The organism is Actinomadura geliboluensis (assembly GCF_043197915.1).
GTDB classification, from domain to species: Bacteria; Actinomycetota; Actinomycetes; order Streptosporangiales; family Streptosporangiaceae; genus Spirillospora; species Spirillospora geliboluensis.
In genome coordinates, this window is sequence record NZ_JBICUA010000003.1 from 413072 (window position 1) to 470169 (window position 57098).

Here is a 57098-nt window from a genome sequence, read left to right on the forward strand (position 1 = left end):
CGGCTCGCGATGCCGAAGCACCGGTACCGGCCGCCGCAGATGCTCGGCGCGAAGGTCTACATCCCGGACGAGACCGCCGGGGCCCTGCTGGTCTACGACGCGGCCGAGCACCGCTTCGAGGCGCCCGTCCGGGTCACCGGGCGGCCCGCCAAGCTCGACGTGTTCGTCCGCGACGGGATGCTGTGGGCGAACGACCCGTCCGGCCCGCGCGCCGTCGTGGTCGACGGGCAGGGCGCCCGCAAGGGCGTCGACAAGTACAAGGACCGGGTGCCGGGCGGCCAGAAGCGCCGCGCGATCCCGCTGCCCGGCGACGGGGACGCTCCACCGCCGCCGTCCCGGCCGCGGACGCCGTCCCGGAGCCCGGAGCCGCCGGGGCCCGGCGAGCCGCCGAGCGCGCCGTCCAACGTCTCCGTGACGCCCGGCGCGGGCACGATGCAGGTCGGGTTCCAGCCGTCGCAGGGCGAGGGCGTCATCGGCTACGTGCTGAAGGACGTCCCGTCCGGGCTGGCAGCGAGCCCGTCCTCGATCCGGCAGGGCGCGGGGCCCTTCACGTTCACCGTGACCGGCGGCGACTGCGGGCGCGAGTACCGGTTCCGCGTCGCCGTCCGCTACCGCGACGCCCGCGGCCGGACCCGCGAGCTGGTGTCGGCGGCGAGCGACCCCGTCCGGCCGTGCGTGACGCCGGGCGCGCCGACCGGCCTCACCGCGCGGGCGTCGACGTCCGGGACGCAGGTGTCGTGGACGCCCCCGCCCGGCGCGGAGAACCTCACCTACCGGCTCGCCTACGACGGCCCGGTGAAGGGCTCGGTCACGGCGACGGGCACGTCCGCCGTGCTCGGCGACGTGTGGACGAACGGGAACTACACCTTCACCGTCACCGCCGCCAACGACGCCGGCACCGGCGCGCCCGCGACGCTCCGCGTCGGGCTGACCGGCCCGGCCGCCAAGTACCCGGTGGAGCGCAACGGCAACTCCGACGCCTACATCCGGGCGACGCCCGACGGGAAGAACGGCGCGCTCGTCGCCACCATGCACGACAACAACGGCGAGATGGTCATCGTCCACTGCCAGGTGAAGGGCGCGTACTACACGCACCCCAACGCCGCCAGCCTCGCCGGTGACATGTACGCCAAGATCACCTGGAGCGGCAAGACCGGCTACGTCCTCGGCTACCTGGTCAACACGCCCGGCGACTGGAAGAGCTTCGCCGGCCCCGCCGTCTGGAAGTGCGGCTAGCCGCGCGGCTCGTGGCACCGGCCGCGCGGCGGTGTGACTGGCCGCGCGGCGGTGTGACTAGCCGCGCGGCGTCGCCCCGCCCTTCGCCGGGCGCAGGCAGGCGGGGGCCGACCAGGCGACGTCCGGCGCCCGGCCCTGGGTGAGGCGCACCACCGCGCCCACCTTGAAGCAGACGGCCGCCTTCGGCCGCAGCCCCGGCACGGTCGCCGACCGCGACCCGGCCGGGGCCGTCGTCACCGCGTTCGACCCGGCGGGCTGCCGCTGGACGAGCAGCGGCAGCCCCCGCGCGTCGGCCGGCAGCGCCCAGCGCAGCACGGCCGTCCGCCCGGTCTGCCGGACGGTGAGCTTGCGCGGGCGCAGCGCCGCGAGATCCTCGGCCGTCACGGGCCCGTGCTGCGCCTGCGGGGTGGTCTGGGACGGCTGCGGAGCGGCGCCCTGCTGCCTGCCCTGCTTCCCCTCTCCCGAGTCCCCGCCGCGGTTCGCCAGCGCGAGCGCGCCGACGCCGAGCGCGAGCCCGCCCACGAGCGCGACGCCGGCCGCGACCATCAGCCCGCGGCGCGGCCCGTCGTGCGGCCGCTCGGGCAGCGGCGGGGGCGGGCCCGCCGGGCCCGTGTGCGGGGTGGTCGGGCCGGTGTGCGCCGCCGTCGGGCCGGTGTGGTGCGGTGCGGTCGGGCCCGTCCTGCCGAGGCTGCGCGCGTGCGGGTCGCTCGCCGTGGGCGCCCACTCGGGCACGAGCGGCGGCCCGGGCAGCCCCGGACCGGGGGAGGGCTGCGCGCCGGCGCCGCCGATGGCCACGTCCGTGACCGGCAGGCCCAGCTCGGCCTGCACGCGCTGGAGCGCCCGCGCGAACTCCACGGCGGTAGCGAAGCGCTGCTCGGGCGTCTTCGCCATCGCGTGCCCGATGACCTCCGCGACCTGCGGCGGGACGTCCGCCCGGGGGATCGGCGGGGGCGGCTCGTGCAGGATCCGCAGCATCAGCGGCGCGATGCCCTCGCCCGGCGGGCCCTTGAACGCCGGCCGCCCCGCGAGCAGCTGGTAGAGGGTCGAGCCGAGCGAGTAGACGTCGGCGCCGACGCCGGGCTGCCGTCCCTCCAGCACCTCGGGCGCGGCGTGGTTCGGGGTGAACGCCTGGGTGTGCGTGGCGTCGAAGGAGTCGACCAGGCGGGCGATGCCGAAGTCGGCGAGCGCCGGCTCCCCGTACCGCGACAGCAGCACGTTCTGCGGCTTGACGTCCCGGTGCAGGACGTCGGTCTCGTGGGTGGCGGCGAGCGCGCCGGCCATCTTCACCCCGATCCGCAGCACGTCCGCGACCGGCAGCGGCCCCTCGGCGGCGAGCCGGTCGGTGAGCGCGCCGTGCTCGAAGTACTCCATCGCGATGTACGGCCGCCCGGCGCGGGTGGTGCCGGTGTCCAGCACGGTCACGATGTTCGGATGCCCGGACAGCCGTCCGGTGATCTTGCATTCGCGCTGGAAGCGCCGCATCGCCGCGGCGTCCACCGCGCCGACCGACAGCACCTTCAGCGCGACCGTGCGGTCGAGGCGCTCCTGGTGCGCGCGGTACACGACGCTGAAGCCGCCCTCGCCGACCTGCTCCAGCACCCGGTAGCCCGGGACGTCCTCCGTCATGGATCCGGGAATCCCTCTCCGTCGCTCGTCTCGTCCCGGACGCGGCGGGGGCGCGCGGGTCCGGCGCCGTGCGGCGCGGGACGGTACCCGGGGAGGGCAACAGCGTAGTGCCTTCCGCCCCGGTGCGCGCCACATACGGAAATGAGATGACATTTCTTTTCGGTCGGTTAATCGTTGTCCCAATTCCGCGCCGTCCGCCGCCCGCAGCGCTCTAACCTCGGATTTCCGCGACGAAGGAACGGCCCAGAGGGAGTGGCCCGCCGTGACGGAAGATGTCATGACGAATGCCCGGACGGAAACGCCGCCGGCCAAATCGGCGTACCCGGACCTTGTCCGGATGGCGTATTTCGTTCTGCCGGGCAAGGGCAAGCGCGTCTACCGGCTGGCGATCGCCCGCCGGATCGTGGACGGCACCGCGCGCGGCGCGCGGGACCGGTCCCCCGCCGGGCTCGCCCGGCGCCGCACCCGCGTGCTGCGCCGCGCGCTGCACCCCTCCCGCCGCCTCCAGATCGGCCTCGGCCCCTGGCTGCGCGCGCTGCCCGCGCGGCTGCCCGACCCGGCGCTCACCGCGGCGCTGTCCCGGCTCGCGCCGCACGTCCGCGCCGCCTACGTGCTCCGGTACGTCGAGGGGCTGCCCCGGTACGAGATCCGCGACCAGCTGATCGAGCTCGGGGTGCGCGACCCCTGGTCGGCGATCCGCGCCGCCGAGGCCGTCCGGGTGCCCGCGCCGCGCGGCGCCGACCGGTTCGACGCGGAGGCGCTGCGGCCCGTCCGCACCCGGTCGGTGCTGCCGCTCGCGACCGCCGCGATCCTCACCGCAGGGCTCGTCGGCGCGCTGGTCGCCACCGAGCGCGACGACTCCGGGGCGACGCCCGCGCGGGCGCCCCGGCTCGTCGCGGCCGCCCCCGACGCCTGGACGCGCGGCGCCCGCACCCTGGACGCCTGGCCCGCCCGCGGCGACCTCGCCGGCGACCGGGCCTTCACCCGGCGCGCCGCCGCCGCGTGGGCGAGCGCCCCCGGCGACCGCCGCGCCGCGGGCGGCACCGCCCAGCTCCTCTACGCGGGCCGCCTCGACGGCGCGCCCGTCGCCGTCATGCGGCGCGGCGACCGGCTGGCCCGCTACGGCCCCGGCGGGCTGGAGGTCACCGCCGCGGGCACCGGCCCGTCCGCCCCGATCGCCCTCGGCGGCGGCCGCTACCTGCTCGCCCCGTGGGAGCCGCGGCCCGAGACCCTCGGCGGGGACGCGCTGCCCGTGTCCGGCGGCGTGACCGCGCCGGTCCGCGCGCGCTCCGACTGCGGGCGGGGCCCGCTGTTCCACCTCGGCTCCCGCACGGTCGGCGACCTCGGCGGCCCGCGCGCCGCCGACCTCGGCTACCACACGCCGTCCTGGCGGCCGGGCGGCGCCGACCGCCCGGCCCGCCTCGGGAAGGGCGCCCGCCTCACCTGGGGCCGGGTGGCCTGCGCGACGCCCCGCCCGGCGCGGCCGGTGGCGGCGGCGACGGCGCACGACTTCTGGTCCGGCCGGCTGCCGCACGGCGGCCCGTCCGCCGACTGGATCTGCGCCCGGCTGGACTACGCGGCGGGCGGCACCACCGCGCAGGCGGTGCTGCTCGGCGCGGACGACCGGCCCACCGGCGCCTGCGACCCCGCCCGCCCGGTCAGCGGGACCTGGTGGCGGGCGCCGTCCGACCGCTGGTACTACGTGGCGGCGGCGGGGCGCGGCCTCGTCCCGCACGCGGGCGGCGTCGGCCGCTCGACGACGCGCAAGGGCCTGCTCGTCGGCACCGGCACGCCGCGCACACCGGTCGCCCTGACCGCCCGCTGAGCCCGCGTCAGCGGCCGCTTACCTCGATGGTGCACACTGGGGGGATACCGAACACGATTCAGGGAGTCGCAGATGGGCAAGGGGCCGCTGTCCGGGGTACGGGTGATCGAGCTGGCCGGGATCGGGCCCGGCCCGTTCGCGGCGATGCTGCTGGCCGACCTCGGCGCCGACGTGATCCGGGTGGACCGGGCCTCCGCCGTCCGCCCGGGCGAGGCGACCGGCGGCACCGACTTCAGCAACCGCGGCAAGCGGTCCATCGCCATCGACCTGAAGAGCGAGCGCGGCCGGGAGGTCGTGCTGCGGCTGGTCGAGAAGTCCGACGTGCTGCTCGAAGGGTTCCGCCCCGGCGTCACCGAGCGCCTCGGCATCGGCCCGGACGACTGCCTCGCCCGCAACCCCAGGCTCGTCTACGGCCGCATGACCGGCTGGGGGCAGGAGGGGCCGCTGTCCCACACCGCCGGCCATGACGTCGGCTACATCGCGGTGACCGGCGCCCTGCACGCCATCGGCCGCGCCGGCGGGCCGCCGCAGGTCCCGATGAACCTGCTCGGCGACTTCGCCGGCGGCAGCATGTACCTGATCGTCGGCGTCCTGTCCGCGCTGCTGGAGTCGCGGGCGAGCGGCGAGGGCCAGGTCGTGGACGCCGCCATCGTGGACGGCACCGCGCACCTGTCCACGTTCATCCACGGCTTCCTCGCGGGCGGCCTCTGGGAGGACCGGCGCGGCGTCAACATGCTCGACACCGGCGCCCCCTGGTACGACGTCTACGAGACCTCCGACGGGCGGCACATGGCCGTCGGCGCCATCGAGCCGCAGTTCTACGCCGAGTTCCTCCGCCTGCTCGGCCTCGACGGCGAGGACCTGCCGCACCAGCACGACCGCGACGGCTGGCCCGCCCTGCGGGACCGCTTCGCCGCCGTCTTCCGCACCCGGACCCGGGACGAGTGGACGGAGGTCTTCGTCCCCAGCGACGCGTGCGTGGCCCCCGTCCTGTCCATGAACGAGGCCGCCGAGCACCCCTACAACACGGCCCGCGACGTCTTCCCCGAGATGGCCGGGCACCGCCAGCCCGCCCCCGCGCCCCGCTTCTCCCGCACCCCCGGCGCGACCGACGGCGTCCCGGCCCTGCCCGGCGGCCAGACCCGCGCCGTCCTGGACGACCTCGGCTTCGACGACGCCGACACCCTCCTGAAGGAGGGCGCCGTCGTCCAGTCCTGACCTCCGGGCCCGGTGGCCGCGCCCCGGCGGGCGCGGCCACCGGCTCCCGTCAGGGCGCGTCGGCGCGCCGCTCCTGGCGGGAGCCGCGGCGCAGGCCGATGGACATGACCTCGCTCGGTCCGTCCAGTTCGAGGCGGTGCCAGCGCCCGCGCGGCACGATGACCGCGGTGCCGGGGGTCAGCCGCGCCATCTCCTCCTCGCCGCCCGGCTCCTCGGGGCGGAAGTAGACCCGCAGGCCGCCGGACAGGCAGCACACCGCCTCCTCCGCGGCCGGATGCACCTCCCAGTGGTCGGCGTGCACGTCCGCGTCGGTGCGCACGCGGAAGGCCGCGAGCTGCCAGCCGCCGTCGTCGGTCGTCATGCGGGGCTCGCCGGCGCGGACGGCGCCGCCGGGGTGGAACGCGAGGGCGGACTCGAACAGGTCGATCGGATTCATGAGCGTGTTCCTTCCAGTCGGTCTTGCGTGGGTTCGGGTGCGGGCGGCCGCGCCGAGGCCGGAGCGCGGCGGGGGAGCGCCGCCGCGACGGCGGCCGCGACGAGGAAGAGGGCGGCGGCGACGGTGAGGCTCAGGGCGTAGCCGTCGTTCAGCGCGGACGCGGTCGCGGCGCCGCCGGTGCGGTGGGCGGCGACGGTGGCGAGGGCCGCCAACCCGACGCAGCCGCCGAGCTGGCGGGAGCTGTTGACCAGGCCCGAGGCCATCCCCGCCTCGCGGGGCGCGACGCCGGTGGTGGCCGCGACGGTGACCGGGGCGAGCACGAGGCCGGTGCCGACGCTGCAGAGCAGGGACGGGCCGAGGACGTCGGTGAGGAACCCGCCGCCCGGGCTGATGAGCGCGAACCAGCCGAGGCCCGCCGCGCCGAGCAGCCCGCCGGGGATCAGCGCCGCGCGCGGGGAGCGGGCCGAGGTGATGCGGGTGGCGGCCACCGTGCCGGCGACCAGCCCGATGGAGAAGGGCAGGAACGCGGCGCCCGTCGCGGCCGCCCCCATCCCGAGCACCTCCTGCAGATAGAGCGACACGAAGTAGAAGGCGGAGAACTGGCCGGCGGCGGCGAGGAACACGATGACGTTCGCGCCCGCCACCCAGCGGCCGCGCAGCAGGCCGAGGCGGACGAGCGGCGACGCGGACCGGGACTCGGCGAAGGCGAACGCGGCGAGGAGCACGGCCGCCGCCGCGAGGGTGCCGAGCGTCGCCGGGGACGTCCAGCCGAGCGTGTCGGTGCGGACGACGCCGAACACCAGCAGCCCGATGCCGCCGGTCGCGAGCACCGCGCCGAGGACGTCCAGCCGGTCCCGCGCGGCGGTGCCCGCCGCCGCGGGCACGCCCGCCGGGACGAGCGCCAGGGCCGCCGCGACGATGGGCAGGTTGACCAGCATCACCCAGCGCCAGCCCGCGTACTCGGTCAGCAGCCCGCCGGCGAGGACGCCCAGGGCGCCGCCCGCCGCGTTCACCGCGCTCCAGACGCCGAGCGCGCGGACGCGGGCGCGGCCCTCGAAGGTCGTGGTGAGCAGCGCGAGGGCGGCCGGCGCGACCGCCGCGGCGCCGAGGCCCTGCCCGGCGCGGGCGGCGACGAGCTGCCAGGGCGCCTGGGCCAGGCCGCCGGCGAGGGAGCACAGGCCGAAGACGACGAGGCCGGCGGTGAACAGCCGGCGCCGCCCGTACAGGTCGCCGGCCCGGCCGCCGAGCAGCAGGAACCCGCCGAAGGTGAGCGCGTAGACGTGCACGACCCAGGCCAGGCCGACCGGCGCGAAGCCGAGGCCGGCCCGGATCGCGGGCAGTGCGACGTTGACCACCGCCATGTCCAGGGCGACGACGAACTGTGCGACGGACGCGGCCGCGAGCACCACCCCGGGTCGCCCCCGAGTATTTTTGTACATGTAAGAAAAATAGCTTGAGATGCCGTGCCGTGTCGAGCCCGCGATGATGGGGGCATGCCGCGACAGTCCGCCCAGCGGGGCCGGCCGCCCCGCATCTCCCGCGCGGAGATCCTCGACGCCGCCCGCCGGATCGTGGACGAGGAGGGCGTCGGGAAGCTGACGATGCGCCGGCTCGCGGGGGAGGTCGGCAGCACCCCCATGGCGCTCTACCACCACGTCCGCGACAAGGAGGAGCTGCTCCTGCTGCTGCTGGACGACTACGCCGCGCGGACGCTGCGCCGCCCCGCCGTCCCGGCCGACCCGCGCGAGCGCGTGGTCGCCATGGCGGCGGCGATCCGCGAGGCGCTCGCGGCCTGCCCGTGGATCGTCGAGGTGCTCACCGCCGACGACCTGATGGCGACGTCGGCGCTGTGGTTCGTGGACCAGATCCTCGCGGGCCTGGCCGAGCTCGGGCTGAGCCCCGAACGGGCCGTCCACGGGTACCGGGCGATCTGGTACTACACCGCCGGCGAGATCATCGTCCGGTCGGCGGCGGCCCGCCGCCGCGCCGGCGACGACCGGCCCACCTACCGCGAGCGCGTCTTCGCCGAGCTGGACGGGGCGGAGCTGCCGCGGCTGGCGGAGGTCGCCGGGCACTGGGGGCCGCTGACCGAGCGGGACACCTACCTCGACGGCCTGCGCGCGCTCGTCGACGGGCTCGCGCGCGGCTGACCGGTCCCGGGCCGCAGGTGGGCCGGGGTGCCCGCCGGCGCGGTTGTGAACCGGCTGACAATTTCTCCCCGATAACCGGAGGGCGGGCCACAAGACCGGGCTTTGAGCCGGCCGTACCTTGTGGGAACTCCACCCCGGTCATCACGGCGATGAACGGCCGGGCCCGGTGAAACGCGCCGGGCCGCGGCCCCGTTTCGCCGTGCCCTCATGAGGGAGAAGCACCATGCGTTTCAGACGACTCCGTTCCTGGGCGGTCACGGCCGCGGCGGCGGCCGCCGCCCTCGGCGCGACCGGCATGGTCGCGCCCGCCGCGCACGCCGAGACCAGCCCGGACGGCGCGAACGACTGGAACTGCAAGCCGTCGTTCTGGCACCCCCGGCCGGTCGTGCTCGTGCACGGCACGTTCGAGAACATGGCGTTCAACTGGCAGAAACTCTCCCCGGCGCTGAAGAAGGCCGGATACTGCGTCTACGCCCTCAATTACGGCGGCCCGAAGGACGGCCCCATCCAGGGGATCGGCGACATTCCGACGTCGGCCGGGCAGTTGTCGGCGTTCGTCGACAAGGTGCTCGCCTCGACCGGGGCGTCCAAGGTCGACATGGTCGGGCACTCGCAGGGCGGCATGATGCCCCGCTACTACATGAAGTCCCTGGGCGGGGCCGCGAAGGTCAACAAGCTGATCGGGCTCGTCCCGTCCAACCACGGCACGAACCTGGCGGGGCTGGTGCAGCTCGGCAGCCTGCTCGGCATCACGCAGGCGGTGGTGAAGGCCGCGCCGGCCGCCGGGCAGCAGATCACCGACTCCGACTTCCTGAAGGACCTCAATGCGGGCGGTGACACGGTGCCCGGCCCGTCCTACATCGTGCTGGCCACCAAGTACGACGAGGTCGTCACGCCCTACACCTCGGCGTTCCTCAACGGGTCGAACGCGCAGAACGTCCTGCTCCAGGACAAGTGCGCCAACGACACCAACGCGCACGTCGGCATCGCCTTCGACCCGGTGGCGATCAAGTTCGTGCTGAACTCGCTCGACATCTGGGGCCCGTACTGGCCCATCGACTGCGGCGACCCGCTCGGCTGACCCGCCTCCCGCGGGGCGGCGCCCGGCGGACCCTCTCCCCGCCGGGCGCCGCTCCCGGCTAGAGGCCGAGGCGCTTGGCCGCGATCTCGTTCATGATCTCGTTGGTGCCGCCGCCGATGCCGAGGATGCGGGCGTCGCGGTAGTGGCGCTCGACCTCCGACTCGCGCATGTAGCCCATGCCGCCGTGCAGCTGGACCGCCTCGTGCACGACGTGCTCGCAGGCGAGGACGGCGGTGTTCTTGGCGTAGGCGGTCTCGGTGAGCACGTCCTCGCCCGCGGCGTGCCGCTCGGCGACCGCGCGGACGTAGGTGCGCGCCACGTCCGTCTGCCGGGCCATCTCGGCGATCTTGTGCCGGACGAGCTGGCGGGATGCGAGCGGGCGGCCGAAGGTGTCGCGGTCGCGGACCCAGCCGAGCGTGAGGTCGAGGCAGCGCTGCGCGGTCGCGTACGCCTGGACGGCGAGGGAGAGCCGCTCGGTCACGAAGTTCTGCACGATCTGCAGGAACCCGGTGTTCTCCGCGCCGACCAGGTTCGCGGCCGGCACCCGGACGTCGCTGAACGACAGCTCCGCCGTGTCGGAGCAGAGCCAGCCCATCTTGCGCAGCGGCCGCGACACGGTGAAGCCGGGCGCGCCCTTCTCGATGACCAGCAGCGAGATGCCGTCGAAGCCGGGGCCGCCCGTCCGCACCGCGGTGGTGACGAAGTCCGCGCGGACGCCCGAGGTGATGAACAGCTTGGCGCCGTTGACGACGTAGTGGTCGCCGTCGCGGACGGCGGTGGTGCGGATGCCCGCCACGTCCGACCCGGTGCCGGGCTCGGTGATGCCGAGCGCGCCGATCGCCTCGCCCGCGAGCACCGGCCGGGCGAACCGGTCGATCAGCGCGTCGTCCCCGGAGGCGATGACGTGCGGCAGCGCGATCCCGTGCGTGAACAGCGACGCGACGACCCCGCCGGAGCCGCCCGCCTGGATGATCTCCTCGGCGACGATCAGCGCGTCGAACAGGTCGCCGCCGGACCCGCCGGCCTTCTCCGGGAACCCGGCGCCGAGCAGGCCCGCCGCGGCGGCCCGCACGTGCAGCTCCCGGGGGAGCTCGCCGGCGTCCTCCCAGCCGGCGAGGTGCGGGACGATCTCCCGCGCGGTGAAGTCGCGGACGAGCCGGCGCAGCTCCGCGCGCTCGGGGGTGTGCCAGGGACGCAACGCCGCCTCCATGATGTAGAACCAGATTCGGAATCTAACAGGAGACGGGCGGGCGGCGGAGCGGGGGGCGGCGCGCCGGCCGCCCCCCGCCGGGCGGTCAGCCGACGGCGTCCGCCACGGCCCGCGACCAGAGCGCGAGGGCGTCGTCGACCTGCGCGTCGGTGACGATCAGCGGCGGGATCATCCGGACGACGTTGCCGTACGCGCCGCAGGTCAGCAGCAGCAGGCCGTGCTCGGCGGCGGCCTGGTGCGCCCGCTGCGCGGCGGCGGCGTCGGGCTCGCCGTCCGGCCCGGTGAACTCGCTGGCCTGCATGAGCCCGAGCCCGCGCACGTCGCCGATCTCCGGATGGTCGGCGGCGACCTTGCGCAGCCCGTCGTTCAGCCGCGCGCCCTGCCGCTCGGCGTTGGCGACGAGGCCCTCCTCGTCGATGACCTGGAGCGTCGCGAGCGCGGCGGCGCAGGCGACCGCGTTGCCGCCGTAGGTGCCGCCCTGCGAGCCCGGCCGCGCCTTCTCCATCAGCGCGGTCGGCGCCGCGATCGCCGACAGCGGGAACCCGCTGGCCAGGCCCTTGGCGGTGATGAGGACGTCCGGCCGCGCGTCCGCGTGCTGGTGGCCCCAGAACCGGCCGGTGCGCCCGAACCCGGTCTGCACCTCGTCCATGATCAGCAGGATGCCGTGCCGGTCGGCGCGCTCGCGCAGCCCCTCCAGGAACGCGGGCGGCGCCGGGATGTAGCCGCCCTCGCCGAGCACCGGCTCGACGACGAACGCGGCCGTGTCGGACGCGGGGCTCGCGGTGACGAGCAGGTAGTCGAGCTCGCGCAGCGCGAACCGGGTGGCCTCCTCCTCGTCCCACCCGTACCGGTAGGCCTGCGGGAACGGCGCGATGGCGGCGCCCGGCATCAGCGGACCGATGCCGGCGCGGAACTTGGTGCCGGCGGTGGTGAGCGCGGCGGCGCCCATCGTCCGGCCGTGGAAGGAGCCGTGGAAGACGACGATGTTCTGCCGCCCGGTGGCGTGCCGCGCGAGCCGGATGGACGCCTCGACGGCCTCGCTGCCGCTGTTGAGGAAGAACAGCGAGTCCAGGCCGTCCGGCAGGACGTCGCCGAGCGCGTCGACGAGCCGCAGCAGGGGTTCGTGCATGACGGTCGTGTACTGCCCGTGGATGAGCGTGCCGACCTGCTTCTGCGCCGCCTCCACCACGCGCGGGTGGCAGTGCCCGGTGTTGGTGACGCCGATGCCCGCGGTGAAGTCCAGGTGCCGGCGGCCTTCGGTGTCGTAGAGGTAGACGCCCTCGCCGCGTTCGGCCAGGACGGGTGTGGCCTGCTTGAGCAGGGGTGACAGCGTCGCCATGCGCGTCCCTCCGGTAGATTGTCGACAATCTGCAATCTAGGTGCCCCCGGGCCCGGTGTCCAGGGCCCCGGGTGCCCGGGGGCGGTGCCCTCCTCGGGGCGGCTACGGCCGGGAGGCGCGCAGCCGCTGGATCGAGTCGGTCATGTGCTCCTCGATGAGGACGAGCAGCCGCTCCTCCTCGCCGTCGCCGATCGCGTCGACCAGCCGCCGGTGCTCCTCGACCAGGTCGGACGGCTCGGGGTAGGTGTCCTGGAGCGCGTTCAGGCACATCCGGGTCTCCACCAGCAGGGTGTGCGCCATCCGCTCCAGCCGGGGGCTGCCGGACGAGCTCACCAGCACCTCGTGGAACGCCTGGTCGGCGTCGCTCATCGCGACCCGGTCGCGCTGCTGCGCCGCCTCGACGAGGGCGTCCAGGGCGTCGGTGAGCCGGGCCACCGCCTCGCCGCGGTTGCGCGCCATGATCAGCCGGCACGCCTCCCGCTCGATCGCGAGCCGGGCCAGGTAGACGTCCTCGACGTCGCCCTCGTCCAGCGTGATCACGAACAGCCCGCGGTGCGGCTCGCTGACCAGCAGCCCCTCCTGGACGAGCCGCTGCATCGCCTCGCGCAGCGGGCCGCGGCTGATGCCGAGGCGCCCGGCGAGCTCGGCCTCGCCGAGCTGCGCGCCGGGCTCCAGCGACCCGTACATGATCGCCTCGCGCAGCTCGTCGGAGACGAGTTCGACGGTGGACTTGCGGGGGACAGGTTCCAGCTCACCCAATCGGCCCATGCCGCGGGCCCCTTTCGCTCATAGCTGCCAGGTATGTCGTCCCGGCCCGGCCCCCTGGCCGGCGGGGACGGCGGAGACGTCGGCGGGCACGGCGAACAGCCGGCCCAGCCCGGTTCGCGGCGCGAGCCCCCCGGGGCCGGACGCGAGCCGCAGCCCCTCCCACACGCTCACCTGGTTCGCGGTCAGCACCGGCTTGCCCACCCGCGCCTCCAGCTCGTCGAGCCAGGACACGGTGTGCAGCGCGGTGTCGGGCACCAGCACCGCCTCGGCGTCCGGATGGTCGTTCGCCGCGACGAAGGCCAGCACCTCCTCGCGCCCGAGGGTGCCGACCTCGGCGGCGGTGACGATGCCCCGGCAGGACAGCGCCACCACCTCGACGCCGGCGTGCGCGAGGAAGGCCACGAACCGCTCGGCGACGTCGGCCGGGTAGGTCGCGGCGACCGCGACCCGGGTCAGCCCGAGCGCCGCCGCCGCGTGCACGAACGCGAACGACGTGCTGGACGCGGGCACGCCCGCCGCCGCGCGGACGCCTTCGACCTGCCGGGCGGCGCCGTCCCAGCCGAACACGAAGCTCCCGCTGGTGCAGGCCCAGACCGCGGCCTGGACGCCCATGCCGCGCAGCGTGCGGGCGCCCTCGCCCAGCACGTCGTCGCCCCCGATGTCCAGCAGCGCGTCGACGCGGTGCGCGTCCTCGCGCATCAGCGTGTGGACGACCGGCAGGGCGACTCCGCCGGGCCCCTGGCCCCGCAGGGCGCGCTCGATCGCGGGGTAGTCGTCCTCGGCGCTGTACCCCGGGTACAGGAATCCGGCGCTCACCGTGTTCTGCCGCATATGCCCGCCAACCCTACCTTCGCCGATCATGGACCCCATGGCGGTCACGCCGCCGTGGACGGCGCGAGCTGCGCCAGCGACTGCCCGGGACCGGCCGCGGAGCGGCCCATCGCGCGCAGCGCCGAGCACATCGTCACCTGGTTGGCGGTCAGCACGGGCTTGCGGATCATCTGCTCCAGCGGGGCGATGATGTCGTAGGTCGGCACGTTCGTGCAGCTGATGAAGACGGCCTCGGCCTCGGGGGCGTCCACCGTCGACACCGCGGCCACGATCTCGCCGTAGCCGACCTTCCAGATGTGGCTGAGCAGCCCCATCCCGACCGAGGACACCACCTCGATGCCGTACTCGCCGAGGAACGACACGAGCCGCTCGGTGACCGCGTCTATGTACGGCGTGACGACCGCGATGCGCGAGACGTTCAGCAGCCGCAGCGACTCCACCAGCGCGCCGGAGGTCGTCGTCGACACCGGCGCGCCGGCCGACATCATCGACTGGTGCAGCTCCAGCTCGCCCGCCTTGCCGCGGATGAAGCTGCCGGACGCGCAGGCGTAGGCGACGGCGAGCGGCTCGGGGGCGAGCACGTCCCGGGTCGCCTGCCGGACGATCGACTGGTCGGACAGCGCGGACGCCATCTCGACGGTGACCGGCACCGGGACGTACGGCAGCCGGGTCATGAAGAGCGAGACGTCGTCGGGCGTCCACCGCCACAGCTCGCGGTCGAGCGCGAAGTCGAACGGCGCGACCACCCCGATGCCGTGCTGGGCGAGCAGCTCGGGGCCGACGACCAGCGTGGGGTCGAATGTCATCTGCGAGGCCACCGCTCTAGGACTCGGCGCGGCGGTAGACGAGGCGCTCGCCGACGCCGCCGGAGCGCCAGACGTCGTTGCACGCCTCCGCCATCCGGTCGAGCCCGTCGACGATCGTCGCGTAGACGTTGCCGGGAACCCAGCCGACGTCCCCGTTGAGCAGCAGGTTGTTGCGGCCGTAGAAGATCGCGAGGTCGATCACGCCGGGCAGCGCGTGGATGTTCTTCTCCTCCTTGAACTTGCGGTCGAGCATCCCGCCCGCGAAGGAGAAGTAGACGACGTCGCCCGGAATGGGGGTGACGGTGGGGTTCTCCAGGCCGACCTCGTCCTCGGAGAACCGTTCGACCATCGTGTACACCTCGTTGCGGGCGTACTTGGCGTGGTACGCGTCGCCACCGAGGGGCAGGGCTTGCCACACCGCCTCGCAGGTCCGCGGCGCGTCCTTCTCCAGCAGCTCCGCGACGCACGAGACGCCACGACGCTCCAGGGTGATGGTCATGAGCTTGGGCATGCTGGACCTCCCCGTGAACAGGGGTTGGCGAGAGCGTCGCCACCCGAAGGACTCTCCATGTTTGCGGGAGGCGGACCCCCGCACCCCCGCGAACGGGGGTCTAGTCAGAGCGCTCTGGGATCCGTCCTGGCCTGTGCATGGGCAACGGTTGCGACGGTCTTGCAGCACACATACCCAGTGCGGTGAACCGGGGCCGCGGTCCAACGCGCTGATTGTTGACAATCCTACGAACCCTTCCTAGCGTGTCAATGCCTCTCCGAGTTGCCTTCACGTAAACTCCGCCGACCCGGAAGTGACGCCGATGGAGCCTGTCCAGCCCGCACCAGGTGAGCCGCCCGGCGTGGTGGTGCTCGTGGGGGACGCCGAGCCCCGCGAAATGGCGGCGGCGGAGCGGCTCGCGCGCGTCCGGTACGTGCGCGAGAACGCCCTGGCGCAGGCGCTTCCCGGCGCCGACGCGGTCTTCATGTGGGACTTCCTCTCCGACGCGCTCGCGGCCGCGTGGCCGGCCGAGGGCGGCCCCCGGTGGGTGCACATCGCGAGCGCCGGAGTCGACCGCCTGCTGTTCCCGGCCCTCGTCGAGGGGGACACGGTTGTCACCAACTCGCGAGGGATTTTCGACGAGCCGATCGCCGAATACGTCCTCGGGCTGGTACTCACTTTCGCCAAGGATTTGCACACCACCGTCCGGCTCCAGGGCGAGCGGCGCTGGCGGCACCGCGAGACCGAGCGCATCGACGGCGCCCGCGCGCTCGTGGTCGGCACCGGGCCGATCGGCCGCGCCATCGGTCGCCGGCTCGCCGCCGCCGGGCTCGCCGTCACCGGCGCGGGCCGCACCGCCCGCGACGCCGACCCCGACCTCGGCACCGTCGTCCCGATGGAGGGGCTGGACGCGGCGCTCGCCGCCGCCGACTACGTCGTGCTCGCGGCGCCGCTCACCGAACGGACGCGCGGCATGATCGACGCGGCGGCGCTGGACCGGATGCGCCCGTCCGCGCGGCTGATCAACGTGGGCCGGGGCGCGCTGGTCGCCGAGCCCGACCTCGTCAAGGCGCTGCGCGCCGGCCGGATCGCGGGCGCCGCGCTGGACGTCTTCGAGGACGAGCCGCTGCCGCCGTCGTCGCCGCTGTGGGAGATGCCGAACGTGCTCGTGTCCCCGCACATGTCCGGCGACGTGGTCGGCTGGCGGGACGAGCTCGTCCGGCTGTTCACCGACAACCTCGGCCGCTTCACGGCGGGGCGCCCGCTGCGCAACGTCGTCGACAAGCGGCTCGGCTACGTGGGTTCCGGCATCGAGCAGAGGGGGTAGCCATGGCCGACGCGGCCGACCTGACCGCGACCGAACTGCTGGCGGAGTACCGGGCCGGGACGCTCTCCCCGGTCGAGGCCGCCGAGTCCGTCCTCGCCCGGATCGCGCGGGACGACCCGAAGCTGAACGCGTACTGCCTCGTCGACGAGGAGACGACGCTCGACATGGCGCGGGCGGCCGCCGACCGGTGGCGGCGCGGCGCGACGCTCGGCCCGCTCGACGGCGTGCCCGTCTCCATCAAGGACGTCCTGCTCACCCGCGGCTGGCCCACGCTGCGCGGTTCCACGACGATCGACCCGGCGGGCCCCTGGGACGAGGACTCCCCGGCCGTGGCGCGGCTGCGCGAGCAGGGCGCGGTGTTCGCCGGCAAGACCACCACGCCGGAGTTCGCCTGGAAGGGCGTCACCGACAACCCGCTCACCGGCATCACCCGCAACCCCTGGGACCCGTCCCGCACGCCGGGCGGGTCGAGCGGCGGCGCGGCGGCGGCCGTCGCCGCGGGCATGGCGCCGCTCGCGCTCGGCACCGACGGCGGCGGCTCGGTGCGCATCCCCGCCTCCTTCACCGGCACCTTCACCATCAAGCCGACGTACGGCCGCATCCCGCACTACCCGGCGAGCCCGTTCGGGACGCTCGCGCACACCGGCCCGATGACGAACACCGTGGCCGACGCCGCGCTGCTGCTGGACGCGGTGTGCGGCCCCGACTGCCGCGACTGGTCGGCGCTGCCGCCCCCGGACGTCCCGTTCTCCGACGGCGGCCCCGACGACCTGGCCGGCCTGCGCGTCGCCTACAGCCCCGACCTCGGCTTCGCGCGGGTCGACCCGGAGGTGGCCGCGTCCGTCGCGGCCGCCGCGGAGGTCTTCACCGAGCTGGGCGCGAAGGTCGAGCAGGCCGACCCGGGCATGGGCGGCGACCCCGTCGGCGAGTTCGAGGTGCTCTGGTTCGCGGGCGCCGCGAAGGTCGTCGAGCACCTGTCCGCGGCGGACCGGGCACGGCTCGACCCGGGCCTGCGGGAGATCTGCGAGCGGGGCGCGCGGTACTCGGCCGTCGAGTACCTCACCGCCACCGCCCGCCGGATGGAGCTCGGCCGGATCATGGGCCTGTTCCACGAGCGCTACGACCTGCTGCTCACCCCGACGATGCCGATCGCCGCGTTCGAGGCGGGCCGGGAGGCCCCGGCGGGCGCCCCGTCCCCGCGCTGGACGGGCTGGACCCCGTTCACCTACCCGTTCAACATGACCCAGCAGCCGGCCGCGAGCCTGCCGTGCGGCTTCACCGCGGACGGCCTGCCCATCGGCCTCCAGGTGATCGGCGCGCGGCACGCCGACGGCCTGGTCATGACGGCCTGCGCCGCCTTCGAGAAGGCGCGCCCCTGGCGGCGGTTCAACCGAAGGTGATGACGGCGCGGCCGTGGTGGGCGCCCTCGTCCATCGCGGCCAGCACGCGCGGCGCCTCGTCCAGCGGGACCGGCGTGACCTCGGGGACGATCCCGTGCGCCACCGCGAAGTCGAGCGTGTCGCGCAGGTCGTGCGGCGACCCGGACGGCACGCCCATGACCCGCAGCCGGTTCATCACGAGGGCGGCCGGTGGCACGCTGACGTTCTCGGCGCCCATGCCCAGGTAGAGCAGGGTGCCGTCGGGGCGCAGGCCGCCGAACGCGGCGAGGCCGGTCGCGGTGTCGGGGGCGGTGTTCACCACCACGTCCGCGCCGCCCCAGGCGCGCAGGGCCTCGGCCGGGTCCTGCTCGGCGGTCGGCACGAACAGTTCGGCGCCGAAGCCGCGCGCCTCCTCCTCGGCGCGGCGCGACCGGGAGACCACGGCGACGCGGGCGCCCATCGCGGCGGCGAACCGCAGCGCCATCGTGCCGACGCCGCCGGTGCCGAGCACGGCGACCCGCGACCCGGCGACCGCGCCCGCGCGCCGGAGCCCGTTGAACGCGGTGATCCCGGCGCACATCAGCGGGGCGCCGGCGACCGGGTCCAGGCCGTCCGGCAGCGGGGTGACGAAACCGGCGCGGCCGACGAAGTACTCGGCGTAGCCGCCGTCGGTGTTGACGCCCGTGATCCGCTTGGGCGCACCGGTGCACAGGATCTGGTCTCCGCGCACACACTGGTCGCAGTGGCCGCACGAGCCGTGGATCCAGCCGGCCCCGACGGGGGTGCCGACGGCGGGCCAGTCGACGCCCTCGCCGAGCGCGGCGACGACGCCGCTGATCTCGTGCCCGGGGACGGTCGGGAACGTCCCGAACGGGTAGTGGCCGCGCAGGTGGTTGACCTCGGAGAAGCACATCCCGCACGCGGTGACCCGGACGAGGATCTCGCCGGGGCCCGGCTCGGGCACCTCGCGTCCGACGATCTCCAGTGGCTTGCCTGCGGCGGGCAGAACGGCGCTGCGCATGAGCGCATCCCCTCTCGGTAGCGGCGGCGACCGGCCGCCATATCAGCGATACAGTCGAGACTATAACCGCGCTACAGCAGATGTATAGCGGTGTTGCCAAAATTTCTGTAACATCGATTTTGTGACTGCGCAGAAGGACCTCGACACGCGGGACCGGATCGTCCGCGCGGCCGCCGGGCTGCTCGCCGACGCGGCCGGCGAACCGGTCTCGACCCGTGCCGTGTGCGCCGCCGCCGGGGTCGGGGCGCCGACCCTGTACCACCACTTCGGCGACAAGCGCGGCCTGTTCGACGCCGTCGCCGCGCACGGGTTCGAGCGGTACCTGGCGAGCAAGCGCGCCCAGCCGTCCACCGGCGACCCCGTCGAGGACCTGCGCCGCGGCTGGGACCTGCACGTCGAGTTCGGCCGCACCAACCCCGCGTTCTACACGCTGATGTACGGCACGGCCCGCACGCCGCCCGTCGCGGCGGAGGCGGAGCGCATCCTGACCGGCCTGGTCGAGGCCGCCGCCCGCGCCGGGCGGCTGCGCGTGCCCGTCGCGACCGCCGTCCGGATGATCCACGCCGCCGGGGTGGGGGTCACGCTCGCGCTCGTCTCCGGCGCCGTGGAGCCGCCGGACGACGCGGAGCTGTCCGTCCGCACCCGGGAGGCGGTACTGGCCGCGATCACCGTCCCGGACGGGGCGCCGGGCGACGGCGCGGTCGCGTCCCGCGCCGTGGCGCTGCGCGCCGCGCTGGCGGCGGCCCCGCCGCCCGAGCTGACCGCGACCGAGGCGGCGCTGCTCGCCGAATGGCTCGACCGCGTCGCCGCCGGGGAGCGCTGAGGGCCGGGCCCGCTGAAGCCGGCGCGCCGAGGGCTACTCGCCCTGGTCGAGCTCCTCGCGCCGCTTGTCCTTGCGGCGCTTGCGGCGCTTCACGCCGACGCCGCCCCAGAACGCGAACCCCTTCACCACGACCGTCGGCGAGCCCGGCACGCCCGGGCCGCTCGCCCGCTGGTCGAACCCGCCCATGATCCCGAGGCCCTTGACGTGCACGGTGATGTCGTCCGGGGCGATGATCTCGACGCCGCCCATGATCGCCAGGGCGCGGATCGTCACCTGCCCCTCGGTGAACCGGGCCTCGCGCAGGTCGATCTTGCCGCCGCCCCAGAACGCGAACGCGGTGAACTTGCGGGGCACGTTCCACACGCCCGAGCGCAGGAACCCGCTCATCACGCCGATGCCGATCTTCCAGGACGGCGCGCTCTCCACCGGCCGCCAGTCGGCCCCGCCCAGCGGGACCGCCGGCGCGGACGTCCCCGCCGCCGGCAGGTCGCGGGTGAGCGGCGCCAGCTCCCCGTAGGTCTTCGCCGCGTACACCGCGTCGAGCCGCTCGTCCAGTTCGGCCAGGGTGAGGCGCCCGTCGCCGGCCGCGTCGCGCAGCACCTGCGCGACCCGCTCCCGATCGGCGTCACCGGCCCGCATCTCCGGCGCTCCGGGCATCCCGGACTGCTCGGGCAGGTTCGTCATGCCCGCAGCCTAAACCGCCCCCGCCCGCCCCGCGACCCGCGCGCGGCACGGTCGCGTCACGACGGCGTCACGCCGGTTCGAGGCGGACGACGACGGACTTGGAGGTGGGGGTGTTGCTGACCTCGGCGGTGCTGTCGAGGGGCACCAGGACGTTGGTCTCCGGGAAGTAGGCGGCGGCGCAGCCGCGGGCGGTGGGGTAGGAGATGACGCGGAAGGCGGGGGCGCGGCGCTCGGTGCCGTCCGACCACTCGGAGACGAGGTCGACCGTCGCGCCGTCGGGGACGCCGAGGGCGGACAGGTCGGCCGGGTTGACGAAGACGACGCGGCGTCCCGCCTTGACGCCCCGGTAGCGGTCGTCGAGGCCGTAGATGGTGGTGTTGTACTGGTCGTGGCTGCGGACGGTCTGCAGCAGGAGGCGCCCCTCGGGGACCCGCAGCACCTCCAGCTCGTTGACCGTCAGGTTGGCCTTGCCGGTCGCGGTGGGGAACCGCCGCTCGTCGCGGGGCGCGTGCGGGAGGGTGAAGCCGCCCGGCTCCCGGACGCGGGCGTTGTAGTCGGCGAAGCCGGGGACGACGCGGGAGACGTGGTCGCGGATCACGTCGTAGTCGCGCTCCATGGCGTCCCAGCCGATGGCGGAGCCGGGGAGCGCGGCCCTCGCGAGGCGGCACACGATCGAGACCTCCGACAGCAGGTGCTCGGACGCCGGGGCCAGCCGCCCCCGGGACGCGTGGACCATGCCCATCGAGTCCTCGACGGACACGAACTGCGGCCCGGACGCCTGCACGTCGAGCTCGGTGCGGCCGAGCGTCGGCAGGATCAGCGCCAGCTCGCCCGTCACCGCGTGCGACCGGTTGAGCTTGGTGGACACCTGCGCGGTCAGCCGGCATCCGCGCAGCGCCGCCTCGGTGACCGCCGAGTCGGGGGTGGCGCGGACGAAGTTGCCGCCCATGCCGAGGAACAGCCGGGCCCTGCCGTCGCGCATGGCGCGGATCGCGTCCACGGTGTCCAGCCCGTGCTCGCGCGGCGGCTCGAAGCCGAACTCGGCGGCGAGGGCGTCCAGGAACGCGGGCTTCGGCTTCTCCCAGATGCCCATCGTCCGGTCGCCCTGCACGTTGGAGTGGCCGCGCACCGGGCAGACGCCCGCGCCGGGGCGGCCGATGTTGCCGCGCAGCAGCAGGAAGTTGACGATCTCCCGGATCGTCGGCACCGAGTTGCGGTGCTGGGTGAGGCCCATCGCCCAGCAGACGATGATCTTCTTCGCGGCGAGGACGTCGCCGAGCGTCGCGGCGATCTCGCCGCGGGTGAGGCCGGTCGCCTCCAGGACGTCGTCCCAGTCGAGGGCGAGGACGTGCTCGCGGAACGCCGCGAAGCCGTGCGCGTGGGCGTCGAGGAACTCCTCGTCGAGGGCGCCGGGGGCGTCCGATTCGAGGAGCAGCCGGTTGAGCGCCTGGAACAGCGCCAGGTCGCCGTTGAGCCGGATCTGCAGGAACCGGTCGGCGAGGACCGTGCCCTTCCCGGTGACGCCGGACGGCCGCTGCGGGTTCTTGAACCGCATGAGCCCCGCCTCGGGCAGCGGGTTCACCGCGACGATCCGGGCGCCCTCCTTCTTGGCCTTCTCCAGCGCCGACAGCATCCGGGGGTGGTTGGTCCCCGGGTTCTGGCCGACGACGAAGATGAGGTCGGCCTGGTAGAGGTCTTCGAGGAGGACCGAGCCCTTGCCGATGCCGATGGTCTCGCTCAGCGCGGACCCGGACGACTCGTGGCACATGTTGCTGCAGTCCGGCATGTTGTTGGTGCCGAACGCGCGGGCGAACAGCTGGTAGGCGAACGCGGCCTCGTTGCTGGTGCGGCCCGAGGTGTAGAAGACGGCCTCGTCCGGGGAGCCGAGGGCGGTCAGCTCGGACGCCAGCAGCCCGATCGCCTCGTCCCACCCGATGGGCTCGTAGTGCGCGGACCCGGCGCGCTTCACCATCGGCTCGGTGAGCCGGCCCTGCTGCCCGAGCCAGTGGTCGGAGCGCCCGGCCAGCTCCGCGACGGTGTGCCGGGCGAAGAACTCCCGGGTGACGCGGCGCGTCGTGGCCTCCTCCGCGACGGCCTTCGCGCCGTTCTCGCAGAACTCGGCGATGTGCCGGTGGTCGCCCTCCGGCCACGCGCAGCCCGGGCAGTCGAACCCCTGCTTCTGGTTGACGCGCAGCAGCGTCAGCGCCGTCCGCGCGGCGCCCATCTGCGCGTAGGACTGGCGCAGCGCGGCCGTCACCCCGGGCACGCCCGCCGCCCACGTCTTCGGCTTGGTGACGTCGAGACCCGAATCGTCGAAGTCGTCGGCGGGCGCCTTGCGCGTCATGGGGCAACACATCCTCGGGGTAGGCGGCTGCCTCCACTGTCGCACGGCGGGCGCCGTTATTGGGGCGGCCCTTCCGCCAGCCGGAGCGTGGCCTGCATGCGGGCGCCCTGCCTGGTCGTCCACTCGACGCGGACGCTGTCGCCCGGGTGGCGGCCGAGCATCAGGGAGGTGAGCGCGGACGGGGAGTCCACGGCCTCGCCGCCGAAGGCGACGATGGCGGCGCCGACCGGGATGCCGGCCGCCTCGGCGGGGGTGCCGGGCACGACCTCGGCGACGAGCGCGCCGGGGGAGCGGCCGTTGGAGCGGACCTTGACGCCGAGCATGGCCGTCCGCCCGATGTGCACGGTCGAGGACGCCTCGCCGCGCTGGATCCGCCGGGCGATCTCCAGCGCCCGGTCGGACGGGATCGCGTAGCCCCGGTGCTCCTTCGCGGGCGTGGCGCCCCGCGTCGACAGGCCCGCGGACGCGGCGGTGTTGACGCCGATGACCTTGCCGCGGGTGTCGAGCAGGGGGCCGCCGGAGTCGCCCGGCTTGATCGGCGCGTTGGTCTCGATCAGCCCGGTGAGCCGCTCGGAGGTGCCGTTGGTGTCGTCGCGGGCGGTGACGGACTGCTCCAGCCCGGTGATCTTGCCGGTGACCACGCTGGGGTTGCCGCCCTTGCCGCCCGCGTTGCCGACGGCGGTGACGACGTCGCCGATGTCCACCCCGGCCGCGGAGCCGAACGCGGCGGTCTTCAGCCGGGACGCGCCGGCCAGCCGGATCACCGCGATGTCGCCGGCCCGGTCGTAGCCGACGACCTCGGCCGGGTAGGTGCGGCGGTTGTCGGTGTCGGTGCCCCGGATCGCGGTGGCGCCCCGGATCACGTGGTTGTTGGTCAGCACGAGGCCGGCCGCGGTGAGCACGATGCCGGTCCCGGCGGCGCGGGTGCCGTTCAGCTCCTGCTCGGTCTCGATGTTGACCACGCCGGGCCGCCGTCCGCTGGGCTTGGACGGCTTGGCCGCCGCGGTCGTGACGGGCGCCGGGGCGTCCTCGGGCGCGCCGTTCTCCATCACCCGGCAGCCCGGCGCGAGCAGGGCCAGGAGCGCGACCAGGAGCATCGGAACCGCGGCGCGGACGCCGCGACGCAGGGGGTCTTCGCTCACCTCGGTGCCTCCTCCCGCAGATTCCTCCAATGATTCCCGATACCGGGGAAATAGTCCGAAAAGTGGAGGAGGTGGCTCCGGGCCGCCGGTCAGCGGGTGAAGTAGCGCCGCGGGTTGCCGGTCAGCATCTGGTCGAGCTGGGCCTCGGTGACGCCCGCGGCGCGCAGCGCGGGCAGGACGTCGTCGCTGATGTGCCGGTAGTTCCAGTTCGGCTGCATCGCCGGGACGGTCGCCGGGTCGGGGCCGAACCAGTCGATGAAGCAGCTCGCGTCGTGGCTGAGCACGATCCGGTCGGCGTACCCCTGCCCGCACAGCGCCGCGACGGTGGCGACCCGGTTCTCGGTCGGGTTGATGATGTCGAGGCCGAACCGGTCCATGCCGAGGATCGCGCCGGTGTCGGCCAGCTCCATCAGGTAGTCGAGGTCGTTGCTGTCGCCCGCGTGCCCGATGACGACCTTGGTGAGGTCCACGCCCTCCTTGCGCAGGACGTCGACGACCTTGCGGCCCGCGTGGATCGAGCTCTCGGTGTGGACGGTGATCGGCGCGCCGGTCTCCCGGTGCGTCGCGGCGACAGCCCGCAGGATGCGCTCGACCCCCGAGGTCAGGCCGGGGGAGTCCACGGCGCACTTGAGGAACGCGGCCTTGACGCCCGTCCCGGCGATGCCCTCGGTCAGGTCCCGGGTGAAGTCGGCGATCATCGGGTCGGGGCCGTCGTCCACCATCGTGCCGGGGCCCCGGTGCAGGAACTGGAACGGGATGTCGTGGTAGGTGTAGATGCCCGTCGCGACGATGATGTTGAGGTCGGGGACGAGCTCGGCGATCCGCTGGATGCGCGGGATGTAGCGGCCGAGCCCCCAGACGGTCGGGTCGGCGATCGTGCGGATGCCGCGCTCCACCAGTTCCCTGAGCTTGGCGGCCGCGTCGGCGACCTTCTCCTCCTCGTCCCACCAGTCGCCCGCGCCGTAGTTCTCGACGTTCTCGGTGCCGAGGACGAAGACGTGCTCGTGCATGAGCGTGCGTCCCAGGCCGGTGACGTCGACGGGGCCGCGGACGGTCTCTACTGCGGGCATCGGCTCTCCCTACGCTGGGCCTGCGCGCCACCGGGCCGCCGGGGCGCATACCGACCGGTCGGTTTCTGGCAAGCTAAGACGCGGGACGCGCCCGCGTCAATGCCCCGCTCCGAAGGAGGTGCCCCCCGGTGACGGGTACACAGCAGCGGCCGGACACGGAACAGGCACCGGAGCCGGCCGCGCCCGCGCGGCGGAGCGCGGTCGAGCGCCGGATCCTGGACGCCGCGCTCCGGCTGTTCGCCGAGCGCGGCTTCGACGGGACGTCGGTCCAGGGCATCGTCGAGGCGGCCGAGGTCACCAAGGGCGCGCTCTACCACTACTTCGACTCCAAGGACGATCTGCTCTACGAGATCTACCACTCGCTGATCGCCCGCCAGCTCGGCGACCTCGACGCCGTCCTCGCCCGCGGGCTGCCGCCGCGCGAGGCCGTCCGCGGGGTGCTGACCGGGCTGATCCGCAGCACCGCCGAGCACATCGACGAGGCGAAGGTGTTCGCCCGCGAGAAGGACCGGCTGGACGACGCCCGGATGCGCGCCCTGCGCGCGGACCGCCGCCGCTACCACGAGACGTTTCGCGGCCTGATCGAGCAGGGCCAGCGCGGCGGCGTGTTCAGCGACGCCACGCCCGCCGAGACCGTGACGATCGTCGCGCTCGGCATGGTGAACCAGATGCCCGCCTGGTACCGCCCGGACGGCCCGAAGAGCGCGGAGCTGCTGGCCGAGGAGGTCGCCGGCTTCGTCCTCGCCGCCCTGGTGGCGCCGCCGTCCGCGTAGCGCCTGGTCCGGCCTAGCGCCTGGTCTGCAGGTGCAGGGCGGCGTCGCGGACGTCGGCGAGTTCGGCGTCCCAGTCCGCGGGCGGCGCCAGCGGTGCCAGGACGAACTTCGACAGCCCCGCGCCGACGAGCCGCTCCAGATGGGCCGCCAGGCCGTCGAGGTCGGGCACCACGTCGTCCAGCGGGGCGGGTCCGCTGATCCGGCGCACCCGCGCCAGCCGGGCCTCCGCCTCGGGCGGCAGCGGCCCGCGCCGGTAGGGCACGACCGCGCCGAAGTGCTCCTCCTCGATCTCGCGGCCGGCCCCGGCCGCCGCCTCCTGGACGGCCCGCCGCCCGCGCTCGCCCTCCGCCGGGGTGGTGAACGCGGCGAGCCACCCGTCCGACAGCCGCCCGGTGCGGCGCAGCTCCGGCTCGGACGTCCCGCCCATCCACACGTCGAACCCCCGCGCGGCGGGCTTCGGCCGGACGCGCAGCGCGTCGTAGCGGAACCGGGGGCCGTCGTGGGTGACCTCGTCCTCGGCCCAGAACCGGCGCAGCAGCGGCAGCGCCTCCTCGAAGATCGCGGCGCGCTCCTCCCGGCGGACGCCGAACGCCTGCTGCTCGCCCGCGTGCCGCTGGCCCAGCCCGAACGCGGGCAGCAGCCGCCCGCCGGACAGGACGTCCAGCGAGGCCAGCTCCTTGGCGAGCACGGCGGGGGAGCGGCCCGGCAGCGTCATGACGGCGGTGCCGAACTTGATCCGGGACGTCAGCGCCGCCGCGTAGGCGAGGGTCACGACGGGGTCCAGGGCGGGGCCGGTGACGCGCTCGGAGACCCACAGGGAGTCGAAGCCCTCGCGTTCGAGGCCGAGTGCGAGCGCGCCCAGCGCGTCGGGGGTGAGGGTGGACGCTGCCGGGGCCATGCCGATGCGGACGATCACCCGTCGAACCTACGCCGAGTCAGTTCTGTGACGCAACCTTCGGTGGCCGGGTCGCGCCGGCGGTGACCGCCGCGGCGAGCACCGCCAGCACGGCGATCGACACCGCCATCGGGACGGCGGTGTCCGGCCCGGCGATCCCGGCGAGCGGCGCGGCGGCGCCGCCCAGCGCGAACTGCGTCACGCCGAGCAGCGCCGAGGCGCTCCCGGCGACCCGCGGCGGCCGCCCCCACAGCGCCAGCGCGGTCGCGTTCGGCAGGACCAGCCCCTGCCCCGCCGCGACCAGGAACAGCGCGGGCAGCACCCCGGGCAGGCCCGCGCCCCCGAGGACCGCGGCGAGCAGGCCGATCCCGCCCGCGGCGACGACCGCGAGCCCGGCGGCCAGCAGCAGCCGCAGCGCGACCCGCCCCGCGAGCGCGCCGCCGAGCTGCCCGGCGGCCACGATCCCGAGCGAGTTCGCGCCGAACGCCAGTCCGAACGCCTGCGGCGACATCCCGTAGACGCCCTGCAGCACGAACGGAGACCCGGAGATGTAGGTGAACATCGCCGCGAACGCCAGCCCGATCGTGAGCGCGTACCCGGCGAACGCGCGGTCGCGCAGCAGCGCGCCGAACGTCCGCGCCGTCGCGCGCACCCCGCCCGTCTGGCGCCGCTCCGGCGGCAGGGTCTCCTCCAGCCCGGCGAGCGAGCCGAGGAACAGCGCCACGCCCGCCCCGGCCAGCACCGCGAACACGCCCGGCCACGGGACGAGCCGCAGCAGCTGCCCGCCGAGCACCGGCGCGAGGATCGGCGCCAGCCCGTTCACCAGCATCAGCACCGAGAAGAACTTGGCCGCCGCGATCCCGTCGTAGAGGTCCCGGACGACCGCCCGCGCGATCACGATGCCGGCGGCCCCGGCGGCGCCCTGCACCAGCCGCAGCGCGATGAGCGTCTCCACGGTCGGCGCGGCCGCGCACAGCAGCGACGCGGCGGCGTAGGCGGCGAGGCCCGCGAGCAGCGGCCGGCGCCGTCCGAGCGCGTCGCTCAGCGGCCCCGCGACGGCCTGCCCGACCGCGAGGCCGGCGACGCACGCGGTGAGCGTGAGCTGCGCCTGCACCGCACCGGTCGACAGGTCCTCGGTGAGCGCGGGCAGCGCCGGCAGGTACATGTCGATCGACAGCGGCGCGACGGCCGTCAGCGCGCCGAGCAGGAGGATCAGCACCAGCCGCCGGTCGGGCGGCCCGGCGGGGCGGGGGTCGGCGCTCCGGCCGGCCGTCCGTGTCATGGGGGGCTCCGTTGGGGGGCGGGCCCGCCCGGCCGCGTTACGGGCGCGGCCGGGCGGACCCGGGACCGGGGGCTCAGACGGTGGTGACGACGCTCTCGTAGTCGAGGCGGGGGTTGCGGGCGAACCAGGCGTCCGGGCCCGGCCTGCCCACGTTGATCATGGCGATCGGCCGGACGTCGCCCTGCGGGAAGAACTCCTTCTCGACGGCGTCCGCGTCGAACCCCGTCATGGGCCCGGCGGCGAGCCCCGCGGCGCGGATGCCGAGGATCAGGTAGCCGAGCTGGAGGGTGGCGTTGAACCGGGCCAGCTCGGGCCGCTTCGGGTTGCCCGCCATCGCCTCGCGGGCGCCCTCCCGGTGCGGGAACGTGACCGGCAGGTGCTCGTGGAAGTCCTCGTCGGCGGCGGCGATCAGCGTCAGCGGCGCGGCGACGGTCTTCGCGCGGTTCCCCTCGCTCATCAGCGGGGCGAGCCGCTCCTTGCCCTGCGGGCTGCGCACCGCGACGATCCGCAGCGGCTGCATGTTCATCGCCGTCGGCGCCCACTTGACCAGGTCGTAGACGGCGCGAAGCTGGTCGTCGCCGACGGGCTCGGTGCTGAAGGTGTTCGCGGTGCGGGCCTCGCGGAACAGCAGGTCCTGGGCGGCGGTGTCGAGGGCGAGCAGCGCCTCGGGCGCGGGTGTCGTCATGGAGTGCCTCTCGGAGCGGGGAAGGGTTCCGACAGGCGTCAAGCCGATGACGGTCCGTTATCTTCCATGTCAGGAGGTGGGCTCCGTCACACGGCTCAGAACGGGAACCGCTCGGCGGCGGCGACGGCCGCCCCGGTGACGGTGGCGACGGTCAGCGCCGACACCCCCGCCAGCACCGCCCAGCGCCCGACCTGGTAGCCGACGGGGACGCGGCCCGCGCCGCGCCCCCGCACCGGCCAGGGGGCGCGCAGCGGCGCGGTGCCCGGCGGGTCCTGCGGCGCGTCGGTGAGCGGCGCGTCGCCGTCCGCCGCCCCGGCCGGGCCGAGCCCCGTCACCCAGCCGAGCAGGTCGGCGACGTCCGCCGGGTCGGTGGCGAGCCCCGACGCGAAGTACCGCACCTGCGCGGCGACCTGGTCCAGCGTCCGGACGGTGTTGCCGAGACCGACGCGCCCGAGCCACTCGCGCAGGTCGGCGTCCTCGCCGAGGCAGCGGCCGACCTCGGTGCGGGCCAGCAGGTCGGTCTTGGTGACGACGACGGCGACCCGCTTCTGCCGCCCCTGGTCGGGACGCGACCGCAGGTCGTTCAGCACCCGCTGCAGCGTGTCGGCCGGGTCCTCCTCCGAGGACGCGGCGGCGTCGTCGATGAACGCGCGCTCGTCGCCGGTGAGGGTGCGGCGCAGATGGGGGAGGGCGAACGGGTCGACGATGAACAGCAGCGCCTCACTGTGGTCCAGGTAGCGCAGCGACTCGACCTCCGTCGCGCCCGTGTAGTGCTCGCCGGCGGGGTCGAACAGGTAGAGGATGCGCCGCGCGCGCCCCGGCAGCTCGACGTCCACCATGGTGGCCAGGGGCAGCTCGGGGCCCGTCTTGGCGAGGCGCCCGCCGCGCTGGAACTCGCGGATCGCGCCCGCGTACGCCTGCGCGTGCCGCTGCTCCACGAACGCGAGCCGCCCGTGGGCGGCGCGGGCCCGCGCGTGCAGCGCCCGGATGCCGAGGACCATGAACGTCGTCTTGCCCGCGGCCGGCCCGCCGACGAACGGCAGCGGCTCCACCCGGACCCGCCCGATCCGCTCCGGCAGCCGCCCTCCGCAGTGCGGGCAGTACGCCGCGAGCCGGAACCGCCCGAGCGGGACGGTGGTCGGCAGCCGCGCCCCGCACCGGCACACGTTCCGGAACGCGCCGCCCGCGCCGGGCGAGAGCCGCCGGTGCCGCGCCCCGCACCCCGGGCACTCGTACTCCGGCAGGCCGATCCGCTCGTAGCAGAACGGGTGCGGGCAGGTCTGGAGGATCCGCCCGTACATCATGAAGCCGCGCTCCACCGCCGCGAGGACGAGCACGCACGCCAGCCACGCCGCGAGCCCCACCGCCGCGACGACCCCGTACAGCAGGGTCAGCGCCAGCACGAACACCGACGCGGGCACGGCGGCGGCGACGATGCCCGCGCACAGCGCCAGCCACACCGGGAAGACGAAGAACCCCCACGGGCCGCCGAGCAGCGTCCGCGTCAGCCGCGTGACGATGGCGCGGGCCGTCCGGTACACCTGCGGGACGACCGTCCGGCTGATCGTCCACCAGTCGCGCCACACCTGGCCGAGCAGGTAGTGCCGGTACGCGGTGTCCGGCGCGGCGACCGGCGACGGGCCCTCCAGGCTGGACGGCGCGAGCGTCCGGCACGCGTGCAGGTAGTACACCCCCAGCGCGGCGGCCCCGGCGACGACCAGCGTGGCGGCGAACAGTACCGGGAACACGTACATGAACCCGAGCCACATGGCGGCCAGCCACACGGCGATCAGCAGCAGCACGATGATCGGATGCACGCGGTCACCCCCCGCCCTCGGCGAGCAGGTCGCGGAGCGCGGCGCGCAGCTCGGGGCTGCGCGACAGCCGCGCCTCGAGCTGCCGGCCGGCGAGCCAGCGCCCCGCCGCCGCCCGCGCCCACGCGTCCAGGGACGGCTCGGCGACGCCGCGCCCGCGCAGCCGCAGCACCACCTCGACCAGGTCGTTGCGCTGCTCCACCTCGCGGCCGAGCAGCGGGCCCCGCCCGGCCCGCACGCGGCCCGCCAGTTCGGCGGTCCACCGCTCGGCGACCCGGGCGCGGACGGGCGCGGGCAGCGCCGCGAGCAGCTCCGCCCGGTACCGCGGCGGCCGCGCGGCCAGCCGCCGCACCGCCCCGGCGAACGCCTCCCCGGCGAGCTGCCGGGACGCGCCGCCGGCCGCCGCGATCCCGGCGAGGGCGCGGGCGGCGCGCTCGGGGCCGGCGGTGACCGCCGCCGCGTACGCCTTCACCACGGCGGCGTCGCGCCCGGCGCGGCCGTCCGGCATGAGCTCCGCGACCCGCTCGGCGAGCCGCAGCGTCGCGGTGTCGGTGAGGCGCTCCCCGCCGGGGAACGCCAGCCGCGTGAACGTGCGGGACGGCAGCCCCGCCAGCGCGGGATGCGCGCCGTGCGCGTCGAGCAGGTCGGTGCACTCGCCGGCGGACGGCGGCGCCTCCCACACCTCGCGGAGCGCGTCGTCGAGGCCGTCGCACTCCAGCCGCAGCAGCTCGCCCGTCACCGCGATCCGGCGCCCCGGACGGCGGCGGGCGACCGAGGTCAGCACCGTGACCGCGGCGTCGGGCGCCGCCCGCAGCCGCTCGGCGTGCCGGTAGAGCAGGTCGCAGTGGTCGGGGGTGAGCGCGGACGCCCGCCCCGCCGCGAGCCCGGCGACGACCCCGTCCAGGACGTCATCCCGCAGCGCGGCCGGGGCGTGCTCGTGCACGGTGAGCGCCAGGCCCGGCCCCATGGACGGGACGCCCGGCACGAGGTCGCGCCACACCCAGCCGGGGATCGCGGGCCCGCGCCGCGCCAGCAGCTCCGCCGCCGCGCCCTGCTCCGCGGCGGTGACGTCCGCGTCGCCCCGGCACAGCGCCAGCAGCGCGGCGGCGCCCTCCCGCGCCGGGTCGTCCGGCGGCGCCAGCTCGCCGAGCGCGTCGAGGCCGCCGAAGTCGGCGCCGCGCCAGCAGTCCGCGACGGTCCGCGCGAACCGGCTCGCCGCCCCGTCCGCGCCGCCCGCGCGCAGGTCGAACGCCGACGCGTGCGAGGCGTGGTGCCGCTCGCCCGCCCAGATCGCGGGGGTCGTGCCGACCAGGCGCTGCGCCGCGCCGTCCGGGTCGGCGGTGTAGGTGACGAACGACAGCCGCGCCGCCGCCGCGACCGGCAGCGAGTACGACACCACCGCGATCCACCGCGCGACCAGCTCGACGTCGTCGGCGACGAGCACGACGCGCCCGTGGCCGCGGGCGAGCACGCCCGCGACCGCGTCCACCAGCCGGGCGAGCTGCGCGTACGGGTCGTCCGGGCCGGACTCGGGCAGCCACGCGGCGAGGGCCTCGGGGGCGAGCGCGGCGGCCGGGTCCAGCTCGTCGAGCGGGTCGAGGACGGCGTCCGGCGCGGGCGCGTGCGCCCAGTGCGCGGCCTGCCACAGCTCGGCGGGCCGCATCCCCTCCAGCTCGTCGGGCTCGGCCACCACCGCGTGCGCGAAGAAGTTGCCGTACCGGCCCGAGTAGTCGCGGCCGAGGTAGCGGCAGCGCAGCAGCAGCGGGCGGCCGCCGACCCGGTCGTACAGCAGCGACACCGGGAACAGGCCCAGCTCGGCCTCGCCGGGGGACGGCGGCGCGTCCGGCGGCGGCCGGTACGACAGGTACGGCGTCACGCCCGCCCGGACCCCGTCCGGCAGGCCGGGCGTCTCCGCGACGAACTGGAACCCGGCCCGGCCGGTCGGCCCGCGCCGCGCCGAGGTGTAGTGCAGCTGCCAGGCCACTACCCACCCCCGGGGCGGACGCCGTCCAGCATCCCGAACCGGTACAGCAGCCAGAGCAGCGGGTCCTCGGCGCGGTACGGGCGGACGCCGCCCGCGCCGACCCGGCCGCCCTCGGGGACGCCGCCGAGCGCCGACAGCCCGAACAGCGCGTGGTCGGCGTACTGCTGCCCGAGGTAGGTGTCGAGCTGCCCCGCCTGCCACTCGTGCAGCAGCGCCCGGACCTGCTCGTCCACCGCGTCCCTGTCGTCGAGGTCCAGGACGCCCTGCCCGGACCGCGACCGGTGCAGCGCCGACTGCCGCAGCAGCCCCGGCCGCAGCACGTCGATCTTGGTGAGCGCCACCGCGACCGGCACCGGCAGCGGCGCGCCCGGCCGGGTGCCGTGCCGCTGCCGCAGCGCCTCGGTGACCCGGGCGATGATGTTGAGCGGCTCGCTGTCGGGGTCGTCGCCGGCCGCGCGGGGCCCGGGCACCGCGTCCCGCACGCCCGCCCGCGCGCCCGGAAGCTCCAGCGGGTCGACCAGGAAGATGACCGCGTCGGCGGCCTCCAGGTAGCGCAGGTGCAGGTCGGTGGCCTCCCGGCTGCGCAGGTCCTCGCCGGCGGTGTCGAACAGCACCAGGGCCAGCGAGTCGTTGCGGGACCGCGCGAAGCGGCCCCGCCGCGTCCGCGTCAGCAGGTACACCAGCGGCTCGCGCGGCCCGGTCGCGGCGCTCGCCGTCGTCGGCAGCAGCCGCCGCTCCTCCAGCAGCGGCCGCGCGAAGTCGCGCTTGTACCGCTCGATCGTCCGGTCGTCGCACGCCACGAGCGAGGCGTCCAGCTCCGTCCCGACCCGGTTCATCAGCTCGTGCAGCAGCACCGCGATGTAGGTGCTCTTCCCGGCGTTCTTCGCCCCGACCAGCGCGACGATCCGGCCCGGCGAGTCGCAGTACGCCGACGGCAGCGGGTTGTGGCACTCCGGGCAGGCGCGGTTCCCGGTCGGCAGCCCGCAGTCGGGGCAGTCCGCGCGGCCCTTGCGCCCGGACGCGGCGAACACCGGCGGCAGCGACGCGCCCGCCGTCGAGCCCGTGTAGGCGGCGAGCGCCTCGTCCAGCACCGGCGCGCAGCCCCGCCTCCGGCCCGCCTGCCCGCGGCACCGGAACAGCACCCGCTGCGGCGCCACCGCCGCGAAGCAGTAGGGGCAGGTGATGCCCTGCCTGGACGGCACCCCGGGGAACCCCGCCCGGGCCAGCGGCCGCGTCATCCGGCGACCTGCAGCCGGCGGACGGGCGGGTCGCTCAGCTCGACGCCGTCGTCGTCGGCGAAGCAGCGCAGCCAGTACGGGCCGGACGCCGCCGGCGCCGCCAGCGACAGCTCGCCCGGCACCGGCACCTGCTCCCACGCGCCGAGCGTGTCGCCGTCGCCGGGGCGGTGCGGCATGACCCGCCCGGCGCGCAGCACCAGCGACAGCCGCGCCACCCGCAGCGGCCGCGACGCGGTGAGCCGGATCGTCAGCGACCGCCGCCACGGCGGCCCCGACCGCTGCACGTCGTAGTGGACGACCGCGCGGGCCGCGAGCGCGGCGGTCACCGGCGGCCCGGTCACCCGCGCGCCGCCGACCGTCCCGGCCGCGGCGACCGACAGCGCGACGGCCGCCTCGTCGGGGGCGGGGATGCGGATGCCGCCCTGGGTGTTGTACGCGGCGCGCGTCACCACCTCCGAGCGCTCGTCGCCGCCGACCGAGTACCCGAGGGCGACCTCGGTGACGTCCGCCGGCCAGTCGAACCCGACGTGCACGTACGCGCCGCGCCGCTCGGCGACCAGCCGGCGCGGCGGCGGCAGGTTCACGTGCCGGTGGTAGGCGCCGACGGCGGCGGTGCCCTCCGCGACCGTCACCGCGAGCAGCCACCCGCCCGCGCCGGGCCGCACGTCCAGCCCGCCCGGCACCGGGGTGCACGCCAGGCGCCGCGTCTCCCGCCGCACCTCCTCCAGCGGGACGACCGCGCTGCGCGGCCACGGCGGCGGCCCGTCCGACAGCACCAGCTCCACCGCCCCGTTCTTCGGCGGCGCGAACCGGACCCGCACCAGCCCGGGATCGGCGTCGTCGGCCGCCGCGCTCAGCTCGTACACGGGCTCGGGCGGCGCGTTCGGCGTGACCGACGCGCGCACCCCGTCCGTCATGACCTCGCGGCCCGCCGCGTCCAGGTAGACGGCGCACACCAGGTAGTGGAGGGTCCGGCCGTTGGGCACCCGCTCCCGGAACCCGTCGCGGCCCGCGGGCACGGCCCGCCCGTCGCGCAGGACGACGACCCGCGCCGCCTCCGCCGGGCACCGCCACCGCCCGGTGACCTGCCCGTCCCCGCCGGTCAGCGCGACGTCGCCGGCCTCCGGCCGCACCACGACGGGCCCCGCGGCGGCGGGCGCCGCGACGCCTTCGCCGCGCACCGCGAACACCCCGTAGTAGAGCGGCACGTTCACCGGGGGGCGCTCGTCCAGCGTCCCGGCGACGGGCTCCCCGTCGCGCACGTCCCGCGGAGCCCGGCCGGCCCGCCGCACGACGTGGTACACGATCTCGCCCGCCGTGGAGGGCGACGCCTCCCACGACAGCCTCACCGCGACGCCCGCCGCGCCGGCGCCGGTGTCGACGTCGGCGTGCAGGGCGGGGACGGGACGGGGCGGGAGCCGGCGCTGGTGGTGCTCGGCGCCGGGGAGGTCGCGGACGAGCCGCAGCGCGTCGGCGAGGAGGCGGAAGGCGCGGTCGGGGTCGGGTTCGGCGGCGGCGGTCTCGCGGAGGCGCAGGGCGGTGTCGAGGCGGTGCCGGGCCTCGGCGGCGAGCGCCTCCTCCTCCGGCGGCTCCGCGCCGGGGCCGGGCGGCGGGATCTTCGCCGCGTCGGCGAGCTCGGCGGCGGCGTAGACGTCGCCCGCGTCGAGGAGCGCGCGCAGCCGCCCCGCGGGGCCGCCGCCCGAGGCCGGGCCGCCTTCCCGGACGAGCGCGAACACCAGCCGGCGCGCGTCGCCCTGGTCGATGCCGAGGTCCTCGACCGCGTGCCGCAGCAGGGCCCGCTCCGAGGCCCGCTGCCGCAGCCGCTCCCGCAGCCGGTCGGTCACGTCGAACAGCAGCAGGGCGTGCGGGTCGGCGTCCGAGCGGAGCGCGGCGAGGACGGTGTCGGCGTGGGTGGTGCTCGTGTCGCGGCTGCGGCGCGCCCACTCGGCGCCGGCCGCCGCGACGGCGTCCCGGTCAAGACGCGGGCCGCCGCCCGGCGCGGCGAAGCCGTCCAGGACGCGGATCGGCCCGGTCAGCCGCGCGCCGAACAGGAAGTCGGCCAGGTGCCGCTTGCCGAGCACGTCCAGCGACTCGCGCACCTTCCGGTACGCCGGGTAGGGCGCGGCGGCCGGCAGCGGGTCGGGCTCGCGGATCTCGATGCCGTCGGCGGCGGCCAGCTCGGCCAGCTCCGCGCGGGGCACGCCGCCGGTGCGGGCGATGCCCTCCAGCTCGGCGGGCGCCGCCATGCGCAGCGCCCCGGCCGCGTCGGCGAGGCGGGCGCGGGCCTCGCCGCGGCGCCGCTCGGTGCGCTCGGCGCCGCCGCGCAGCCGCTGCGCCAGGGGACGCGGATCGCCGCGCTCGGCGGCGGCGAACAGCGGCGCCAGCTCGCGGTGCTCGGCCTCCAGCCGGTCGATCAGCTTGCGGTACTTCAGCTGCCCGCGGGCGCGCCGCCAGCACTGCCGGACCTGCTTCACCCGCGCCGCGACCGCCGCCCCGGCGAGTGCGTCGAGCGGAGCGTCCAGCGCGTAGCGGACGCGCAGGTCCTCGGGCGGCTGGTCGCCCGCCGCCCGGGCGGGCTCCAGCACGTCCCGCCGGTAGTCGTCGTCGAACGTCACGGGCGCCTCCGGGCGGCCGGCCGGCCGCTCAGCTCACCTGGACCCGGGAGAGGGCCTTGCGGGACCGCTCGACCTCCTCCTCCGACATGCCGCCGACGTCCACCTTCAGCTCCAGCCGCTCGCCGGTCTCCTTCTCCACGGCCGTGACGTTCAGCAGCCCGGAGGCGTCGAGCGCGAACGTGACGCCGATCGGCCAGCCCGCCTTCTTGCCCGGCGGGACGCGGATCTCCCCGGTCGCGATCTCGGTGTTGTCGATCAGGTCGGCGGACTCGACGACGCCGGCCTGCTCCATCACCCGGATGTCGGCGGACGCCTGGTCGTCGTAGACGGTGAAGAAGTCCTCGGTCTTCGCGGCGGGCAGCGCGTCGTTGGCGTGCACGAGGTGCGCCACGGTCTCGGCGCCGGTCTCCCGGTCGACCACGACGATCCCGAACGCGTGCGAGGCGACCGTCTTGATCTGCCGCCCGGCGATCTGCTTCTGCTGCTCGGCGGACAGGCCCGCGCGGCTCGCCATCTCCTCGGCGCGGTCGGCGGCGCCCTCCCGGACGAGCCGCCGGTAGGTCTCCTCGAACGCGTACAGGGCGGCGCCCTTGGCGACCGCGAGGTCGGGGTCCTGCAGGCGGGGGGACAGGCCGAGCTCGGTCTGCAGCCGCGCCGCGACCACCGGCATCTTCGTGGACCCGCCGACGAGGACGAGGTCGTCGTAGTCGTCCACGCCCTTCTCGGCGGCCGTCGACAGCGTCCGGCCGGTGATCTCCACGGTGCGGTCGAGGAGGTCCTTGGTCAGCTCCTCCAGCTTCTCCCGCGTCACCTCGACCGCCGCGACCCGCCCGGCGTGCATCACCCGCACCGTCTGGGACGTGCGGGTGGTGAGGGCCTTCTTGGCGTCCTCGGCGTCGCGGCGGAGCTGCTGCTCGGTCTGCTTGTCGTCGAGCGGGTCGCCCGCGTCGGGGTGCTCCTCGCGGAACCGCTCGGCGAGGTGCTCCACGAGCCGCGCGTCCCAGTCGGCGCCGCCGAGCTCGTGGTCGCCGTCGGTGCACACCACCTCGATGTGGCCGTCGCGCAGCGTGATGACGGTGGTGTCGAACGTCCCGCCGCCGAGGTCGTAGACCAGGATCGTGCGGTCCTGCTCGGGGTTCAGCACGCCGTAGGTGATCGCGGCGGCGATCGGCTCGGACACGATGTCGATGACGTTCAGCCCGGCGATCCGGCCCGCCTTGCGGGTCGCGTCGCGCTCGGCCGCGCCGAAGTAGGCGGGCACGGTGATGACGACGTCGCGGGCGTCCTCGCCGGTGGTGGTGCGCGCGTCCGTCGCGAGCTTCAGCAGGATGAACGCCGACACCTCCTCCGGCGTGAAGTCGATCCCGTGGACGGGCCGCGTCACGTCCCGGCCCATGTCCCGCTTGACCAGGCTGACGACGTTGTCGGGCTCCAGGACCGCGGTGTCCTTCGCGGTGGCGCCGACGACGACGTTCTCGCCGCTCTCGAAGAAGACGACGGACGGCGTGGTGTCGGTGCCCTCCAGGTTCCGCAGGACCGAGGGCCGCCCTACGTCGTCGATCGAGGCAATGCAGGAGTACGTGGTTCCGAGGTCGATCCCGTAGACAGCCATGTCCCTCTCACCTGTCGGTCCCGAGTCCTGAGTTCATCGTCTCGCCGCGCTCCGCCCCGTCGCGGCCCGCTCCCTCGCGGCTCCCCTGGGCGGCCCTGCCGGCGGGCTCCAGGTCCTTCGCGCCCGCGCCGTCCTTCGCGCCCGCGCCGCCGGCGTCCCGGTCGAGCTTGCCGACGCTGACCGCCGCCTTGCGCAGCACCTTGCCGCCCTGCTCGAAGCCGTCGGACTGGACGGCGGTGACGGTGCCGTCGGCGAGCGGGTCGGCGACGGGCGTGACCGCGACCGGGCGGTGCCGGGAGGCGTCGTAGGGGGCGCCGGGCTCGACCGTGAACCGCTCGACGCCGAGCCGCGCCAGCGCGTCCGCGACGTCGTCGGCGAGCGCCGCCAGCAGCAGCGCGGTCTGGCCGGGGTCGGGCGGCTCGGCGGCGCCCGGCGCGGCGAGCCGCCCGGACTCGCGGCGCGCCTGGTCGTGCACCCGGTACAGCGCGGTGCGGACGGGCTCCAGCAGGTGCTGCAGCTCCCCGCGCCGCAGCCGCTGGTTCTCCTCGTGCAGCCGGTCGATCACCGCCTCGCGGTGCGCCGCCCGCTCGTGCTCGCGGTCGAGCCGCGCGGCGAGCCCGGCCAGGGCGTCCCGGACGTCGGCGCGGAACGCCGCGCCCTCGTCCCCGTCCCCGCCGGCGCCCTGCTCCGGCTCGGCCCCGGAGCCATCGTTGACTGGGGGTTCCCCGTCCCTCGACACGTGCAGTCACCTTAATGCTGGACGGCGTGCGTATGACAGGTCTGACGATGACCTTGTCTGGACTCTAGTTTGACGCGTGCCCGTCATTCCAGCACCGACTCTTGCCGCTTCTCTTTCTCTGGCCGACACGTAGGGGTAACACCGGGGAAACGGCCCTCACTCAGACTGATGGCTCGGACGGACCCCGCTCCTGGGGAAATGGCTCGCGGGGAACCGCTCGCGGGGAGACTGGAGGTGGCGATGTTGCTGCGGATACGCGTCCGGCTGCCGGACCGGCCGGGGACGCTCGGGCAGGTGGCCCGCATCCTCGGCGCGGCGGGCGCCGACGTCGTGCAGATGGCGGTGCTGGAGCGCGGCGCCGGCCGGGCGATGGACGACTTCACCGTCGCCTGGCCCGCGGGCGCGGGCATCGAGCGGCTGGTGGAGGGCCTCGGCTCGGTCGCCGGGGTGGACGTCGTCGGGATCTGGCCGACGCTGGAGCCGCAGGGCGCCTTCCCGGACGCGGCCGTGATCGGGCAGGTCGCGGCGGTCCCCGAGCGGGGCATGGAGATCCTCGCCGACGCCGTCCCGGCCCTGCTGAGCGCCGACTGGGCGGGGCTCGCCGAGCCCGCCGGGGAGGGCGCGATGCTGCTCGTGCACGCCAGCGTCGGCGGCGTGCCGGGCGCCGCCCTGCCGGACCTGGAGCCGCTGCGGCCGCGCGCGTTCACCGCGCCGGACGGCACCCAGTACGCGGTCTGCCCGCTCGCCCTGGGCGCGGTCGCGCTGGTCGCCGCCCGGACGGGCGCGCCGCCGTTCCACCGCACCGAGGTGTTCCGGCTGGAGCAGCTCGCGGGCGCCGCCGACGCCGTGCTGTACGGGGCGCCCGCCGGGCAGTCCGCGTCCTGACCTGGCCTTTCGGGCGAAGCGGTCCTAGAGTCGCAGAACAGGATCCTGCCGCGCTCCAGGAGGTGGCCCATGGCCGCGCTGCTCCGCCCGTACGCCGACGCCAAGCCGGACGAACCCGCCCTCACCGACGAGCACGGAAGCACCACGTGGCGGGAGCTGGACGCCAGGACCGGCCGGCTGGCGGACGCGCTGCGCGGGCTGGGCCTGGCCGCCGGCGACGCGATCGCGATCCACTCGGGGAACCGGCGCGAGTACTTCGAGCTGATGTGCGCCGCCGGCCACATCGGGCTCCGGTACGTCATGGTGAACTGGCACTGGACGGCCGACGAGCTGCGCTACGTCCTGACCGACTCCGGCGCCCGCGCCCTGTTCTCCGAGGACGCGTTCGGCGGGACGGCCCGCGAGGCGTCCGCGGGCCTCGACCTCGCGGCCCGCGTCGCGTTCGGCGGCGCCGTCGAGGGCTTCACCCCCTACGAGGAGTTCCTCGCGACCGGGGAGCGTGAGGAGATCGCCGACCCGGTGATGGGCTTCCCGATGTTCTACACCTCGGGCACCACGGGCCGCCCGAAGGGCGTGAACCGCAAGCAGCTCGGCGCCGGCGCCCCGATCGAGACGGCGAGCCTCATCGGCGACGTGTTCGCCGAGGTGCTGCGGATCCCGCCGGACGGCCGGTCGCTGCTCGTCGGCCCGGTGTACCACTCGGCGCAGTGGCTGTGGTCGCTGGTGTTCCTGCTCCGGGGCCGGTCGGTGGTGATGCGGCGCGACTTCGACCCGGCCGCGGCGCTGCGGCTCATCGACGAGCACGCCGTCACGAACGTGCACCTCGTCCCGACCCAGTTCGTCCGGCTGCTGCGGCTGGACGAGGAGGTCCGCGCGGCCTTCGACGGGTCGAGCCTCGCGGCGGTCTGGCACGGCGCCGCGCCCTGCTCGCCCGAGGTGAAGCGGCAGATGATCGACTGGCTGGGGCCGGTCGTGCACGAGTACTACGGGTCCACCGAGGCGTCGGTGAACAGCGTCATCACCGCCGAGGAGTGGCTGAAGAAGCCCGGGAGCGTCGGCCTGCCGCTGCCGACGACGGAGGTCCACGTCCTGCGCGAGGACGGCGCGCCGGCCGCGCCCGGCGAGCGCGGCCGGATCTACTTCCGCTACACCAGCGGCGACGACGTCGAGTACTGGGGCGACGAGGAGAAGACCCGCTCGGTGCACCGCGCCGACGGGCTGTTCACCACCGGCGACGTCGGCTACCTCGACGAGGACGGCTACCTGTTCCTCGCCGACCGCGCCATCGACATGATCATCAGCGGCGGGGTGAACATCTACCCGGCCGAGATCGAGGGGGTGCTGATCACCCATCCGGCCGTCCGGGACGTGGCGGTGTTCGGCGTCCCGGACGAGGAGTTCGGCGAGCAGGTGAAGGCCGCCGTCGAGCTCGCCGGCGGCGCCGCGCCGTCCGAGGCGCTCGCCGGGGAGCTGATCGAGCACGTGCGCGCGTCGCTCGCCGGGTACAAGGCGCCCCGCTCGGTCGACTTCGTCGAGGAGATGCCGAGGACCCCGACCGGCAAGCTCTACAAGCGACTGCTCCGCGACCCGTACTGGGCGGGGCGGGAGCAGAAGATCTGAGTCAGTCCAGCAGCGCGAGGACCGCGTCCAGGCCGGTGAGGCACGCGTCGGAGCCGAGCCCCTGGGCGACGGTCGCCGCCGCGGCCGTGCCCCAGCGCGCCGCCTCCGGGACGTCCTTCCCGTGCGCGAGCCCGGTGATGAACCCGGCGCAGTACGCGTCGCCGCAGCCGGTCGTGTCGACGACCTCGACCGGCAGGGCGGGCAGCCGGTGCACGCCGCCGGCGGTCGCGACGAGGCTGCCCTCCGCGCCGAGCGTGACGACCACCGTGCGCGGGCCCTGGCCGAGCAGCGCGGCGGCGGCCTTCTCCGAGTCGCTCTCCCCGGTCATCGCGGCGGCCTGCTCCTCGTTCGGCAGGAAGTGGTCGACGTGCGGGAGGAAGGCGGCGGCGCCGGCCAGCAGGTCGGGCAGGTTGGACAGCAGGTCCATCGTGACGACGGTGCCGGTGCGGCGGGCGGCGCCGAGCATCTCGAAGAAGGCCGGGTCGTTGAGCCCGAACGTGACGTCCGGCCCGCCGAGGTGCACGAAGCCCGCCGCGCCGAGCAGCCCGGGGCCGACCGCGCCGGTGGTGAGGGTGAGGTTCGCGCCGGGGACGTGGAAGCTCGGCCGCCCGCCGTCCGGCCGGATCGGCAGGATCGACGCGCTGGTCTGGTCGGCCGTCCGCCGGACGAGCCCGGTCGCGTCCACCCCGTTCCGTGTCATGATCGCCACGAGCAGGTCGCCGAGGTCGTCGTCGCCGATCGCGCCGACCGAGATGACGTCGTTGCCGAGCCGGGCGAGCGCGACGGCGGTCCCGGCGGCGGCGCCCGCGGCGGTGGCGCGGATCTGCTCCACGACGACGGTGTCCTGCCCGTCCGGGATGCCCTCGACGGGGCGGGCGAGCACGTCCAGGATGTGCGCGCCGAGTGTGACAACGGTCATGACAGGCCCCTTAATGATCGTCAGGGCCGTAGCGTACGCAATGCGGCCGGGGAACGTGAGAGGTATTCGCATGTTGTTGAACGATGAACGGCGCGAGCTGTGCGCCATCGGCCGGCGGCTCGCCGGGACCGGCCTCGTGACGGGCGCGTCGGGCAACATCAGCGTCCGCTCGGGCGACCTCGTCGCGGTCACGCCCGGCGGGATGATGCTCGACCGGATGGAGCCCGCCGACTGCCCGGTGGTGACCCTGTCCGCGCGGCTCGTCGAGGGGGAGCGGGCGCCGTCGTCCGAGACGCCCATGCACCTCGCGCTCTACGAGGCGACCCCCGCCGCGGCGATCGTGCACACCCACTCGACCTACGGCGCCGTGGTCGCGACGACCATGTCCGAGCTGCCGCCGATCCACTACAACACCCTGCTGCTGGGCGGTGTGGTGAAGGTCGCCGAGTACGCCACCTACGGGACGCCGGAGCTGGCGGAGAACGTCCGGAAGGCGATGGCGGGCGGCAAGCGCGCGGCGCTGATGGCCAACCACGGCGGCGTCGCCATCGGCCGCGACCTGGACGAGGCGTTCGAGAACGCGCGGCTCCTCGAATGGCTGTGCGGCGTCTACGTGCGGGCCAGGACGATCGGGGAGCCGCGGATCCTGACCGAGGAGGAGCTGGCGAAGGTGGTCGAGCGCGGCCTCACGCCGCCGGAGTTCCCGCGTGTAACCTAACGCTTGTTAGGTTGTCTCCGGGAGGCCCGCTTTGCCCTTCGTCCTGATCGACAAGCCGCGCCCGCACATCACCCTCATCACCCTCGACCGGCCCGAGCGCATGAACGCGATGGCCTTCGACGTGATGGTCCCGTTCCGCGAGGCCCTCGAAGAGGTGAGCCGCGACAACGACACCCGCGCCGTCGTCGTCACCGGCGCCGGGCGCGGCTTCTGCTCGGGCGCCGACCTGGAGAACCCCGGCGACATCCCCGGCATCGACGGGCTGACGCTGCCGACCATCGCGCTGCGCTCCATGGAGCTGCTGGACGACGTGGTCCGGGCGATGCGCCGCGTCCACCAGCCGGTGATCGCGGCCGTCAACGGCCCGGCGATCGGCGGCGGGCTCTGCCTGGCGCTGGCCGCCGACATCCGGCTCGGCTCCGACACCGCGCTGTTCCGCGCCGCCGGGATCAACAACGGCCTCACCGCGAGCGAGCTCGGCCTCAGCTACCTGCTGCCGCGCGCGATCGGCTCGTCCCGCGCCTTCGAGCTGATGCTGTCCGGCCGGGACGTCGACGCCGCCGAGGCCGAGCGCATCGGGCTGCTGTCCCGCGTCGTCCCCGGCGACAAGCTCCTCGACTCCTGCTACGACCTCGCCGAGCGGATCGCCGGGTTCAGCCGCCCCGGCGTGGAGCTGACGAAGCGGATGCTGTGGTCGAGCCTGGACGCCGCGAGCCTCGACGCGCACATGGGCCAGGAGGGCCTCGCCCAGCTCTACGTCCGCCTCACCACCCGCAACTTCGAAGAGGCGATCAAGGCCCGCAAGGAGCACCGCCCGCCGGACTTCCAGGACTGAAGCGGACTTCCGGGACTGAACATGGCAGGGTGAGGGGGTGCCGAAGCTTCCACCGGACGAGGCGCGCCGGCTGCTGGCGACCGCCCCCGTCGCGCGCCTGGCGACCGTGGGCGAGGACGCGCGCCCGCACCTCGTGCCGGTGACCTTCGCCGTGCACCGGGGCTCGGTCTACACGGCCGTCGACCACAAGCCGAAGAGCAGCCGCGACCTGCGGCGGCTCGCCAACATCCGCGCCAACCCGCGCGTCGCGCTGCTGGCCGACCACTACGAGGACGACTGGGACCGCCTGTGGTGGGTCCGCGTGGACGGCCGCGCGGCCGTCGTCGACGACCCCGCGCGCATGGCCGAGCCCGTCGCGCTCCTCGCGGACCGCTACGCCCAGTACCGCGACCGCCCGCCCGAGGGCCCGGTCATCGCCGTCACGATCGACGCCTGGACGGGCTGGTCCGCGTCCTGAGCCGGCCCGGCGGGGTCAGTCCCAGGCTTCGCCGATCTTCGCCAGGTCGGAGGCGTACTCGATGCGGGCGCGCCACTCGTCCGGCCAGGCGTCCATGCCGAGGTGCGCGCCGGCGAAGGAGCCGGCCAGGCACGCGATCGAGTCGGAGTCGCCGGAGCTGGCGGCGCCGCGCCGGATCGCCTCGGCCGGCTCGTCCGGGAACAGCAGGAAGCACAGCAGCCCGGTCGCGAGCGCCTCCTCCGCGATCCAGCCCGCGCCGGTGACCTCGCAGGGGTCGGACGCCCGGTCGCCGCGGGCGACGGCCTCGTCCAGCCGGTCGAGGACGGCCAGGCACTCGTCCCAGCCGCGCGCGATGAACGTCTCCGGGGCGTCCATCCCCGGCTGCTTCCACAGGTCGCCGAGCCAGCGCCCGTGGTACGTCGTGCGCTGCTCGTGGCAGCGGGCGCGGAGCGCCGCGGGCAGGTCGGCGGGGGCCATGCCGTCGGCCAGCCACCGGACGGCGAACGCGGTCAGCTCGCTCGCCGCCAGCCCGGTCGGGTGGCCGTGGGTGAGGGCGGCCTGGAGCTGGGACGCCGCGGCGCGGGTCTCGTCGGTCAGGCCGGGCGCGAGGCCCACCGGCGCGACGCGCATGTTGGCGCCGCAGCCCTTGGAGGCCGCCACCGTGGCCTTCACCCAGGGCCGCCCGGCCTCCAGGTTGCGGCAGGCGCGCAGGCACGTGTTTCCGGGCGCGCGGTTGTTGTCGGGGCTGTTGAGCCAGTCGACGAACCGGCGCCGCCACATCGGGATGATCAGGTCGGGGGTGAACGGCGGGTTCGCCAGGGCGTCGAGGAGGGCCAGGCCGACCGCGATCGCCATCTGCGTGTCGTCGGTGACGAGCGCCGGGTCGCCGTTGAGCCGCGTGGGCCCGTGGTCGCCGAAGCGCCGGCGGATCTGCTTCATGGTGAGGAACTCGGTCGGCGCCCCCAGGGAGTCGCCGTACGCCAGCCCGAACATCGCCCCGCTCGCCCGTTTCATGGCGGGCATTCTTCCTCAACCGGGCTCAACCGGCACGCTGGAAGCGGCCCGGCGTCATGCCGTAGCAGCGGACGAACCAGCGCGTCAGATGGCTCTGGTCGGCGAAGCCGGTGCGGGCCGCGACGTCCCCGGCGGCGTCGCCGCGGGCGAGGAGGCGGCGCGCGGCGCGCAGCCGGAGCTGCCGCTGGTAGTCGCTCGGCGCCATCCCGTACTCCCGCCGGAAGGCCCGGTACAGCGCGAACCGGCTGCAGCCCGCCGCCGCGGCCAGCTCGTCGGCGCCGAGGTCGTCCAGGTACGCCTCCTCCAGGCGCCGCCTGGCCCGCTCGGCGACGCCGCCGGCCTCCGACACGCGCGAGCGCCGGGTGGCGGCCCGGGCGACCATCGCGCCGACCGTCGCGGTTAGCAGCTCGTCCCGCCGCAGCGCCGTCGCGCCGCCGAGGAGCGCCGCGTGCAGGCCGCGCAGGTTCCGCGCCAGCACGGGGTCCTCGACGACGGGGGAGCCGAACAGCGGGAGCCCGGCCGCCCGTCCCGCGATGTCGGCCAGCACGTCCGCGACCAGCCCGGGGCCGATGTGGACGATCCGGTAGGTGAAGCCCAGCTCGTCGGCGGCGTGGCCGTCGTGCGGGTCGTCGGGATTGAACGCGATGACCATCCCGGCCGCGCTGGTGTGCGCGCCGCCCCGGCAGCGGAACGCCTGGTAGCCGTCCTCGGTCACGCCGAACGAGTACGTCTCGTGGCTGTGCCGGTGGTACACGTGCCGCTCGAAGTGGGCGTGCATCGCCTCCAGGGGGCGGTCGGGCGACCGCCAGTACCGGCTCCAGTCCACGCCTCCCAGTGTCGCGCACGAGCGTTCAAGACGGGCCGCCGCCTCCCGCGGCACCCTGTCCGGCATGCGTTTCGACACCAAGATCGGGATCGTGGTCCGGGACGACCTGGCCGCGTGGCAGCGGCTCAACGTGACCGCGTTCCTCGCCAGCGCCGTGGCGGGCGGCGTCCCCGGCGTGATCGGCGAGCCGTACGAGGACGCGTCCGGCAACCGGTACCTGGCGATGTTCCGGCAGCCCGTGCTGGTCTACGAGGCGGACACCGCCGCGATCGCGCAGTCCCACGCGCGCGCCCTCGCCCGCGGGATGGACATCGCCGTCTACATCGAGGACATGTTCAAGACCGGCCACGACGAGGCGAACCGCGCGACCGTCCGCGCCGTCACCGCCGGCGAGATGCCCCTGGTCGGGTTCGCCGTCCACGGGCCGAAGAACGGCGTGGACAAGGTGCTCAAGGGGTTGCGGCTGCACCCGTGAGCCCGGCGAGGGCGGCGAGCCGCTCGCGGTGCCGGTCCGGCGCGCCGAACAGCTGCCGCGACCCCTGGGCGCGCTTGAAGTACAGGTGCGCGTCGTGCTCCCAGGTGAAGCCGATGCCGCCGTGCAGCTGGATCGCCTCGCCCGCCGTGTGGAAGTAGGCGTCCGAGCAGTACGCCTTCGCCAGCGCGGCCGCGGCCGGCAGCTCCTCCGGGGCCTCGTCGGCGGCGGCCGCCGCGTTCAGCACCGCCGACCGCGCCGACTCCACCAGCACGAACATGTCCGCGCACCGGTGCTTGATCGCCTGGAACGACCCGATCGGGCGGCCGAACTGGTGCCGGACCTTCGCGTACTCGACCGTCATGTCCAGGGTCCGCTGCGCGCCGCCGAGCTGCTCGGCGGCCAGCGCGACCGCGGCGACGTCCAGCGCCCTGAGCAGGGCGTCGCGCCCGCCGACCCTCCGCGCCGGGACGCCGTCGAACTCGATCCGGGCCAGCTTGCGCGTCTGGTCGAGCGTCACGACGGGCGTCCGGACGAGGCGCGAGACGTCCTCCACGGCATAGAGGCCGACGCCGTCGGCGCCGCGCGCCGCGACCAGGACCACGTCGGCGATGTGGCCGTCCAGGACGAAGTTCTTGGTGCCGCTGACCGCGCCGTCCTCGAACACGGCCGCCACGTCGCCCGGGTCCCAGGACCCGCCGTCCTCGGCCACCGCCAGCGTCGCGATGGCGGAGCCGTCCGCGATGCCGGGCAGCAGGTCGTGCCCGCCCTCACCGGCCTCCAGCGCCGCCGCCGCGGTGATCGTCGCGAGGAAGGGGGCGCACACGACCGCCCGTCCCATCTCCTCGAACACGACGGCCAGCTCCCGCACCCCGAACCCGGCGCCGCCGCGCTCCTCGGCGATCGCGAGGCCCTGCAGCCCGAGCTGCTCGGCCATCTGGGCCCAGACCTTCGGGTCGTAGCCCGCGACCGTCTCCATCAGCCGCCGCACCTCGGCGGCGGGGGACCGGTCGGCGAAGAAGCGCCGCAGCGCGTCGCGCAGCTCCCGCTGTTCCTCGGTGACGACGAGCTTCATTCCGGCGGCCTCCCACACGCGTCCCAGTCGTACCGGACCATGGTGCCGCGCGCCGCCGGCCCGGTTCACCGGGGTTCCCATCCAGCGGGACGGTCAGGGCGCCCAGTCGTGCGGCCCGAGCACGTAGCCCTCGCTGGTCGAGTGCAGGTGGTTGATCGACACCAGATGGCCGAGCGCGGCCCACAGATCCTCCTCGGGCGCCTCGACCAGCGCCCCGATCGTCTCGAAGTCCGCCGCGCCGCGCTCCTTGTCGATCTCCGCCACGGTCTCGTACACGATCAGCTCGAAGTCCGACAGCTCCTGGACGTCCCCACGTCCGACATCTCGCTCATCCATAGACAAAACGTGCCCACTGGGACTCGTTCTATGGGCCCGGAGCGGCACCTCTGTCACGCGGGCCGGTGCATCGCCGTCTTCCTGGGGAAGCCATCTCCGGGAGGTCATTCATGAGAGCTGTACGCATACACAAGAGCCCCGACGGCGACGGCGAGGGCCTGGTCCTGGAGGACGCGCCGCGCCCCTACGCGGCCACCGGCGACGTCGTCGTGCAGGTGCGCGCGGCGGGGTTCGTCCCCGACGAACTCGACTGGCCCGGCACGTGGGTCGACCGGGCCGGGCGCGACCGGACGCCGTCGGTCCCCGGCCACGACGTCGCCGGCGTGGTCGCCGACGTCGCCTACGGCACCGCCGGGTTCGCCGTCGGCGACCGCGTGTTCGGCCTGACCGACTGGCACCGCGACGGCGCGGCGGCCGAGTACGTCGCCGTCGAGGCGCGCAACCTCGCGCCGATGCCCGCGTCGCTGTCGTTCACCGAGGCGGCCGCCCTGCCGCTCGCCGGCCTGACGTGCTGGCAGGCGCTGTTCGTCCACGGCGGGCTGCGCGCGGGGCAGACCGTCGTCGTGCACGGCGGGGGAGGCGGCACCGGCAGCCTGGCCGTCCAGCTGGCCCGCGACGCGGGCGCGCACGTCATCGCCACCGGCCGGGCCCGCGCCGCCGAGGTCGCGCTGCGTATGGGCGCGCACGCCTTCGTCGACGTGGAGAGCGAGCGCTTCGAGGACGCCGTCGAGCCCGTCGACGTCATCTTCGACACCATCGGCGGCGACCTGCTCGCCCGCTCCGCGAGCCGGATCAAGCCGGGCGGCGCGCTGGTCTCGATCACGGCCCCGCCGCCGGTCGAGCCGCCGGACGGGCGCGCCGTCTTCTTCATCGTCGAACCCGACCGCGGCCAGCTCGCCGAGCTCGCCGAGCGCGCCGGGTCCGGCCGGCTCCGCGCCCATGTCGGCGCCGTGTACCCGCTGGCCGAGACCCGCGAGGCGTTCGAGGCCAAGCAGCGGGGCGTCCCCGGCAAGGTGGTCATCGAGGTCTGACGCGCGGCCGGCCGCGAGCCCCGCCTCGCGGCCGGCCCGTCCCCTCAGGCGTCCCGCTCGAGGAAGAAGTCCCGGACGTCCGCGGAGAGCAGCTCCGGAACCTCCATCGCGGCGAAGTGGCCGCCGCGGTCGAACTCCGACCAGTGCCCGATGGCGTAGAGCCGCTCGGCCAGCGGCCGCACCGACTGCGTGATGTCGTGCGCGAACACCGCCACGCCGACCGGCACCCGGCACGGCGCGGCCTGCCCCCGCGGCGCGTCGTGGTGCAGCCGCGCCGAGGAGGCCGCGGTGGCGGTCAGCCAGTACAGCGAGACGCCGGTCAGCATCCGGTCGTCGTCGACCGGCGTGGCCGGGTCGGTCCACTGCGCGAACCGCTCGGCGATCCAGGCCAGCTGGCCGACCGGCGAGTCGGTCAGCGCGTAGCCGATGGTCTGCGGGGTGAGGGCCTGCAGCGCCTGGTAGGGCGGGCGGTTCGCCATCAGCTTCCGGACCTTGTCCAGCCGGGCCTCGTCGGCCTCGGTCAGCGTGACGCCGGCGTCCGGGTCCGGACGGGTCGGCAGGTAGTTGACGTGCACCCCGACGACCTGCTCGGGCGCCGCGGCGCCGAGCGCCAGCGAGATGCCGGCCCCGAAGTCACCGCCCTGCGCGCCGTAGCGCTCGTACCCGAGCCGGTGCATGAGCTCCGCCCAGGCCCGCGCGATCCGGGGGACGCCCCAGTCGCGCTCGTGGGTCGGCCCGGAGAACCCGTAGCCCGGAATGGACGGGATCACCAGGTGGAAGTCCCGCGACAGCGGCTCGATCACGCCGAGGAACTCCAGGAACGACCCGGGCCAGCCGTGCGTGAGGATCAGCGCGAGCGCGTCCGGCTTCGCCGACCGCACGTGCACGAAGTGGATGTTCTGCCCGTCGATCTCGGTGGTGAAGTGCGGCAGCTCGTTGAGCTCCGCCTCGTGCTCGCGCCAGTCGTAGCCGGTGCGCCAGTACTCGGCCAGCTCCTTCAGCCGCGCCAGCGGGAAGCCGTAGTCCCACCCGGCGCCCTCGACCTCGTTGGGCCAGCGGGTGCGGGCGAGCCGGTCGGCGAGGTCGTCGAGGTCGGCCTGCGGAACGTCGATGCGGAACGGCTTGATCATGATCGCGACTCCCCGGATGCGGACGGCCTAGTGTTGGCCGAACCAATGTTGGTAGCGCCAACGCTAACACAACTCGTTGGCTCGGCCAACGATTAACCGGGGCGGTGCTCGCCGCCCGCCGCTTCGGTAGGTTGCGGGGATGCTGGTTCGGGTCACCGGAATCGTCGTCGAGGACGGGCGCGTCCTCCTGCTCGACCAGGACACCGATACCGGGCGGTCCTGGTCGCTGCCCGGCGGGAAGGTCGAGGAGGGCGAGCCCCTGGCGGACGCCCTGGTCAGGGAGATGCGCGAGGAGACCGGCCTGGACGTCGAGCCCGGCCGGCTGCTCTACGTCTGCGACCACCTGCCGGACGGAGGCGCCCACGTCCTGCACATCACCTTCGAGGCCCGCCGCCTCGGCGGGACGGTCGGGGACGTCGCCGGCGGCGACACCAGGGAGATCCGCGGGGTGAGGTTCGTGCCGCTCGGCGACCTGGCGGCGCTCGGGTTCAATGAGCGGTTCGCGGAACTGGCCCGCGCCGGGTGGCCCGGCGCGGGCTCCTACATGGGCGCCAAGAGCAACATCGGGCTCTGATCACTGGGCGGTCCAGCCGCCGTCCACGGCGAGGCGCTCGCCCTGCTCGGCTCGCTAGCCGCCACCGGGCGTCAGCCGTAGCGCTTCAGCTCGTGGAAGAAGTCGGGGACCGTGTGCAGAGCGCCCGACGACTTGACCTGGTCGTAGACGTACTTCGCCACGGCCAGGTCGAGGACGCCCAGCCCGAAGGGGGAGAAGACCACCGGCTTGCCGGCGGGCGGGGTCGTCGCCCCGGTGAGGACGTCGTAGAGCGTGCCGGCGACGAAGTCGCGGTTGCCGACCTTCTGCTCGGCCAGGTGCGGGGACGTGTTGGCCTTCATGCAGTGCTCGACGTCGTCCACCACGTTGTAGGCCGACAGGATGATCTCGGGGGAGAGGTCGCGCAGCGACACGTTCAGGACGAGCGGGCCGTGCGCGAACCAGGCCGGGTCGTGGACGTGCGGCTCGCCGGCGACGGTGGCGAAGACGATCAGGTCGGACGCGCGGATCAGCGACTCCGCCGAGTCGTGGATCGTGATCTCGCCCTTCTCCGAGCGCTCCAGGTACTCCTGGAACCCCTCGGCGTGCTCGCGGGAGAGGTCGTGGACGCCCAGCTCGTCGAACGCGAAGCCGTTGCCCGCCAGGTAGGTGTGGATGTAGCGGGCGATGAGGCCGACGCCGATGAAGCCGACGCGGCGGGGGCGGTCGCCGCGGGCGTCGGCGAGGGCGGCGGCGGCGAGGGCGGCGGAGGCGGCGGTGCGGGCCGCGGAGATGATCGAGCTCTCCAGGCACGCGAACGGGTAGCCGGTGTCGGCGTCGTTCAGGATCAGCACGGCCGAGGCGCGCGGGATCCCGCCGGCGACGTTCCCGGGGAAGCTGGAGATCCACTTGATCCCGTGCACGCCGACGTCGCCCTTGACCGAGGCGGGCAGGGCGATGATCCGGTCGGACGGGCGGTCCGGGAACCGCAGGAAGTAGGAGTCGGGGTTGACGGTCAGCCCCTCGCCGTGCAGCCGGTAGGCCGCCTCGACCATCCGGGTGACCTGCTCCTCGCGCCCGGCGACGGCCTCGTGGACCTGCGCGCCGGAGACCACGGCGAATGCCGGAACCTGCGTCATGGTGGAAAACTCCGTCTTTTCTCGATGATCAGTCGCCGAGGATACCGGCGGGGTCTGCGAGCAGGTCGCCGAAGTGCTCGCGCACCCAGCCCTCCGCGTAGATGGAGTCCAGGTAGCGCTCCCCGAGGTCGGGGGCGATCGCCACGGCGACCGGGTCCTCGCCGGGGTACTTGGCGTCCAGCCAGCGGGACGCGCCGGACACGACGGTGCCGGTGGAGCCGCCGAACAGGAACCCGCGGGCGGCGAGGGCGTGCACGGTCCGGATGGTGTCGGGCTCGGCGACGTGCACGACGTCGTCGATGAACGACTCGTCGACCAGGGCGGGCTTGCTGCTGGTGCCGAGGCCGGGCACCATGCGCCGCTCGGGGATGCCGCCGAAGGTGACGGAGCCGACCGCGTCGACCGCCACGATCGTGACCGGGCGCCGGTGCTCGCGGAAGTAGCGGGCGCAGCCCATCAGGGTGCCCGTGGTGCCCGCGCCGACGAAGAGAACCTCCAGGTCGGGGAACTCGCGGTCGATCGCCGGCGCGGTCCCGCGGTAGTGCGCCATCCAGTTGTTGCGGTTGGCGTACTGGTTCAGCCACACGTACCGCTCGTCGGACTCGCACAGGCTCCGGACGTAGGCGATCCGGCCGCCGAGGTACCCGCCGTTGGCGTCCCGGTCGGAGACGACCCGGACCTCGGCGCCGAGCGCCCGCATGACCCGCATCGACGCGGGGTTGCAGCGCGGGTCGGTGACGCAGACGAACCGCAGGCCGCGGCTCGCGGCGATGAGGCTGAGCGCGATCCCGAGGTTGCCGGACGACGACTCGACGATCACCGAGCCGGCGGTGAGCGCGCCGTCGTGCTCGGCCGCCTCGACCATCGCGGCGGCCGCCTTCAGCTTGACCGAGCCGGCGAAATTAAAGCCCTCGCATTTCAGGTAGAGCGGCCGTTTTATAACGGGCCGCAGATCGACGTAAAGGTCGTCGACATTGAATTCCTGCGGCGAGGTGATTATCGGCACGCGTCCACCCTCAAATGAAGAAACAATTCCCTCATCTTCCCCCGAGTTCGCCGCCGGGCTTCACGCCAGAGCCATGCGGAGCCTCACCGTACCCGCGAGCAAGTTGCCGTCGCAACCCCCTGATTACTCGTTGGTAGGTTGGAATGCGAGATGCTTCTGGCAGGTGCCGGACATAAGCTATGGCTCCGCTTGTATTGCTGTTACAGCGGAGTGGTTCTACATCACGGAGAGTAATGATGACTGCTCGCGGACCCGCCGCGGACCGGCTGCTGCCCACGGCCGGGCTGCCCGCCCTGGACGTGCCCGCGGCCGAGGCGGAGCGGGCCCGGCAGCTGGCCGCCCGGCACGGGATGCTCCGCGAGCGGGAGGTCGACCTCGGCGACCCGGTCATCACGCGGGTGGAGCGGTTCGCCGCCGAGCGGGACCGGCCGGCGGTCGCCGACGGGCCCCGCACGCTCTCCTATGCCGAGCTCGCCGCCGAGGCCCGCCGGCTCGCCGCGCTGCTGGCGGCGGAGGGCGTCGAGCCCGGCACCGTCGTCGGCGTCGGCGGCGGCCGCCGCGCCGAGGTCATCGCCGCGTTCCTGGCGATCGAGCTGGTCGGCGCCCTGTACGTGCCGGCGGACGAGACCTGGCCCGCCGGGCGCGTCCGCGACGTCCTCGCCCAGGCGGGCGCGTCCGTGCTGGTCGCGGTGGACGCCCCGCGCACCGCCCCGGCCCTGCTGGCGGGCGCGGCGGAGGCCGGCTGCCGGGTCGTCGACGCGGCCGCGGCGCGCGGCCTGGCGCCCTGGCCCGGCGAGCCCCGCCAGACCGCCCCCGACCAGCCCCGATACGTGCTCTTCACCTCGGGCTCGACCGGCCGCCCGAAGGGCGCGGTCGTCGAGCACCAGGGCATGCTCAACCACCTCTGGGCGAAGATCATCGACTTGGAGCTGACCGGCGCGGACACCGTCGCGTTCACCGCCCCGCTCGGCTTCGACATCTCGATCTGGCAGATGCTCTGCCCGCTCCTGATCGGCGGCCGGATCGACGTGATCGGCGACGAGGTCGGGCACGACCCGGCCGCGTTCGCCCGCGCCGTCGACGACCGGGGCATCACGGTCGTCGAGCTCGTCCCCACCATGGTCAGGCACCTGCTGGACGACCTCGCCCCCGGCTCGCTGACCAGCCTGCGCTGGATGATCGCCACGGGCGAGGAACTCCCCGCCGAGCTGTCCCGCCGCTGGCTGGAGGCGATGCCGCACGCCCGGCTCCTCAACGCCTACGGCCCCACCGAGTGCTCCGACGACGTCACCCACCACACCGTGACGGCCGGCGACCTGGAGCTTCTGCGCCTCCCGATCGGCACGCCCATCGTCAACGCGCGCCTGTACGTGCTGCGCGAGGACGAGGGGGCCTGGTCCGCCTGCGACGTCGGCGAGACCGGCGAGCTGTTCGTCGGCGGCGTCGTCGTCGGGCGCGGCTACCTCGGCAACGACGAGCGGACCCGCGAGGCGTTCTACCGCGACCCGTTCGACCCCGCGTCCCCGACGGGCCGCCTGTACCGGACGGGCGACGCGGTGAAGCTGCTCCCGGCGGGCGCGGGCGGCGAGGACCGGCCCACCCTGCAGTACCTCGGCCGCGTCGACCGGCAGGTCAAGATCGCCGGGGTGCGGATGGAGCTGGGCGAGATCGAGGCGGTGCTGCAGCGGCACCCCGGGGTGCGCGCCGCCGCGGTGGTCGTGCATGAGTACCCCGCCCGCTGACGATCACGCTGCGTGACCGGTGTGGGCCGATCCGGTTGTCAACCTTTGTCATCCGATGAGCGTCGCGGCGGCGGTGACCCGCGGCGCGGGCCCGCCGTTTTGTCACTCCCGTTAGCAATGCGACCGGCCAACTTCTACTTATGAGGGGATTGCGAGGCATGTGACAGGCTGGTTGACTGTGACCTCGCTACTCCTGAGTAGAACACGGGTCGAGGGCGGTTCCGGTCGAGCGCGGAAAGCGGCGGCGCTCTGTATTGGCGGGAACACAGGGCGTTGACTCCGGGAAAGTGCGGGCCGATCGCGTTCCCGGCGCAGGCTCGGGGTGAAAGGGGACGGGGCAAGCCCGATCAGTTCTGTGGTCATGCTTTTTGAATTTCTGCCCGCCGGTGCCCTGCCGGTTCCGATGCCGGGCGTAAAGGAAATCCCCTTCGACCGGGAAAGTGCTGCTTGATGCCCACCGAGTACGTTCCCCTTTCGGCCGCTCAGCAGAGCGTCTGGTACGCGCAGCAGCTGGCGCCGGAAACGCCGATTCACATCGCGCAGTACATCGAGATCGAGGGACCGCTCGACCACGCGCTGTTCGACCGCGTCGCGCGGCTCGGCGCGCACGAGGTGCTCGCGATGAACGCGCGGCTCGTGGAGGCGGACGGGGCCGTCCGCCAGGTCCTCGACCCGGACGCCTCCGCGTCGATCCCGCTCGTGGACCTGTCCGGCGAGGCCGACCCGGACGCCGCCGCGCGCGCGTGGATGCGCGCGCGGCTGGCCGAGCCGCTGCCGCTGGACGGCGGGCGGCTGTTCAGCACGGCGCTGCTGCGCCTCGCGCCGGACCTGCACCGGTGGTTCATCCGCGCGCACCACATCATCCAGGACGGCTTCAGCGGCCCGATGATCAGCCGCCGCGCCGCCGAGGTCTACACCGCGCTGTCCGCCGGCGGCGAGTACGTCCCGGCCGAGCTCGGCGACTACCGGGCGCTGCTCGCCGAGGAGGAGGCGTACCGGGCGTCGGAGAAGTTCGAGCGGGACCGCGCCTACTGGACCGAGCGGTTCGCCGACCGCCCGGCGGCGGTGTCGCTGGCCGACGGGACCGCCGAGCCCACCGCCGACTACCGGAGCATGATCAGCGTCGTCCCGCCCGCGGAGAGCGCCGCGCTCGCGGCCGGGGCCCGCCGGCTGCGCACCGCGACGCCGGGCCTCGCGATCGCCGCGACCGCCGCGTACGTGGCGCGGATGACCGGCGCCGAGGACGTGATCCTCGGGCTCGCCGTCACCGGCCGCACCACCCGGCTGGCGATGGAGACGCCGGCGATGATGTCGACGATCCTGCCGCTGCGGGTCCGCGTCGGCCCGGACATGACAGTCGACGACCTGGTGCGCGCCGCGACCCGGGCGACCGCGCGGGCGCTGCGGCACCAGCGCTACCGCCGCGACGACCTGGTCCGCGACCTGAAGCTGCTGGGCGAACGGCACCGGCTGTACGGGCCGGTCATCAACATCATGGCGTTCGACTACCGGCTGGACTTCGCGGGCCTGCCGGCGCGCATGCACGCCGTCACGACCGGGCCGGTCGACGACCTGTCCATCAACGTCTACGACAACTTCGACGGCGCCGGGCTGCGCGTCGACTTCGAGGCGCACCCGGACCTCTACAGCGAGGACGAGGTCGCCGCGCACCTGCACCGCTACGTCCGGTTCATGCGCACCCTCGGGGAGGTGGACCCGGCGACGCCGCTCCGCGACGTGGAGCTGCTGGACGACGCCGAGCGGTCCCGCGTCCTGCACGAGTGGAACGACACGGCGCTGCCGGTCGCGCCCGCCGTCGTCCCGGAGCTGTTCGAGGCGCAGGCCGCCCGCACCCCCGACGCGCCCGCCGTCACGCACGAAGGCACGACCCTCACCTACCGGGAGCTGGACGAGCGCGCCGGCCGCCTCGCCCGCCGGCTGATCGCCCGCGGCGCCGGCCCCGGCGACTTCGTCGCGCTCGCCCTGCCGCGCGACGAGAACCTGGTCGTCGCGGCGCTCGCCGTGCTGAAGTCGGGCGCGGCCTACCAGCCGATCGACCTCGCCTACCCGGCGGACCGCATCGCGTTCATGCTGGACGACGCGTCCCCGGCCTGCGTCATCACGGCCCCGGGCGCCGACCTGCCCGGCGCGACGCCGCGCCTGGAGCTCGACCCGTCCTCCCTCGACACTCCGCCCGGCGGAGACGCCGCCGGCGCGGCCGTGACCGACGCGGACCGGGTCCGGCCGCTCCACCCGGCCGACGCCGCGTACATCATCTACACCTCGGGCTCCACGGGACGTCCGAAGGGCGTCGTCGTCTCCCACGCCGGCGCCGCCGACCTGTGCGCGTGGGCGGAGAAGGACTTCGGCCCGGAGCGGCTCGCCCGCGTGCTGTTCTCCACGTCGCTGAACTTCGACGTGTCGGTGTTCGAGTGGCTGACGCCGCTCACGATGGGCGGCCACATCGAGGTCGTCCGGGACCTGCTGGAGGTCGGCGAGCGCGGCGGCTGGTCCGGGACGCTGGTCAGCGGCGTGCCGTCGGCGGTGTCGGCGCTGCTCGCGGCGGGCGCCCCGGCGCTGGAGGCGGGCGACGTCGTCCTCGCCGGCGAGGCGCTGCCCGCGAAGCTCGTCCACGACCTGCGGGCCCTCCTGCCGGACGCCCGCATCGCCAACATCTACGGCCCCACCGAGGCGACCGTCTACGCGACGGCCTGGTTCGACGACGGCAACGCCGCCGGCCGCGCCCCGATCGGCGGCCCGATCGCCAACACCCGCGCCTACGTGCTGGACGCCTCGCTCCGGCCCGTCCCCGCCGGCGTGCCCGGCGAGCTGTACCTGGCTGGCGCGGGCCTGGCCCGCGGCTACCTGGACCGGTCCGCGCTGACCGCCGAGCGGTTCGTCGCCTGCCCGTTCGGGGC

At 74.9% G+C, this 57098-nt stretch carries 50 protein-coding genes (2 of these 50 running past the window's edge); 19 read left to right on the plus strand and 31 right to left on the minus strand.

Annotated features, from left to right (window positions below; translation table 11 throughout):
• Positions 1–1236, plus strand: partial view of a fibronectin type III domain-containing protein gene (locus ACGFI1_RS12350; protein ID WP_392785077.1) — the 3' portion only. The gene continues 843 nt to the left of window position 1, outside the view; 1236 of the gene's 2079 nt are visible here — the last part of the coding sequence; its start codon lies off the left edge, out of view; its stop codon occupies positions 1234–1236.
• A 57-nt stretch (positions 1237–1293) separates the two neighbouring features.
• Here ACGFI1_RS12350 and ACGFI1_RS12355 read toward each other — a convergent pair whose 3' ends face one another.
• Positions 1294–2862, minus strand: a complete 1569-nt coding sequence (locus ACGFI1_RS12355; RefSeq protein ID WP_392785079.1) for a serine/threonine-protein kinase — start codon at positions 2860–2862, stop codon at positions 1294–1296.
• Positions 2863–3199: 337 nt separating this feature from the next.
• Between ACGFI1_RS12355 and ACGFI1_RS12360 the strand changes: the two genes are divergently transcribed.
• Together ACGFI1_RS12360 and ACGFI1_RS12365 are read left to right on the plus strand one after the other, a co-directional pair.
• Positions 3200–4687: a hypothetical protein gene (locus ACGFI1_RS12360; protein WP_392785081.1), complete on the plus strand. Its 1488-nt coding sequence runs from the start codon at positions 3200–3202 to the stop codon at positions 4685–4687.
• Between the two features lie 72 nt (positions 4688–4759).
• The gene (locus tag ACGFI1_RS12365; protein WP_386869735.1) at positions 4760–5905 is read left to right on the plus strand and encodes a CaiB/BaiF CoA transferase family protein; all 1146 of its coding nucleotides are present in this window, start codon (positions 4760–4762) and stop codon (positions 5903–5905) included.
• A gap of 49 nt (positions 5906–5954) precedes the next feature.
• Here the strand turns inward: ACGFI1_RS12365 and ACGFI1_RS12370 are convergent, their stop codons facing one another.
• Together ACGFI1_RS12370 and ACGFI1_RS12375 are read right to left on the minus strand one after the other, a co-directional pair.
• Positions 5955–6341, minus strand: coding sequence for a cupin domain-containing protein (locus tag ACGFI1_RS12370; protein ID WP_386869733.1), 387 nt, complete (start codon positions 6339–6341; stop codon positions 5955–5957).
• Complete coding sequence (locus ACGFI1_RS12375; RefSeq protein ID WP_364553554.1) at positions 6338–7780, minus strand: MFS transporter; 1443 nt, start codon at positions 7778–7780, stop codon at positions 6338–6340. The genes ACGFI1_RS12370 and ACGFI1_RS12375 overlap by 4 nt, the downstream gene beginning before the upstream one ends.
• A gap of 54 nt (positions 7781–7834) precedes the next feature.
• Between ACGFI1_RS12375 and ACGFI1_RS12380 the strand changes: the two genes are divergently transcribed.
• Positions 7835–8491: a TetR/AcrR family transcriptional regulator gene (locus ACGFI1_RS12380; protein WP_392785083.1), complete on the plus strand. Its 657-nt coding sequence runs from the start codon at positions 7835–7837 to the stop codon at positions 8489–8491.
• 223 nt (positions 8492–8714) lie between these two features.
• Positions 8715–9572 (plus strand): esterase/lipase family protein, encoded by an 858-nt coding sequence (locus ACGFI1_RS12385; protein WP_138637689.1) that lies wholly within the window; start codon positions 8715–8717, stop codon positions 9570–9572.
• Positions 9573–9630: 58 nt separating this feature from the next.
• On the opposite strand, the gene ACGFI1_RS12390 is transcribed toward ACGFI1_RS12385, so the two are convergent.
• From ACGFI1_RS12390 to ACGFI1_RS12415, 6 genes are all read right to left on the minus strand, one after another.
• Complete coding sequence (locus tag ACGFI1_RS12390) at positions 9631–10770, minus strand: acyl-CoA dehydrogenase family protein (RefSeq protein ID WP_392785085.1); 1140 nt, start codon at positions 10768–10770, stop codon at positions 9631–9633.
• A 97-nt stretch (positions 10771–10867) separates the two neighbouring features.
• On the minus strand, positions 10868–12121 hold the full coding sequence (locus tag ACGFI1_RS12395) for an aspartate aminotransferase family protein (protein WP_138637687.1): 1254 nt from the start codon (positions 12119–12121) through the stop codon (positions 10868–10870).
• Between the two features lie 102 nt (positions 12122–12223).
• A complete protein-coding gene (locus tag ACGFI1_RS12400; protein WP_138637686.1) occupies positions 12224–12889 on the minus strand; it encodes a GntR family transcriptional regulator in 666 nt (221 codons plus the stop codon).
• 18 nt (positions 12890–12907) lie between these two features.
• On the minus strand, positions 12908–13720 hold the full coding sequence (locus tag ACGFI1_RS12405; RefSeq protein ID WP_392785087.1) for a maleate cis-trans isomerase family protein: 813 nt from the start codon (positions 13718–13720) through the stop codon (positions 12908–12910).
• A gap of 44 nt (positions 13721–13764) precedes the next feature.
• Positions 13765–14526: a maleate cis-trans isomerase family protein gene (locus ACGFI1_RS12410; RefSeq protein WP_171069097.1), complete on the minus strand. Its 762-nt coding sequence runs from the start codon at positions 14524–14526 to the stop codon at positions 13765–13767.
• A 16-nt stretch (positions 14527–14542) separates the two neighbouring features.
• Positions 14543–15025 (minus strand): DUF3830 family protein, encoded by a 483-nt coding sequence (locus ACGFI1_RS12415; protein ID WP_171069098.1) that lies wholly within the window; start codon positions 15023–15025, stop codon positions 14543–14545.
• Positions 15026–15338: 313 nt separating this feature from the next.
• Between ACGFI1_RS12415 and ACGFI1_RS12420 the strand changes: the two genes are divergently transcribed.
• Positions 15339–16343 (plus strand): D-2-hydroxyacid dehydrogenase, encoded by a 1005-nt coding sequence (locus ACGFI1_RS12420; protein WP_392785089.1) that lies wholly within the window; start codon positions 15339–15341, stop codon positions 16341–16343.
• A 2-nt stretch (positions 16344–16345) separates the two neighbouring features.
• Complete coding sequence (locus tag ACGFI1_RS12425; RefSeq protein WP_301176706.1) at positions 16346–17743, plus strand: amidase; 1398 nt, start codon at positions 16346–16348, stop codon at positions 17741–17743.
• On the opposite strand, the gene ACGFI1_RS12430 is transcribed toward ACGFI1_RS12425, so the two are convergent.
• Positions 17730–18743 (minus strand): alcohol dehydrogenase catalytic domain-containing protein, encoded by a 1014-nt coding sequence (locus tag ACGFI1_RS12430; protein ID WP_301176707.1) that lies wholly within the window; start codon positions 18741–18743, stop codon positions 17730–17732. The genes ACGFI1_RS12425 and ACGFI1_RS12430 overlap by 14 nt on opposite strands.
• Before the next feature lie 121 nt (positions 18744–18864).
• Here ACGFI1_RS12430 and ACGFI1_RS12435 point away from each other — a divergent pair, with 121 nt between their 5' ends.
• Positions 18865–19566, plus strand: a complete 702-nt coding sequence (locus ACGFI1_RS12435) for a TetR/AcrR family transcriptional regulator (protein ID WP_301176708.1) — start codon at positions 18865–18867, stop codon at positions 19564–19566.
• Between the two features lie 33 nt (positions 19567–19599).
• Here ACGFI1_RS12435 and ACGFI1_RS12440 read toward each other — a convergent pair whose 3' ends face one another.
• From ACGFI1_RS12440 to ACGFI1_RS12455, 4 genes are all read right to left on the minus strand, one after another.
• Positions 19600–20250 carry a DUF1707 SHOCT-like domain-containing protein gene (locus ACGFI1_RS12440; protein ID WP_301176709.1) on the minus strand — a complete coding sequence of 217 codons (651 nt, stop codon included), beginning with the start codon at positions 20248–20250 and terminating at the stop codon, positions 19600–19602.
• A 67-nt stretch (positions 20251–20317) separates the two neighbouring features.
• The gene (locus ACGFI1_RS12445; protein WP_392785092.1) at positions 20318–22594 is read right to left on the minus strand and encodes an FdhF/YdeP family oxidoreductase; all 2277 of its coding nucleotides are present in this window, start codon (positions 22592–22594) and stop codon (positions 20318–20320) included.
• A 56-nt stretch (positions 22595–22650) separates the two neighbouring features.
• Positions 22651–23736, minus strand: a complete 1086-nt coding sequence (locus ACGFI1_RS12450; protein WP_392785094.1) for a S1C family serine protease — start codon at positions 23734–23736, stop codon at positions 22651–22653.
• 89 nt (positions 23737–23825) lie between these two features.
• A complete protein-coding gene (locus tag ACGFI1_RS12455) occupies positions 23826–24806 on the minus strand; it encodes a phosphotriesterase family protein (RefSeq protein WP_386869719.1) in 981 nt (326 codons plus the stop codon).
• A gap of 212 nt (positions 24807–25018) precedes the next feature.
• Here ACGFI1_RS12455 and ACGFI1_RS12460 point away from each other — a divergent pair, with 212 nt between their 5' ends.
• Complete coding sequence (locus tag ACGFI1_RS12460; RefSeq protein ID WP_420884767.1) at positions 25019–25579, plus strand: TetR/AcrR family transcriptional regulator; 561 nt, start codon at positions 25019–25021, stop codon at positions 25577–25579.
• A 13-nt stretch (positions 25580–25592) separates the two neighbouring features.
• On the opposite strand, the gene ACGFI1_RS12465 is transcribed toward ACGFI1_RS12460, so the two are convergent.
• The 9 genes from ACGFI1_RS12465 to grpE form a co-directional block, all read right to left on the minus strand.
• Positions 25593–26495: an LLM class flavin-dependent oxidoreductase gene (locus ACGFI1_RS12465; protein WP_387070593.1), complete on the minus strand. Its 903-nt coding sequence runs from the start codon at positions 26493–26495 to the stop codon at positions 25593–25595.
• A 19-nt stretch (positions 26496–26514) separates the two neighbouring features.
• Entirely contained in the window at positions 26515–27756 is a 1242-nt protein-coding gene (locus ACGFI1_RS12470) for a multidrug effflux MFS transporter (protein WP_392734155.1), read from the minus strand.
• A gap of 73 nt (positions 27757–27829) precedes the next feature.
• Positions 27830–28441: a malonic semialdehyde reductase gene (locus ACGFI1_RS12475; protein WP_301176715.1), complete on the minus strand. Its 612-nt coding sequence runs from the start codon at positions 28439–28441 to the stop codon at positions 27830–27832.
• A gap of 95 nt (positions 28442–28536) precedes the next feature.
• Positions 28537–30258, minus strand: coding sequence for a TRAFAC clade GTPase domain-containing protein (locus ACGFI1_RS12480; RefSeq protein ID WP_387070589.1), 1722 nt, complete (start codon positions 30256–30258; stop codon positions 28537–28539).
• 4 nt (positions 30259–30262) lie between these two features.
• Positions 30263–32239, minus strand: coding sequence for a GAP1-N2 domain-containing protein (locus ACGFI1_RS12485; RefSeq protein WP_392785098.1), 1977 nt, complete (start codon positions 32237–32239; stop codon positions 30263–30265).
• Complete coding sequence (locus tag ACGFI1_RS12490) at positions 32239–33477, minus strand: TRAFAC clade GTPase domain-containing protein (protein ID WP_386869705.1); 1239 nt, start codon at positions 33475–33477, stop codon at positions 32239–32241. Before ACGFI1_RS12490 ends, ACGFI1_RS12485 begins: the two co-directional genes overlap by 1 nt.
• Positions 33474–36092 carry a hypothetical protein gene (locus ACGFI1_RS12495; RefSeq protein ID WP_392785100.1) on the minus strand — a complete coding sequence of 873 codons (2619 nt, stop codon included), beginning with the start codon at positions 36090–36092 and terminating at the stop codon, positions 33474–33476. The genes ACGFI1_RS12490 and ACGFI1_RS12495 overlap by 4 nt, the downstream gene beginning before the upstream one ends.
• A 28-nt stretch (positions 36093–36120) precedes the next feature.
• Entirely contained in the window at positions 36121–37704 is a 1584-nt protein-coding gene (locus ACGFI1_RS12500; RefSeq protein ID WP_138638150.1) for an Hsp70 family protein, read from the minus strand.
• A gap of 7 nt (positions 37705–37711) precedes the next feature.
• Positions 37712–38443, minus strand: a complete 732-nt coding sequence (gene grpE, locus ACGFI1_RS12505; protein ID WP_392785102.1) for a nucleotide exchange factor GrpE — start codon at positions 38441–38443, stop codon at positions 37712–37714.
• A gap of 240 nt (positions 38444–38683) precedes the next feature.
• On the opposite strand from grpE, the gene ACGFI1_RS12510 reads away from it, so the two are divergent.
• Complete coding sequence (locus ACGFI1_RS12510) at positions 38684–39328, plus strand: ACT domain-containing protein (protein ID WP_301175280.1); 645 nt, start codon at positions 38684–38686, stop codon at positions 39326–39328.
• A gap of 69 nt (positions 39329–39397) precedes the next feature.
• Entirely contained in the window at positions 39398–40948 is a 1551-nt protein-coding gene (locus tag ACGFI1_RS12515; RefSeq protein WP_392785104.1) for an AMP-binding protein, read from the plus strand.
• A 1-nt stretch (position 40949) separates the two neighbouring features.
• On the opposite strand, the gene ACGFI1_RS12520 is transcribed toward ACGFI1_RS12515, so the two are convergent.
• Positions 40950–41867: a carbohydrate kinase family protein gene (locus ACGFI1_RS12520; RefSeq protein ID WP_392785106.1), complete on the minus strand. Its 918-nt coding sequence runs from the start codon at positions 41865–41867 to the stop codon at positions 40950–40952.
• A gap of 70 nt (positions 41868–41937) precedes the next feature.
• Between ACGFI1_RS12520 and ACGFI1_RS12525 the strand changes: the two genes are divergently transcribed.
• The 3 genes from ACGFI1_RS12525 to ACGFI1_RS12535 are packed head-to-tail and all read left to right on the plus strand — an operon-like array spanning position 41938 to position 43877.
• Positions 41938–42585: a class II aldolase/adducin family protein gene (locus tag ACGFI1_RS12525; RefSeq protein ID WP_392785108.1), complete on the plus strand. Its 648-nt coding sequence runs from the start codon at positions 41938–41940 to the stop codon at positions 42583–42585.
• A 31-nt stretch (positions 42586–42616) separates the two neighbouring features.
• A complete protein-coding gene (locus ACGFI1_RS12530) occupies positions 42617–43420 on the plus strand; it encodes an enoyl-CoA hydratase (RefSeq protein WP_301175259.1) in 804 nt (267 codons plus the stop codon).
• A 37-nt stretch (positions 43421–43457) separates the two neighbouring features.
• A complete protein-coding gene (locus tag ACGFI1_RS12535) occupies positions 43458–43877 on the plus strand; it encodes a TIGR03668 family PPOX class F420-dependent oxidoreductase (RefSeq protein ID WP_301175260.1) in 420 nt (139 codons plus the stop codon).
• 15 nt (positions 43878–43892) lie between these two features.
• Here the strand turns inward: ACGFI1_RS12535 and ACGFI1_RS12540 are convergent, their stop codons facing one another.
• Complete coding sequence (locus ACGFI1_RS12540; RefSeq protein WP_392734178.1) at positions 43893–44891, minus strand: ADP-ribosylglycohydrolase family protein; 999 nt, start codon at positions 44889–44891, stop codon at positions 43893–43895.
• Between the two features lie 25 nt (positions 44892–44916).
• Entirely contained in the window at positions 44917–45717 is an 801-nt protein-coding gene (locus tag ACGFI1_RS12545; protein WP_392785110.1) for an AraC family transcriptional regulator, read from the minus strand.
• 64 nt (positions 45718–45781) lie between these two features.
• Between ACGFI1_RS12545 and ACGFI1_RS12550 the strand changes: the two genes are divergently transcribed.
• The gene (locus ACGFI1_RS12550) at positions 45782–46192 is read left to right on the plus strand and encodes a DUF2000 family protein (protein WP_392734180.1); all 411 of its coding nucleotides are present in this window, start codon (positions 45782–45784) and stop codon (positions 46190–46192) included.
• Here ACGFI1_RS12550 and ACGFI1_RS12555 read toward each other — a convergent pair.
• Positions 46167–47345, minus strand: a complete 1179-nt coding sequence (locus ACGFI1_RS12555; RefSeq protein WP_392785111.1) for an acyl-CoA dehydrogenase family protein — start codon at positions 47343–47345, stop codon at positions 46167–46169. The genes ACGFI1_RS12550 and ACGFI1_RS12555 overlap by 26 nt on opposite strands.
• Before the next feature lie 12 nt (positions 47346–47357).
• A complete protein-coding gene (locus ACGFI1_RS12560) occupies positions 47358–47600 on the minus strand; it encodes a hypothetical protein (protein ID WP_138638143.1) in 243 nt (80 codons plus the stop codon).
• Between the two features lie 110 nt (positions 47601–47710).
• Between ACGFI1_RS12560 and ACGFI1_RS12565 the strand changes: the two genes are divergently transcribed.
• On the plus strand, positions 47711–48631 hold the full coding sequence (locus tag ACGFI1_RS12565) for an NADP-dependent oxidoreductase (protein ID WP_392785114.1): 921 nt from the start codon (positions 47711–47713) through the stop codon (positions 48629–48631).
• A 44-nt stretch (positions 48632–48675) separates the two neighbouring features.
• Here ACGFI1_RS12565 and ACGFI1_RS12570 read toward each other — a convergent pair whose 3' ends face one another.
• Entirely contained in the window at positions 48676–49761 is a 1086-nt protein-coding gene (locus ACGFI1_RS12570; protein WP_392785117.1) for an epoxide hydrolase family protein, read from the minus strand.
• 139 nt (positions 49762–49900) lie between these two features.
• Between ACGFI1_RS12570 and ACGFI1_RS12575 the strand changes: the two genes are divergently transcribed.
• Positions 49901–50335, plus strand: a complete 435-nt coding sequence (locus tag ACGFI1_RS12575; protein ID WP_392785119.1) for an NUDIX domain-containing protein — start codon at positions 49901–49903, stop codon at positions 50333–50335.
• Positions 50336–50406: 71 nt separating this feature from the next.
• Here the strand turns inward: ACGFI1_RS12575 and sbnB are convergent, their stop codons facing one another.
• Complete coding sequence (gene sbnB, locus ACGFI1_RS12580; RefSeq protein WP_138638139.1) at positions 50407–51432, minus strand: 2,3-diaminopropionate biosynthesis protein SbnB; 1026 nt, start codon at positions 51430–51432, stop codon at positions 50407–50409.
• 28 nt (positions 51433–51460) lie between these two features.
• Positions 51461–52438, minus strand: a complete 978-nt coding sequence (gene sbnA / locus ACGFI1_RS12585) for a 2,3-diaminopropionate biosynthesis protein SbnA (protein ID WP_392785121.1) — start codon at positions 52436–52438, stop codon at positions 51461–51463.
• A 236-nt stretch (positions 52439–52674) separates the two neighbouring features.
• On the opposite strand from sbnA, the gene ACGFI1_RS12590 reads away from it, so the two are divergent.
• Both ACGFI1_RS12590 and ACGFI1_RS12595 read left to right on the plus strand, forming a co-directional pair.
• Entirely contained in the window at positions 52675–54180 is a 1506-nt protein-coding gene (locus ACGFI1_RS12590; protein WP_392785123.1) for an amino acid adenylation domain-containing protein, read from the plus strand.
• A gap of 450 nt (positions 54181–54630) precedes the next feature.
• Positions 54631–57098, plus strand: the 5' portion of a protein-coding gene (locus ACGFI1_RS12595; RefSeq protein ID WP_392785125.1) for an amino acid adenylation domain-containing protein. It continues 8476 nt past the right edge of the window; the window shows 2468 of its 10944 coding nt (coding positions 1–2468); the start codon lies at positions 54631–54633; its stop codon lies off the right edge, out of view.

Coding starts and splice junctions, on each gene's coding strand:
- ACGFI1_RS12575 (WP_392785119.1), top strand. CDS start 49,901: ATGCTGGTTCGGGTCACCGGAATCGTCGTCGAGGACGGGCGCGTCCTC.
- ACGFI1_RS12590 (WP_392785123.1), top strand. CDS start 52,675: ATGACTGCTCGCGGACCCGCCGCGGACCGGCTGCTGCCCACGGCCGGG.
- ACGFI1_RS12365 (WP_386869735.1), top strand. CDS start 4,760: ATGGGCAAGGGGCCGCTGTCCGGGGTACGGGTGATCGAGCTGGCCGGG.
- ACGFI1_RS12550 (WP_392734180.1), top strand. CDS start 45,782: ATGCGTTTCGACACCAAGATCGGGATCGTGGTCCGGGACGACCTGGCC.
- ACGFI1_RS12475 (WP_301176715.1), bottom strand. CDS start 28,441: ATGACGACACCCGCGCCCGAGGCGCTGCTCGCCCTCGACACCGCCGCC.
- ACGFI1_RS12565 (WP_392785114.1), top strand. CDS start 47,711: ATGAGAGCTGTACGCATACACAAGAGCCCCGACGGCGACGGCGAGGGC.
- ACGFI1_RS12490 (WP_386869705.1), bottom strand. CDS start 33,477: ATGACGCGGCCGCTGGCCCGGGCGGGGTTCCCCGGGGTGCCGTCCAGG.
- ACGFI1_RS12430 (WP_301176707.1), bottom strand. CDS start 18,743: ATGCGCAGCGCCGTTCTGCCCGCCGCAGGCAAGCCACTGGAGATCGTC.
- ACGFI1_RS12525 (WP_392785108.1), top strand. CDS start 41,938: ATGTTGTTGAACGATGAACGGCGCGAGCTGTGCGCCATCGGCCGGCGG.
- ACGFI1_RS12560 (WP_138638143.1), bottom strand. CDS start 47,600: ATGGATGAGCGAGATGTCGGACGTGGGGACGTCCAGGAGCTGTCGGAC.
- ACGFI1_RS12420 (WP_392785089.1), top strand. CDS start 15,339: ATGGAGCCTGTCCAGCCCGCACCAGGTGAGCCGCCCGGCGTGGTGGTG.
- sbnB (WP_138638139.1), bottom strand. CDS start 51,432: ATGACGCAGGTTCCGGCATTCGCCGTGGTCTCCGGCGCGCAGGTCCAC.
- ACGFI1_RS12500 (WP_138638150.1), bottom strand. CDS start 37,704: ATGGCTGTCTACGGGATCGACCTCGGAACCACGTACTCCTGCATTGCC.
- ACGFI1_RS12540 (WP_392734178.1), bottom strand. CDS start 44,891: ATGAAACGGGCGAGCGGGGCGATGTTCGGGCTGGCGTACGGCGACTCC.
- ACGFI1_RS12355 (WP_392785079.1), bottom strand. CDS start 2,862: ATGACGGAGGACGTCCCGGGCTACCGGGTGCTGGAGCAGGTCGGCGAG.
- ACGFI1_RS12360 (WP_392785081.1), top strand. CDS start 3,200: ATGGCGTATTTCGTTCTGCCGGGCAAGGGCAAGCGCGTCTACCGGCTG.
- ACGFI1_RS12470 (WP_392734155.1), bottom strand. CDS start 27,756: ATGACACGGACGGCCGGCCGGAGCGCCGACCCCCGCCCCGCCGGGCCG.
- ACGFI1_RS12440 (WP_301176709.1), bottom strand. CDS start 20,250: ATGACGAACCTGCCCGAGCAGTCCGGGATGCCCGGAGCGCCGGAGATG.
- ACGFI1_RS12400 (WP_138637686.1), bottom strand. CDS start 12,889: ATGGGCCGATTGGGTGAGCTGGAACCTGTCCCCCGCAAGTCCACCGTC.
- ACGFI1_RS12555 (WP_392785111.1), bottom strand. CDS start 47,345: ATGGGAACCCCGGTGAACCGGGCCGGCGGCGCGCGGCACCATGGTCCG.
- ACGFI1_RS12415 (WP_171069098.1), bottom strand. CDS start 15,025: ATGACCATCACCCTGGAGCGTCGTGGCGTCTCGTGCGTCGCGGAGCTG.
- ACGFI1_RS12380 (WP_392785083.1), top strand. CDS start 7,835: ATGCCGCGACAGTCCGCCCAGCGGGGCCGGCCGCCCCGCATCTCCCGC.
- ACGFI1_RS12520 (WP_392785106.1), bottom strand. CDS start 41,867: ATGACCGTTGTCACACTCGGCGCGCACATCCTGGACGTGCTCGCCCGC.
- ACGFI1_RS12375 (WP_364553554.1), bottom strand. CDS start 7,780: ATGTACAAAAATACTCGGGGGCGACCCGGGGTGGTGCTCGCGGCCGCG.
- ACGFI1_RS12410 (WP_171069097.1), bottom strand. CDS start 14,526: ATGACATTCGACCCCACGCTGGTCGTCGGCCCCGAGCTGCTCGCCCAG.
- ACGFI1_RS12425 (WP_301176706.1), top strand. CDS start 16,346: ATGGCCGACGCGGCCGACCTGACCGCGACCGAACTGCTGGCGGAGTAC.
- ACGFI1_RS12395 (WP_138637687.1), bottom strand. CDS start 12,121: ATGGCGACGCTGTCACCCCTGCTCAAGCAGGCCACACCCGTCCTGGCC.
- ACGFI1_RS12570 (WP_392785117.1), bottom strand. CDS start 49,761: ATGATCAAGCCGTTCCGCATCGACGTTCCGCAGGCCGACCTCGACGAC.
- ACGFI1_RS12405 (WP_392785087.1), bottom strand. CDS start 13,720: ATGCGGCAGAACACGGTGAGCGCCGGATTCCTGTACCCGGGGTACAGC.
- ACGFI1_RS12455 (WP_386869719.1), bottom strand. CDS start 24,806: ATGCCCGCAGTAGAGACCGTCCGCGGCCCCGTCGACGTCACCGGCCTG.
- ACGFI1_RS12510 (WP_301175280.1), top strand. CDS start 38,684: ATGTTGCTGCGGATACGCGTCCGGCTGCCGGACCGGCCGGGGACGCTC.
- ACGFI1_RS12445 (WP_392785092.1), bottom strand. CDS start 22,594: ATGACGCGCAAGGCGCCCGCCGACGACTTCGACGATTCGGGTCTCGAC.
- ACGFI1_RS12370 (WP_386869733.1), bottom strand. CDS start 6,341: ATGAATCCGATCGACCTGTTCGAGTCCGCCCTCGCGTTCCACCCCGGC.
- ACGFI1_RS12515 (WP_392785104.1), top strand. CDS start 39,398: ATGGCCGCGCTGCTCCGCCCGTACGCCGACGCCAAGCCGGACGAACCC.
- ACGFI1_RS12385 (WP_138637689.1), top strand. CDS start 8,715: ATGCGTTTCAGACGACTCCGTTCCTGGGCGGTCACGGCCGCGGCGGCG.